General features: G+C 71.5%; 52 protein-coding genes and 1 pseudogene (1 of these 53 running past the window's edge). 20 read left to right on the forward strand and 33 right to left on the reverse strand.

The features are described 5' to 3' along the window. Positions 1-304: 304 nt before the first annotated feature. From BUE41_RS18900 to BUE41_RS18925, 6 genes are all read left to right on the forward strand, one after another. Positions 305-781 carry a single-stranded DNA-binding protein gene (locus BUE41_RS18900; protein WP_073458480.1) on the forward strand — a complete coding sequence of 159 codons (477 nt, stop codon included), beginning with the start codon at positions 305-307 and terminating at the stop codon, positions 779-781. 25 nt (positions 782-806) lie between these two features. Beyond that, positions 807-2483 carry an energy-dependent translational throttle protein EttA gene (ettA, locus tag BUE41_RS18905; protein WP_073458481.1) on the forward strand — a complete coding sequence of 559 codons (1677 nt, stop codon included), beginning with the start codon at positions 807-809 and terminating at the stop codon, positions 2481-2483. A gap of 105 nt (positions 2484-2588) precedes the next feature. Next, positions 2589-5465 (forward strand): hypothetical protein, encoded by a 2877-nt coding sequence (locus tag BUE41_RS18910; RefSeq protein WP_073458482.1) that lies wholly within the window; start codon positions 2589-2591, stop codon positions 5463-5465. A gap of 228 nt (positions 5466-5693) precedes the next feature. Next, positions 5694-10430, forward strand: a complete 4737-nt coding sequence (locus BUE41_RS18915) for an NAD-glutamate dehydrogenase (RefSeq protein ID WP_143172243.1) — start codon at positions 5694-5696, stop codon at positions 10428-10430. Next, positions 10427-10861 (forward strand): acyl-CoA thioesterase, encoded by a 435-nt coding sequence (locus BUE41_RS18920; protein WP_073458483.1) that lies wholly within the window; start codon positions 10427-10429, stop codon positions 10859-10861. Before BUE41_RS18915 ends, BUE41_RS18920 begins: the two co-directional genes overlap by 4 nt. Then, entirely contained in the window at positions 10858-11475 is a 618-nt protein-coding gene (locus BUE41_RS18925; RefSeq protein ID WP_073458484.1) for a DUF8185 domain-containing protein, read from the forward strand. The genes BUE41_RS18920 and BUE41_RS18925 overlap by 4 nt, the downstream gene beginning before the upstream one ends. 53 nt (positions 11476-11528) lie before the next feature. Here BUE41_RS18925 and BUE41_RS18930 read toward each other — a convergent pair whose 3' ends face one another. The 5 genes from BUE41_RS18930 to BUE41_RS18950 form a co-directional block, all read right to left on the reverse strand. Next, complete coding sequence (locus BUE41_RS18930; RefSeq protein ID WP_200804011.1) at positions 11529-13070, reverse strand: alpha-amylase family glycosyl hydrolase; 1542 nt, start codon at positions 13068-13070, stop codon at positions 11529-11531. A gap of 58 nt (positions 13071-13128) precedes the next feature. After that, positions 13129-13512 (reverse strand): globin, encoded by a 384-nt coding sequence (locus tag BUE41_RS18935; protein WP_073458486.1) that lies wholly within the window; start codon positions 13510-13512, stop codon positions 13129-13131. 51 nt (positions 13513-13563) lie between these two features. After that, positions 13564-14556 (reverse strand): mechanosensitive ion channel family protein, encoded by a 993-nt coding sequence (locus BUE41_RS18940; RefSeq protein WP_143172244.1) that lies wholly within the window; start codon positions 14554-14556, stop codon positions 13564-13566. Then, positions 14557-16674, reverse strand: coding sequence for a prolyl oligopeptidase family serine peptidase (locus tag BUE41_RS18945; RefSeq protein WP_073458487.1), 2118 nt, complete (start codon positions 16672-16674; stop codon positions 14557-14559). 230 nt (positions 16675-16904) lie between these two features. Beyond that, entirely contained in the window at positions 16905-17561 is a 657-nt protein-coding gene (locus BUE41_RS18950; protein WP_073458488.1) for a pyridoxamine 5'-phosphate oxidase family protein, read from the reverse strand. A gap of 69 nt (positions 17562-17630) precedes the next feature. Between BUE41_RS18950 and pdxR the strand changes: the two genes are divergently transcribed. Beyond that, positions 17631-19001 (forward strand): MocR-like pyridoxine biosynthesis transcription factor PdxR, encoded by a 1371-nt coding sequence (pdxR, locus tag BUE41_RS18955; RefSeq protein WP_073458489.1) that lies wholly within the window; start codon positions 17631-17633, stop codon positions 18999-19001. A gap of 532 nt (positions 19002-19533) precedes the next feature. Next, positions 19534-20424 carry a helix-turn-helix domain-containing protein gene (locus BUE41_RS18965; protein ID WP_073458491.1) on the forward strand — a complete coding sequence of 297 codons (891 nt, stop codon included), beginning with the start codon at positions 19534-19536 and terminating at the stop codon, positions 20422-20424. Here the strand turns inward: BUE41_RS18965 and BUE41_RS18970 are convergent. Continuing rightward, complete coding sequence (locus BUE41_RS18970) at positions 20387-20809, reverse strand: cupin domain-containing protein (RefSeq protein ID WP_073458492.1); 423 nt, start codon at positions 20807-20809, stop codon at positions 20387-20389. The genes BUE41_RS18965 and BUE41_RS18970 overlap by 38 nt on opposite strands. A gap of 256 nt (positions 20810-21065) precedes the next feature. Here BUE41_RS18970 and BUE41_RS18975 point away from each other — a divergent pair, with 256 nt between their 5' ends. Next, positions 21066-22004 carry a DMT family transporter gene (locus tag BUE41_RS18975; protein WP_200804012.1) on the forward strand — a complete coding sequence of 313 codons (939 nt, stop codon included), beginning with the start codon at positions 21066-21068 and terminating at the stop codon, positions 22002-22004. Here BUE41_RS18975 and pruA read toward each other — a convergent pair. Then, positions 21952-23577: an L-glutamate gamma-semialdehyde dehydrogenase gene (pruA, locus tag BUE41_RS18980; protein WP_073458493.1), complete on the reverse strand. Its 1626-nt coding sequence runs from the start codon at positions 23575-23577 to the stop codon at positions 21952-21954. The genes BUE41_RS18975 and pruA overlap by 53 nt on opposite strands. Positions 23578-23629: 52 nt before the next feature. Beyond that, positions 23630-25171, reverse strand: a complete 1542-nt coding sequence (locus tag BUE41_RS18985) for a PucR family transcriptional regulator (protein WP_073458494.1) — start codon at positions 25169-25171, stop codon at positions 23630-23632. Positions 25172-25252: 81 nt separating this feature from the next. Between BUE41_RS18985 and BUE41_RS18990 the strand changes: the two genes are divergently transcribed. Then, complete coding sequence (locus tag BUE41_RS18990; protein ID WP_073458495.1) at positions 25253-26182, forward strand: proline dehydrogenase family protein; 930 nt, start codon at positions 25253-25255, stop codon at positions 26180-26182. 32 nt (positions 26183-26214) lie between these two features. Further along, positions 26215-26832, forward strand: a complete 618-nt coding sequence (locus BUE41_RS18995) for a pyridoxamine 5'-phosphate oxidase family protein (RefSeq protein ID WP_073458496.1) — start codon at positions 26215-26217, stop codon at positions 26830-26832. A 19-nt stretch (positions 26833-26851) separates the two neighbouring features. On the opposite strand, the gene BUE41_RS19000 is transcribed toward BUE41_RS18995, so the two are convergent. Beyond that, the gene (locus tag BUE41_RS19000; RefSeq protein WP_200804013.1) at positions 26852-27292 is read right to left on the reverse strand and encodes a nitroreductase/quinone reductase family protein; all 441 of its coding nucleotides are present in this window, start codon (positions 27290-27292) and stop codon (positions 26852-26854) included. 56 nt (positions 27293-27348) lie between these two features. Between BUE41_RS19000 and BUE41_RS19005 the strand changes: the two genes are divergently transcribed. After that, a complete protein-coding gene (locus tag BUE41_RS19005; protein ID WP_073458498.1) occupies positions 27349-27828 on the forward strand; it encodes a MarR family winged helix-turn-helix transcriptional regulator in 480 nt (159 codons plus the stop codon). On the opposite strand, the gene BUE41_RS19010 is transcribed toward BUE41_RS19005, so the two are convergent. Continuing rightward, positions 27813-28256: a TIGR03618 family F420-dependent PPOX class oxidoreductase gene (locus BUE41_RS19010; RefSeq protein ID WP_073458499.1), complete on the reverse strand. Its 444-nt coding sequence runs from the start codon at positions 28254-28256 to the stop codon at positions 27813-27815. The genes BUE41_RS19005 and BUE41_RS19010 overlap by 16 nt on opposite strands. A 76-nt stretch (positions 28257-28332) precedes the next feature. On the opposite strand from BUE41_RS19010, the gene BUE41_RS19015 reads away from it, so the two are divergent. After that, complete coding sequence (locus BUE41_RS19015; protein ID WP_073458500.1) at positions 28333-29427, forward strand: D-alanine--D-alanine ligase family protein; 1095 nt, start codon at positions 28333-28335, stop codon at positions 29425-29427. A gap of 4 nt (positions 29428-29431) precedes the next feature. On the opposite strand, the gene BUE41_RS19020 is transcribed toward BUE41_RS19015, so the two are convergent. Genes BUE41_RS19020 through BUE41_RS19030 form a run of 3 tightly spaced genes read right to left on the reverse strand, consistent with a single transcriptional unit; the run spans position 29432 to position 30918 of the window. Next, on the reverse strand, positions 29432-30112 hold the full coding sequence (locus tag BUE41_RS19020; protein ID WP_073458501.1) for a metal-dependent transcriptional regulator: 681 nt from the start codon (positions 30110-30112) through the stop codon (positions 29432-29434). Between the two features lie 21 nt (positions 30113-30133). Continuing rightward, positions 30134-30685: a DUF3515 domain-containing protein gene (locus BUE41_RS19025; RefSeq protein WP_073458502.1), complete on the reverse strand. Its 552-nt coding sequence runs from the start codon at positions 30683-30685 to the stop codon at positions 30134-30136. Then, the gene (locus tag BUE41_RS19030) at positions 30682-30918 is read right to left on the reverse strand and encodes an Lrp/AsnC family transcriptional regulator (RefSeq protein WP_073458503.1); all 237 of its coding nucleotides are present in this window, start codon (positions 30916-30918) and stop codon (positions 30682-30684) included. Before BUE41_RS19030 ends, BUE41_RS19025 begins: the two co-directional genes overlap by 4 nt. Before the next feature lie 73 nt (positions 30919-30991). Here BUE41_RS19030 and BUE41_RS19035 point away from each other — a divergent pair, with 73 nt between their 5' ends. Next, positions 30992-31987, forward strand: coding sequence for a thiamine-phosphate kinase (locus BUE41_RS19035; protein ID WP_073458631.1), 996 nt, complete (start codon positions 30992-30994; stop codon positions 31985-31987). 91 nt (positions 31988-32078) lie between these two features. Here the strand turns inward: BUE41_RS19035 and BUE41_RS32455 are convergent, their stop codons facing one another. Then, a complete protein-coding gene (locus tag BUE41_RS32455; RefSeq protein ID WP_073458504.1) occupies positions 32079-32417 on the reverse strand; it encodes an aldolase/citrate lyase family protein in 339 nt (112 codons plus the stop codon). 73 nt (positions 32418-32490) lie between these two features. Further along, positions 32491-32811: pseudogene (locus BUE41_RS32965) on the reverse strand (aldolase/citrate lyase family protein); the annotation flags it as partial. A 307-nt stretch (positions 32812-33118) separates the two neighbouring features. On the opposite strand from BUE41_RS32965, the gene BUE41_RS19050 reads away from it, so the two are divergent. Then, on the forward strand, positions 33119-33811 hold the full coding sequence (locus BUE41_RS19050; RefSeq protein WP_200804014.1) for a DUF3105 domain-containing protein: 693 nt from the start codon (positions 33119-33121) through the stop codon (positions 33809-33811). A 181-nt stretch (positions 33812-33992) separates the two neighbouring features. Here BUE41_RS19050 and BUE41_RS19055 read toward each other — a convergent pair whose 3' ends face one another. From BUE41_RS19055 to BUE41_RS19110, 12 genes are all read right to left on the reverse strand, one after another. After that, positions 33993-34715 carry an SDR family NAD(P)-dependent oxidoreductase gene (locus BUE41_RS19055; RefSeq protein WP_234997418.1) on the reverse strand — a complete coding sequence of 241 codons (723 nt, stop codon included), beginning with the start codon at positions 34713-34715 and terminating at the stop codon, positions 33993-33995. 31 nt (positions 34716-34746) lie between these two features. Then, positions 34747-35865, reverse strand: coding sequence for an alanine racemase (locus BUE41_RS19060; RefSeq protein ID WP_073458506.1), 1119 nt, complete (start codon positions 35863-35865; stop codon positions 34747-34749). Then, positions 35859-36647, reverse strand: coding sequence for an IclR family transcriptional regulator (locus BUE41_RS19065; protein WP_073458507.1), 789 nt, complete (start codon positions 36645-36647; stop codon positions 35859-35861). The genes BUE41_RS19060 and BUE41_RS19065 overlap by 7 nt, the downstream gene beginning before the upstream one ends. Positions 36648-37033: 386 nt before the next feature. Beyond that, positions 37034-37981, reverse strand: a complete 948-nt coding sequence (locus BUE41_RS19070) for a zinc-dependent alcohol dehydrogenase (protein ID WP_073458508.1) — start codon at positions 37979-37981, stop codon at positions 37034-37036. 39 nt (positions 37982-38020) lie between these two features. Then, positions 38021-39604: an N-acyl-D-amino-acid deacylase family protein gene (locus BUE41_RS19075; protein WP_073458509.1), complete on the reverse strand. Its 1584-nt coding sequence runs from the start codon at positions 39602-39604 to the stop codon at positions 38021-38023. Further along, on the reverse strand, positions 39601-40386 hold the full coding sequence (locus tag BUE41_RS19080) for an MBL fold metallo-hydrolase (RefSeq protein WP_073458510.1): 786 nt from the start codon (positions 40384-40386) through the stop codon (positions 39601-39603). The genes BUE41_RS19075 and BUE41_RS19080 overlap by 4 nt, the downstream gene beginning before the upstream one ends. Beyond that, complete coding sequence (locus BUE41_RS19085; RefSeq protein WP_073458511.1) at positions 40383-40727, reverse strand: L-rhamnose mutarotase; 345 nt, start codon at positions 40725-40727, stop codon at positions 40383-40385. The genes BUE41_RS19080 and BUE41_RS19085 overlap by 4 nt, the downstream gene beginning before the upstream one ends. After that, positions 40724-41761, reverse strand: a complete 1038-nt coding sequence (locus tag BUE41_RS19090) for a Gfo/Idh/MocA family protein (RefSeq protein WP_073458512.1) — start codon at positions 41759-41761, stop codon at positions 40724-40726. Before BUE41_RS19090 ends, BUE41_RS19085 begins: the two co-directional genes overlap by 4 nt. Before the next feature lie 14 nt (positions 41762-41775). Then, on the reverse strand, positions 41776-42705 hold the full coding sequence (locus BUE41_RS19095; RefSeq protein ID WP_073458513.1) for a carbohydrate ABC transporter permease: 930 nt from the start codon (positions 42703-42705) through the stop codon (positions 41776-41778). 1 nt (position 42706) lies between these two features. Continuing rightward, positions 42707-43672 (reverse strand): carbohydrate ABC transporter permease, encoded by a 966-nt coding sequence (locus tag BUE41_RS19100; RefSeq protein WP_200804015.1) that lies wholly within the window; start codon positions 43670-43672, stop codon positions 42707-42709. After that, entirely contained in the window at positions 43635-45014 is a 1380-nt protein-coding gene (locus BUE41_RS19105) for an ABC transporter substrate-binding protein (protein ID WP_200804016.1), read from the reverse strand. Before BUE41_RS19105 ends, BUE41_RS19100 begins: the two co-directional genes overlap by 38 nt. A gap of 36 nt (positions 45015-45050) precedes the next feature. After that, the gene (locus BUE41_RS19110; RefSeq protein WP_073458515.1) at positions 45051-45935 is read right to left on the reverse strand and encodes a fumarylacetoacetate hydrolase family protein; all 885 of its coding nucleotides are present in this window, start codon (positions 45933-45935) and stop codon (positions 45051-45053) included. A 138-nt stretch (positions 45936-46073) separates the two neighbouring features. Here BUE41_RS19110 and BUE41_RS19115 point away from each other — a divergent pair, with 138 nt between their 5' ends. From BUE41_RS19115 to BUE41_RS32060, 5 genes are read left to right on the forward strand one after another with little or no spacing between them, the layout of a single operon-like run. Next, positions 46074-47120, forward strand: coding sequence for a zinc-dependent alcohol dehydrogenase (locus tag BUE41_RS19115; RefSeq protein WP_073458634.1), 1047 nt, complete (start codon positions 46074-46076; stop codon positions 47118-47120). Next, positions 47117-47935: an SDR family NAD(P)-dependent oxidoreductase gene (locus tag BUE41_RS19120; RefSeq protein WP_084755399.1), complete on the forward strand. Its 819-nt coding sequence runs from the start codon at positions 47117-47119 to the stop codon at positions 47933-47935. Before BUE41_RS19115 ends, BUE41_RS19120 begins: the two co-directional genes overlap by 4 nt. Before the next feature lie 28 nt (positions 47936-47963). Further along, positions 47964-48794, forward strand: coding sequence for a phytanoyl-CoA dioxygenase family protein (locus BUE41_RS19125; RefSeq protein WP_084755401.1), 831 nt, complete (start codon positions 47964-47966; stop codon positions 48792-48794). After that, positions 48791-49177, forward strand: a complete 387-nt coding sequence (locus BUE41_RS19130; RefSeq protein ID WP_234997420.1) for a RidA family protein — start codon at positions 48791-48793, stop codon at positions 49175-49177. The genes BUE41_RS19125 and BUE41_RS19130 overlap by 4 nt, the downstream gene beginning before the upstream one ends. A 52-nt stretch (positions 49178-49229) precedes the next feature. Continuing rightward, positions 49230-49682, forward strand: coding sequence for a DUF3105 domain-containing protein (locus BUE41_RS32060; RefSeq protein ID WP_407691679.1), 453 nt, complete (start codon positions 49230-49232; stop codon positions 49680-49682). Here BUE41_RS32060 and BUE41_RS19140 read toward each other — a convergent pair. From BUE41_RS19140 to BUE41_RS19165, 6 genes are all read right to left on the reverse strand, one after another. Then, positions 49648-52422, reverse strand: a complete 2775-nt coding sequence (locus BUE41_RS19140; RefSeq protein ID WP_073458517.1) for a PEP/pyruvate-binding domain-containing protein — start codon at positions 52420-52422, stop codon at positions 49648-49650. The genes BUE41_RS32060 and BUE41_RS19140 overlap by 35 nt on opposite strands. Before the next feature lie 284 nt (positions 52423-52706). Beyond that, positions 52707-53480, reverse strand: a complete 774-nt coding sequence (locus BUE41_RS19145; protein WP_073458518.1) for an SDR family NAD(P)-dependent oxidoreductase — start codon at positions 53478-53480, stop codon at positions 52707-52709. Positions 53481-53493: 13 nt separating this feature from the next. After that, positions 53494-54279, reverse strand: coding sequence for an SDR family NAD(P)-dependent oxidoreductase (locus BUE41_RS19150; RefSeq protein WP_073458519.1), 786 nt, complete (start codon positions 54277-54279; stop codon positions 53494-53496). After that, positions 54276-55928, reverse strand: coding sequence for an AMP-binding protein (locus tag BUE41_RS19155; protein ID WP_073458520.1), 1653 nt, complete (start codon positions 55926-55928; stop codon positions 54276-54278). Before BUE41_RS19155 ends, BUE41_RS19150 begins: the two co-directional genes overlap by 4 nt. After that, positions 55925-57076, reverse strand: a complete 1152-nt coding sequence (locus tag BUE41_RS19160; RefSeq protein WP_073458521.1) for an acetyl-CoA C-acyltransferase — start codon at positions 57074-57076, stop codon at positions 55925-55927. The genes BUE41_RS19155 and BUE41_RS19160 overlap by 4 nt, the downstream gene beginning before the upstream one ends. Positions 57077-57134: 58 nt before the next feature. Then, a protein-coding gene (locus BUE41_RS19165; RefSeq protein ID WP_073458522.1) for an aspartate/glutamate racemase family protein crosses the window boundary here: on the reverse strand, positions 57135-57671 show its 3' portion. The gene runs 255 nt beyond the window's last position; only the last 537 of its 792 coding nucleotides appear in the window; the start codon falls outside the window, past its right edge; it ends in the stop codon at positions 57135-57137.

Raw genomic sequence — 57671 nt, forward strand, 5'->3', positions numbered from 1 at the left:
TGGTACTGCACTCGCTAGGGTGTGGGAGAGTAGGTCGCCGCCGACATCAAACCCGCTGTTAAGAGGGGCCCTCGCTGATGCGAGGGCCCCTTTTTCGTGTGCTCGGGCAATCGGTTCCCCGCCCACCCTCGCACACGCCACCGACAGCTTCCGGTGGTGCGGCCGGATCCATCCCCACCTCCTCATGGTTGTCCACAGAATCGTTCGCCGGCTTGGACCGGCGGTCGGGCGCGGGCACGCTCGAAGGCGTCCGGGAACGCCGGACACCGAGCAGGACATCCTGCGCGAGCCTGGAGGAGAACCGATGTACGAGCCCGTGATCACCACTGTCGGTCGGGTCGCGACCGCGGTGTCGCTGCGCCGCTTCGAGGGCGGCGGTGTGAAGGCGTCGTTCCGGCTGGCCTGCACCGAGCGGCGGCGCGACTGGACGACCGGGGAATGGGCGGACGGGGACACGACGTTCATGACTGTGTACTGCTGGCGCGGGATGGCGGAGAACGTCCACGCCTCGCTGGGCGTGGGCGATCCGATCGTGGTGCGCGGCAAGCTGCGCACGCGCGCGTTCGAGTCCGAGGGCAAGCAGGGCATCGTCATCGAGGTCGAGGCGACGGAGATCGGGCCCGATCTCGGGCGGTGCAGCACCGTCGTCAGACGCCCGAGTCCGGTCGAGCGCGCGGACGGTGCAGGGGAGAAGGGCCAGGCGGGGTCGGCGGAGTCGGCACGTGCGCTGGTCGGAGCCGGTGCCGGCGGCCAGGTGGCCGAGGTGCCGATGAGCTCGTAGGTCTCGTCGCAACTAGGATCGTGGAGTGGCAGAGTTCATCTACAGCATGCGGCGTGTGCGTAAGGCGCACGGCGACAAGGTCATCCTCGACGACGTCTCGTTGAACTTCCTGCCTGGCGCGAAGATCGGCGTGGTCGGGCCCAACGGGGCCGGCAAGTCGACCGTCTTGAAGATCATGGCCGGGCTGGAGCAGCCGAACAACGGCGACGCCCAGCTCGCTCCTGGGGCGACCGTGGGCATCCTGTTGCAGGAGCCGCCCCTGAACGAGGAGAAGACCGTCCTCGGGAACGTCGAGGAGGGTCTCGGGGAGATCAAGCAGCAGCTCGACCGCTACAACCAGATCGCCGAGCAGCTGGCCACCGATTACTCCGACGAGCTCATGGAGGAGATGGGCCAGCTGCAGGAGATCCTCGACGCCAACGACGCGTGGGAGATCGATTCTCAGCTGGAGCAGGCGATGGACGCGCTGCGATGCCCGCCGCCGGACATGCCGGTCACCCAGCTGTCCGGGGGTGAGCGTCGCCGGGTCGCCCTGTGCAAGCTGCTGCTGAGCAAGCCGGACCTGCTGCTTCTGGACGAGCCCACCAACCACCTCGACGCCGAGAGCGTGCTGTGGTTGGAGAAGCACCTGGAGAACTACAAGGGCACCGTCCTGGCGGTCACCCACGACCGCTACTTCCTCGACAACGTGGCCGAGTGGATCCTCGAGCTGGACCGCGGTCGCGCTATCGGGTACGAGGGCAACTACTCGACCTACCTGGAGAAGAAGGCCGAGCGGCTCGAGGTGCAGGGCCGCAAGGACGCTAAGCTGCGCAAGCGCCTCGCCGAAGAGCTCGCGTGGGTCCGCTCCGGGGCGAAGGCCCGGCAGGCCAAGAGCCGCGCCCGCCTGCAGCGCTACGAGGAGATGGCCGCGGAAGCGGAGAAGTACCGCAAGCTGGACTTCGAGGAGATCCAGATCCCGCCGGGGCCGCGGCTGGGCGACGTGGTAGTCGAGGTCGAGCACCTCGACAAGGGCTACGACGGGCGGCTGCTGATCAAGGACCTGTCGTTCTCCCTCCCGCGCAACGGCATCGTGGGCGTGATCGGTCCGAACGGCGTCGGCAAGACCACGCTGTTCAAGACCATCGTCGGCCTGGAGAAGCCGGACTCGGGCAAGGTCCGCATCGGCGAGACCGTGCGGTTGTCGTACGTGGACCAGAACCGGGCCGGGATCGACCCGAACAAGACCGTGTGGGAGGTGGTGTCGGACGGGCTGGACCACATCAAGGTCGGCAACGTCGAGATGCCGTCTCGCGCCTACGTGGCCGCGTTCGGGTTCAAGGGACCGGACCAGCAGAAGCCGGCCGGCGTGCTCTCCGGTGGTGAGCGCAACCGCCTCAACCTCGCGCTCACGCTGAAGATCGGCGGAAACCTGATCCTCCTCGACGAGCCCACCAACGACCTCGACGTGGAGACCCTCGGGTCGCTGGAGAACGCGCTGGAGCAGTTCCCGGGCTGCGCCGTCGTGATCTCCCACGACCGGTGGTTCCTCGACCGCGTGGCGACGCACATCCTCGCCTGGGAGGGCACGGAGGAGAACCCGGCCGCGTGGTTCTGGTTCGAGGGCAACTTCGAGGCGTACGAGGAGAACAAGGTGAAGCGGCTGGGGGTGGAGGCCGCGCGTCCGCACCGAGTGACGCACCGTAGGCTTACTCGCGACTGACTGCAAGCCCCTGCTCGGTCGGTGCTGGCGGACCGCTCGGCTGCTGCACACCCCCGACGGCCGAGCGCCGTGCGGCACCTGCTGCCAGGAAGGTGGGTACGTCACGTGGGTGTCGACCTGCTGGTTGCCGCGGAGGCTCTGCTCCCCACACGCCCCGACCTGGCCGCAAGCATCGCCGAGCAGGCGCTGGAGGCCGCGGCGGCCGCCAGCGACCCGGAGAGTTGGTCGGCCGCGGCTGGGCTCGCCCTCGCCGCCCGCCGCCGGGTCGGTGATGCACGCCGCACGGCCGTCGAGGTCCTCACCGCCGCGCGGGAGCGGTGGGACCCCGCCGTGCTGGCCGCGCCCGCCGCGCACCGGCTGCGGGTCGAGCTGGCACTGCTCGCCGCCGGGGCCGGTGCGGTGGAGGCGGTGCGGGTACTGGTCGCGCCGGTGCTCGCGGACGACGCGGACCCGAAGCTGCGGCCGGCTGCGCAGATCGCGATCGCCCGGTCGGCCACCGATCCGGTCGAGAGCACCGAGGCGCTGCGGCTGGCGCAGAAGGCCTGCGCCGACGATCCGGCCGGGCGGGCGGCGCGGGCGGAGGTGCTGCTCGTCGGAGCGGCCATCGCGCGGCACGACGGGGCGCCGGGCACCGCGGTCGAGCTGGCCGAGGAAGGGCTGCGGCTGCTCGACGGCGACACCGCCCCGGACGAGGACCTGCGCCTGTCGCTGATGGCGGAGTCGATCGCGGCGCTGCTCGACGCCGACGACACCCCACGGGCCCGGGAACGCGCCACGGCCGCTCTCTCGGCCCTGGAAGCGACGAAGGGGCCGCGACGGCAGCGGGCCCTGCTGCAGCTCACCGTCGCGAGCGCGCTGGCCGGGGTGCGGGGGATGGACGGAACGCTCGAGGCGCTCGCCGCGGCGGCGCAGGAGGCGGCCGAGAGCGATGCGCCGGAGCTGGAGGCGGTGTGCCGGTCCGCGCTGGGCTCCATCCACGACAAATCCGGCCGCAGCGACACCGCGCGGGCCGAGTTCCGCTCCGGTGCGGACGCCCAGCACCGCGACCAGGAACAGGAACGCCGCTTCGTGGCCGCGCTCGACGAGTTGCTGGCCAGGGAGAAGGCGGCCGGGTGGGCGACCTCGGATCCGCCTCGGCGATCCGTCGAGGCACCCAGGCACTCGGTCGCTCCGGACGTCGCAGCGGAACGATCCACAGAGGACCGAGCGATCGAGACCCCCCAGGAATCCACTGAGGACAACGCCGAGCCGACCGCCGAGAAGATCCCCGACATGATTCCCGACGAGCAGGCAGCCGAGGTCGACGGCATCGCGTGGCTGGCGTCCTCGCCGTGGCACAGCGCCGGTGCATGGCCGGGCACGCACCGGCAGACCACTCCGCGGGCGGCTGACGGTCGGCACAGCGCCGGGAAGGCGGCGAACCGACCAGCGCAGAACGGCGTCGCGCGCAACGGGGTCTCGCGCACCAACGGGCACGATCACGTCGTCTCCCGCCGGGCGCGGCACGCGAAGCCCGATCCCTCGCAGGTGCGGGCTGGTGCGACCACGCCCGAACAGGCCGCGGCCCCGGCGGAACCACTGCGCGCCGAACCGATCGATCCGCTCGCTCCCGACTGGATCGTGCCGCCGAGCTCCTCGCCGGCGGGCGAGAGCACGAGCTCCGGCAGCGAGGACGTCGAGACGTGGATGCGGACGGCGCTGGACGAGCTCGACCGGGTGTGGGGCCCGCTCGTCCGCCGCAAGGATCCCGGCGACCTGGAGCCGCGCGACCTCGCCCCGGAGCCCGAGGCCGAGCCGCCGGTCCCGACCGACCAGCTGCGGCCCGACCAGCCGCGGCCCGACCAGCCGACCCGGCCCGACCAGTCGGCCGAGCCGGAGGTGCCTGCGGCCACGGACGAGCCCCGGCGCCGTCACCGCGCGGAGGACCCCCGGCCGCGGCGTCGCCGCGCTGCGGAGCTACTCGACGAGGAACCGGCGCCGCATCGGCGGGGTCGGCACGCGACGGCGGAGCCCGGGCAGGGCGAGACCGATGCGCTCGCGCTGCTGGCCCGTGCTGCGCAGACCCCGGTGACGAAGGACATGCTGGCCGATCTCGCCCGCCGGGTCACCGCCGCGCCGCAGCACCTGCCCGTGCCGGACGACAGGACCTCCGGCGCCGCCTCGACCTCGACGCAGAACTCGACGCAGAACCCGATCCACAGCCGCAGCGAGGCCGGTGTCAGGGCCGGCACCGGCGCCGCGTCCGACTTCCCCTCCCCGCGTGCCCGCCGTCACCGACGGGCCGACGCGTCCGCGGAGCTGCCGCCGGCGACCCCCGACGAGCTCGGTCGCCGGGCCGCGCAGCGCGCGGAGGACGTGTCGAGCTCGGCGCTGGGCTGCGCCGTCGTGATCGACCTCGCCCGGGACGGGCGGCGGTTCGCAGGGCTGCGGGCGGCGTCGGTGATCCGGGAGTTCGCGGAGGTCCTCTCCGAGCACGTCCCGGACGGCTCGCGGATGCGGTTCGACGAGCCTTACGTGCTGGCGCTGGTCCTGCCCGGGTGGGAGGCGACGAAGGCGACCCGCTGGATGTACCGCACCCTGCCTGCGCTGCTCGCCGACTTCGCTGCCAGCGAGGACATCCCCGGCGTTCAGCTGCGCGCCACCGTCCACGATGTCGACGGTCCGTTCGGGGCGCAGCTGCTGCACCGCATCGACGCCGGCAAGCTCCTGCCCGGGGCTCGGCACCGCGCTGCGCCGCGCCGCAAGGGCGACAAGCCCGGCAGCGACAGGGAGCCCGCCGCGCAGCTGGACGAGCAGGCCGACTCGGGGGATGGAGAGCAGACGGAGATTGACAGCGCAACTGTTGCGGCCGAGAACAACGGCGTGAATTCCACCACATCGGACGCGGGCGAGAAGGCCGCGCCCTTCATCCCGGCCGACGCCGAGGGCCTCGGCCTGGCCGATCTCCTCGCCGGCGCACTGGCCGCATACCGCTCCATCTGACTCGATCCCTGACTCGTTTCGACCGGCGGCGACCCTGCCCGTGCGGGGGTCGATCGCACACCACCGGGACCGTCGTTCGGGCGGGTCCCCGAGCGCCGCCGCGCGGTCCCGGGACCTGCCGCTGGACGGCTCGACCGCGCCCGGGGACGGTGCCGCTCCTCATTAGGGTGGAGCCTGCCGAGGTCACCCGGACGGTGGCCGTCGTTCAATCACTCGGAGCTGACTGACGTGGCAGGCGGGAAAGCGGAACTCGCGAACGATCCTGAGCTGGAGGCGGTGACCGCGCTCTACGCGCGGCACGCGCCGGACCTGCGGGGCGGTTCGGGTGAGCGCCTCCCGCGCCTGGACACCGCGGCGGAGGAGCACCTCCGATTGGCGGCGGAACGGCCACCGGGCGAGGTGCTGGTCCGCGTGCGGAGCGAGTCCGCGGGCGTCGGCGCCACCGCCGAGATCGTCACCGACGACATGCCGTTCCTGGTCGGCGCCGTACTGGTCGCCGTGTCGAAGGCGGGCTCGGAGGTGCGGCGGCTGATCCACCCGATCGTCGTCGTGCGCCGCACTCCGGACGGCAAGCTCGCCGAGGTGCTCGGCGACGCCGATCCGGCGACGCCCCCGCCGGAGACGGTCGTCGAGTCGTGGATCCACCTGGATCTCGACCAGCTGCCGACCGGTCCCGATGACCTGCAGCGGCGGCTGGCGGAGGCGATCGGGCACGTCCGGCGGGTCGTGGGCGACACCCCCGCGATGACCGACCGGGCCCGGGCCGTCGCGGACGAGCTGACCTCGGCGTCCGGCCGGCCGGGCGCCACCGCGCCGGGCGAGATCGCCCGGTTCCTCCAGTGGCTGGTCGACGGCCACTTCACGTTCCTCGGCCACCGCGGCTACACACCCGACGGTGCTCCGCACGACGCGGGCCTCGGGGTGCTGCGCGACGACCGGCTCGCGGCCGCGTTCGCCCCGCGCGAGGGCCTGATCGCGGGCGGTGACCAGGACGATCTCGTGGTCACCCGGGCGAGCGCGCCCAGCCCGCTGCGGGCGCAGCACCCGTACGTGGTCGCCGTGCTGGTGCGCGACGCGCAGGGCGCCGTGGTCGGCGAGGAGCGGTTCGCGGGCCTGCTGACCGTGCCCGCCCTGTACGAGAGCGTGCTCGACATCCCCGTCGTGGAGCACCGGGTCCGCGAGGCGATCCGCGGCGCCGGGTTCCCGCTGGACTCCTACTCCGGCCAGCAGATGCTGGACGTGCTCTCGGAGCTGCCGCGCGAAGAGTTGTTCAGCGCGTCCGAGGAGCGGCTGCGCGACACCGCGACGGGTGTGCTGACGGTGATCGGGCGGAGCGCGGTGCGGGTGTTCGGCCGCCGCGACCCGTTCCGCCGGTTCATCTCCTGCCTGGTCTACCTGCCCCGCGACCGCTACACGACGTCGTCCCGCCTGGCCATGGCCGAGGTGCTGCAGCGCAGGCTGGGCGGCACTTCGGTCGACCACACCGCGCGGGTGAGCGAGTCGCGGCTGGCGCAGGTGCACTTCACCGTGCACACCGACACCGGTGCCGGCACCGCCATCGCTGCCGACACCGACACCGGCGGGCCCGATGAGCTCGACCTGTCCGCGCTGCAGGACGAGCTGGGCGAGGCGGTGCGCACCTGGGAGGACCGCCTCCTCGCCGCGGTCGCGGACGAGGGTGGCGACACCGCGGCGATCACTGCGGCCCTGCCCGGCATCCCCGACTCGTACAAGGCCGTCGCGCCGCCCGAGCGGGCCGTGGAGGACCTCAAGCAGGTCGCCGGGCTCTCCGGTCCCGGCGACATCGGTGTGCGGCTCTACCGCGGCACGGCGGGTGCGGACTGGCGGTTCACCTTCTACCTCGCCGGCGAGCCGGCGACGCTGACCGCGGTGCTGCCGGTGCTGCAGCAGCTGGGCACCGAGGTGCTCGACGAGCGCCCGGCCGAGCTGACCCGCACCGACGGGCTGCGCGTGCACATCTACGACTTCGGCCTGCGACTGGACGACGCCACCCGCGAGGCGGTCGCCGACCGCAGCGACGCCGAGATCGCGAGCGGGTTCTGCGCGTCGTTCCGGGCGGCGTGGACCGGGGAGGCGGAGTCCGACGGGTTCTCCGCGCTGGTGCTGCGCGCCGGGCTGGACTGGCGCGAGGTGTCGATGCTGCGCGCGTACGCCCGCTACGCCCGCCAGCTCGGCAGCCCGTACGGCCACCAGTACATGGCGACCACGCTGCTCGCGCACCCGACCGTGGCGCGCTCCCTCGTGGAGCTGTTCCGGGCCCGGTTCGACCCCGGCCTCACCGGTGATCGCGACGCCGCGATCGAACAGGCCCTGGCCCGGGTGCGCGACCTGATCGACGCGGTGCACGGCCTGGACGCGGACCGGATCCTGCGCGGCTTCCTCGGCATGATCGCCGCGACGCTGCGCACCAACTACTACCGGCGCCGCCCGTTCCTGTCGTTCAAGCTCGATCCCGCTCAGGTCCCGGACATGCCGGCACCGCGGCCGAAGTACGAGATCTTCGTGTACTCGCCGCGCGTCGAGGGCGTGCACCTGCGGTTCGGCAAGGTCGCCCGCGGTGGGCTGCGCTGGTCGGACCGGCCGCAGGACTTCCGGACCGAGATCCTCGGCCTGGTGAAGGCGCAGGCCGTGAAGAACGCCGTGATCGTGCCGGTCGGTGCCAAGGGCGGATTCGTCGTGCGGCACACCGAGCGCGGCCGGGCCGAGGTGGAGGCTTGCTACCGGACGTTCATCTCCGGGCTGCTCGACGTCACCGACAACCTGGTCGACGGCGAGGCGGTGCCGCCGCCGGACGTGGTGCGCCACGACGGCGACGACACCTACCTGGTGGTGGCGGCCGACAAGGGCACGGCGACGTTCTCCGACATCGCCAACGAGGTGGCCGCCTCCTACGGGTTCTGGCTCGGCGACGCGTTCGCCTCCGGTGGCTCGGTCGGCTACGACCACAAGGCCATGGGCATCACCGCGCGCGGGGCGTGGGAGAGCGTCAAGCGGCACTTCCGCGAGCTGGGCGTGGACACCCAGTCGCAGGACTTCACCGTGGTCGGCATCGGCGACATGTCCGGTGACGTGTTCGGCAACGGGATGCTGCTCTCGCGGCACATCAAGCTGATCGCGGCGTTCGACCACCGGCACGTGTTCGTCGACCCGGACCCGGATCCGGCGACCTCCTACGAGGAGCGCGAGCGGCTGTTCGAGCTGCCGCACTCGTCGTGGGACGACTACGACCGCTCGTTGATCAGCCCCGGTGGCGGGGTGTGGCCGCGCACCGCGAAGGCGGTGCCGGTGAGCCCGCAGATGCGCCGGGCGCTCGGCATCGCCGACCGGGTCGAGCAGCTCAGCCCGCCCGAGCTGATCGCCGCGATCCTGCGCGCGCCCGCCGACCTGCTGTGGAACGGCGGCATCGGCACCTACGTGAAAGCCACCGACGAGCCGCACGAGGCCGCGGGTGACAAGGCCAACGACGGGGTGCGCGCCAACGGCAGCGAGCTGCGGGTGAAGGTCGTCGGCGAAGGTGGCAACCTGGGTCTCACCCAGCGCGGCCGCATCGAGTTCGCCCGCAACGGCGGCAAGATCAACACCGACGCGATCGACAACTCGGCCGGGGTGGACTGCTCCGACCACGAGGTCAACATCAAGATCCTGCTGGACGGCCTGGTCGCCGCCGGCCGGCTCACCCGCGACGAGCGCAACGCGGTGCTCGCGGAGATGACCGACGAGGTCGCGCAGCTGGTGCTCGCCGACAACGTCAGCCAGAACGACGTGCTCGGCATCGCCCGGGCGCACGCTCCCGCGATGCTCAACGTGCACCGGCGGCTCACCGCCGACCTGGAGGCCCGCCGCGGCCTGGTGCGCGAACTGGAGGTGCTGCCCGATGAGGCGGGCTTCGCCGAGCTGGAGGCGGCCGGACAGGGCCTGACCAGTCCGGAGCTGGCCACCCTGCTCGCGCACACCAAGCTCGACCTGACCGCGGCCGTGCTCGACTCCGACCTGCCGGACACCCCCGCGTTCGCCGCGCGCCTACCCGAGTACTTCCCGCGCCTGATCCGTGAACGGTTCCCGGACGCGATCGCCGCGCACCCGCTGCGCCGCGAGATCATCGCGACGCTGCTGGTCAACGAGATGGTCGACGGTGCAGGCATCACGTACGCGTTCCGGCTGGGGGAGGAGCTGGCGGCGTCTCCGACGGACGCGGTCCGCGCCTACGCGGTCACGACCGCGGTGTTCGAGCTGCCGCAGCTGTGGGAGCAGCTGCGGGCGCCGCGCATCCCGACCGCCGTGTCGGACCGGGCGATCCTCGAGTCGCGGCGGCTGCTCGACCGGGCCTCGCGCTGGTTCCTCACCAACCGGCCGCAGCCGCTGGCCGTGGGATCGGCGATAGCGCGGTTCCGCGAGCCCGTCCGCGAGCTGCGCGGGCTCATCCCGGACCTGCTGCGCGGCAAGGAGCGCGAGTCCGTCGAGGAGTCGGCCACGGAGCTGACCGGTGCCGGACTGGACGCCGAGCTGGCCACCCGCTGCGCGACGCTCATGCACTCGTACGGTTTGCTCGACATCGTGGAACTGGTGGAGCTGGCCGAGCAGGACCGGGAGCCGCGCGACCCGGAGGAGGTCACCGCGCTGTACTACGCGATGTCGAACCACCTGGGCATCGACCTCGCCCTCACCTCGGTGAGCGCGTTGGAGCGGGGCGACCGCTGGCACGCGCTCGCCCGGCTGGCGCTGCGCGACGACCTGTACGGCTCGCTGCGGTCGATCACGCTCGACGCGATGCGCGAGTCCGCCCCCGGTACCCCGATCGACGACACGATCGCGGCGTGGGAGCGGGCGAACGCCTCGCGGCTCGTGCGCGCCCGGGCCGCGCTGCACGAGATCGGGAAGGCGGGTCAGCTGGACCTGGCCACCCTGTCGGTGGTGTCGCGGCAGCTGCGGGGGCTCGCCCGATGAGCGGTAAGCGGTTCACCACGCTCGTCCCGATGCGGTGGAGCGATCTCGACGACTACGGCCACCTCAACAACGCCCGCGCGGTGACGATCCTGGAGGAGGCGCGCATCGCGTTCCTCTGGTCGGCGCGCGCGGAGAACGCGGGCGTGTCGTTCCGCGGCGGACTGCTGGTCGCCGGGTTGAACGTGGAGTACAAGCGGCAGGTGACCTACCGCGCCGGCCGGTCGCTGCGGGTCGGCATGGGCATCGACGAGGTGCGGGCGGCGTCGTTCCGCATCCTCTACGACCTGCACGACGGGCCGGAGGCCGAGGACCCGGTGGCGATCCGGGCGTGGACGCGGATGGCGCTCTACGACATGGATGCGCAGCGGCCGCGGCGGCTGTCGGAGGCGGAGCGGGAGTACCTCAGCGGGTTCGTGGAGGACGCCTCGTGACGGCGCTGGCCCTGGCCGAGACCGCCGACCGCACCGATCTCGGTGCGTTCGTGGCCCGGGTGGTCCGGCTGGACGCGACGGCGACGGTGCGGCTGCGCGCCGTCGACGGACACGTGACCGCGTGGGCGACCACGCCGTTCGACGTGCTCGCCACCCGCACGGTGGCGGGCACCCTGGAGCCGCCCGACGTCACCGCGCCGGCGTCGGCGCTGCTCACCGCGCTGACGGTGGTGCGCTCGGAGGTCGTCGATCCCGGGCCCGGCACCCTCTGGCCCGCTGAGCTGCCGCCGGAGAGCGGCTGGACGCTGGTCGACGAGGTGCCCGCCGCGGAGATCGAGCGGCTCACCGAGCGCGGGCTCGAAGTGGCGCGCGAGCACGCCGGCCCGCACGGCCTGCCGACGTCGCTGCTGGACCAGGTCGTGCTCACCGTGACCGGCGGGGACACGACGGTGAAGGTGCCGCTGCGCTGCCTGTTCGCGCTGTCCGGGATGGGGTTCACCGGGGGCGAGCCGGACCCGGTGCGGGTGTCGGCGACCGGTTCGTGGCTGCGGCTGGATGCCCGCTACGGAGCGGTGGCCCGCCGCCGCGTCACGTCGCTGCCGCTGCTGTTCTGATCACGCTGCTGTTCTGATCACGCTGCTGTTCTGATCACGGTGCTGGGCACGGCTCAGACCAGCCAGGCCGCGGTGTCCGGGGGCAGCTCGTCGGTCTCCAGCGGGGAGCTGGACAGCAGCACCTCTCCCGGGGGCAGCGGCACCGGCGCGGTGGAGGCGTTCAGCGCGCACACCAGCGTGGAACCGGAGCGGCGGAACGCGAGGCAGCCGGGCGGCGCGCCGAACCACTCCACGGCGTCGCCGACGAACCCGGGATGGGTGCGGCGCAGCTCGATCGCGGCTCGATAGGCCGACAGCATCGACGCGGTATCCTCCAGCTGGTCGGCGACCAGCAGCTCGCCGTACTCCGCCGGCATCGGCAACCACGGCGCACCCGAGGTGAACCCGTAGCCGGGCGGCCCACCCTCCCACGGCAGCGGCACCCGGTAGCCGTCGCGCCCGCGCTCGCGGCGCCCGGACCGCTCCCACAGCGGATCCTGCAGGACCTCGTCGGGCAGGTCGACGTCGATCAGGCCCAGCTCCTCGCCGTAGTAGACGAACACGGCACCGGGCAACGCCATCGTCACCATGGCCATCGCCAACGCCCGCGCGCGGCCGATCTCGCCGCCGCCGTAGCGGGAGACCGCCCGGCTCACGTCGTGGTGACCCAGCGCCCACGTCGCCGACGCGCCCACCGACGTCGCCGCGGCCAGCGCGCTCTCGATGGTCTCGCGGATGGCGTCGGCGTCGAACGGGGTGACCGCCAGCTCCCGGGAGAAGCCCAGGTGCAGCTCGTCCTCGCGCAGGTACGCGGCGAACCGCTGGTCGGCGGGCAGCCCGATGTCGCCGATGACGACCCGGCCGGGGTAGTGGTCGATGACCGAGCGGATCATGCGGTGGATCTCGTGCACTCCGTCCTGATCGAACGGGCGCACCCGGGCCGACGCGGCATCGGTGAGCGACGCCGGCTTGGCCAGGCAGTGGGCGGCTTCGACGCGGAACCCGTCGACCCCGCGGTCGAGCCAGAACCGCATGGTCTTCTCCAGGTCGGCCCACACCTCGGGGTTGGTCCAGTTGAGATCGGGCTGCTCGGGGGCGAACAGGTGCAGGTACCACTCGCCGGGCCGGCCGTCGGTCTCGGTGACGCGGGTCCAGGCGGGGCCGCCGAACGTGCTGGTCCAGCCGTTGGGCGGGGTGGCGCCGTCCAGGCCGCGGCCGGGGCGGAAGTGGTAGCGGGACCGCTCCGGGCTGCCCGGCGCCGCGGTCAGCGCCGCCCGGAACCACTCGTGCTGCACGGACGTGTGGTTGGGCACCAGGTCGAGCAGCAGCTTCATCCCGTGCTCGTGCACCCGGTCGACCAGCGCGTCGAATCCGTCCAGGTCGCCGAAGACCGGATCGACGTCCCGGGGATCGGCGACGTCGTAGCCGTGGTCGGCCATCGGGGAGGCGTAGATCGGGGTCAGCAGCACGGCGTCGGCGCCGAGCAGCTCGATGTAGCCGAGCCGGGACGCGATCCCGTCCAGGTCACCCACCCCGTCGCCGTCGGCGTCGGCGAAGCTGCGGGCGTAGACCTGGTAGATCACGGCGTCGCGCCACCACTGCGCCGGGAGCTGCACGAGTGCCGATCCTGCCAAACCACCGGCGCCGACGGCGTGCCAGTAGCGCGGAAGTAGCTCAGAAGTCGGAGTTCATCATGCTCATGGCGGCGTACTGGAGGTACTGCCACAGCTGGTCGCGGTGCGCATCGTCCAGTCCGGCCTCGTCGACGGCGATGCGCATGCAGCGCAGCCAGGCGTCGCGCTCCACCGGACCGATCTTGAACGGCATGTGCCGCATCCGCAGCCGGGGGTGCCCGCGCAGCTCGGAGTAGGTGCGGGGGCCGCCCCAGTACTGCTCGAGGAACATCCGCAGCCGGGCCTCAGCGGGGCCCAGATCCTCCTCCGGGTACATGGGTCGGAGCACGTCGTCCTTCGCGACTTCCTCGTAGAAGCGCGAGACGATCTTCTCGAAGGTCGGTGCGCCGCCCACCTCGTCGTAGAAGTTCTGCGGTTCGCTCACCGCTTCATTGTTCCGCACCCGGACGGGCCGGTGCCGGTTCCCGTGCAGGGCCTAACCCTGTGCGGAGGTCTGGCTGTTCGGGAACACGGCGGGGCGGGGCACCCCGGCGTCGTCGAACGCGTCGGTGATGGCGGCGTTGAGCGCCCGCTGCACCGCGAACTGCTGGCCGGGGGCCACTTTGACGGTGAGCCGCAGGTGCACCGCCTCGGTGGCGATGCGCTCCACGCCCAGCACCTGGACCTCGCCCAGCACCTTCTCGGCGAGGTCCTTCTCCGCGATCCGTTCGGTGGCCACGCGGCCGGCCAACTCGGTGGCCTCGGCGACATCGGCGCTGTGCGCCACCGGGATGTCGACGACGGCGACCGCGTAGCCCTGGCTCTTGTTGCCGACCCGCAGGATCTCGCCGTTGCGGACGTACCAGACGGTGCCGCTGACGTCGCGCACGGTCGTGACCCGCAGCCCGACGGACTCGACGACCCCGCTGGCCTCGCCGAGATCGACGATGTCGCCCACTCCGTACTGGTCCTCGAGCAGCATGAACACGCCGGACAGGAAGTCGCGCACGAGGTTCTGCGCGCCGAACCCGACCGCGACGCCGACGATGCCGGCGGAGGCGAGGATCGGGCCCAGGTTCACCCCGAACTCGGCGAGGACCATGATCGACGCGACGATCAGCACCACCGCCGAGGCGATGGACCGCAGCACCGATCCGATCGTGCGGGCCCGCTGCACGCTGCGCGGGCTGTCGGCCGGGGTCGACTGGTTGCGGGGCAGCCGCGAGGCGAGGCGGGTGACCTTCGAGCTGGTGGCACCGGCGACGATGCGGTTGATCATCCGGTGCAGCAGGTAGCGCATCAGCAGCGCGATGACGATCGTCAGCGCGATGTGCGCCGTCTTGGTGATGATCGTGTCGGCGGACCGCGCGAGCATGTCCGAGTTGGTCAACCGGTAGATCACCTCGCACCACGAGCCGGGGTCGCTGGCGCAGGGCGGCTGGAACGGCAGCAGCGAGTCGCCGTCGGCGAGGTCGTCGGCCGGGGCCATCTAGAGCTCCAGTCCCGTGTGGGCGGCGAGGAAGGCGAGCTGGTCGACCGACAGGGCGACGGTGCGGCTCACCGAGCGCGCGCCGTGGCCGACGTCGGTCTCGCGGCGCAGCAGCACCGGGCGGGTCGCGAAGTCCCCGGCGGTGGCGTGCTGCAGCACCGCGCACATCTTGCGGGCGTGGCACGGGTCCACGCGGGTGTCGGAGTCGAACACGGTGAACAGCACCGCCGGGTAGCGCGTGCCCTCCCGCACGTGGTGGTAGGGCGAGTAGCTCAGCAGCCACTCGAACTCGACGGGATCAGCGGCGGTGCCGTACTCGTCGTTCCACGTGGGGCCGAGGGAGAACTGCTCGTAGCGCACCATGTCCAGCAGCGGCGCCGAACAGACGACGGCGCGGTACAGCTCCGGTCGCTGGGTCAGCGCGGCGCCGACGAGCAGCCCGCCGTTGGAGCCGCCGAGGATCGCCAGCTGCTCGGCCGTGGTCGTACCGGAGGCGATGAGGGCCTCGGCGGCGGCGTGGAAGTCGTCGAAGACGTTCTGCTTGTTGGCGCGGTTGCCGGCGAGGTGCCAGGCCTCGCCCTCCTCGCTGCCACCGCGCAGCGACACCACGACGTACGCACCGCCTGCCTCGACCCAGGCCAGCGCGGATGGTGTGTACGCGGGCTCGCGGGAGATCGCGAAGCCGCCGTACCCGGTCATCAGCGCCGGCACCGGCCCGGGCCGGTCGGGGCTGAGCACGAACATGCGCACGGTGGTGCCGTCGCGGCTGGTGAACGTGCGCTGCTCACTGCGCACCGCGGGCACGGCGACCGCGCCGGGCGCGGTGGCCTCCAGCGTCACCTCGCCGGTCGCGGCGTCGAAGCGGTGCACCTGGGTGGGCGTGACGAAGTCGGTCCAGCCGAACCACAGCTGCCCGAACCGCTCCGGGGTGCGCACGTCGGCCACCGAGAGGGCGGTCAGCGAGCCGGGGCCGGGCAGCGCGACGGTGCCGCGCGGGCTGCCGTCCAGGCCGTGCAGGGCCAGCTCGCCGACGGCGTGGCGGCTGCGGGCGAGCACCAGCAGCGGCTCGGCGTCCGAGCCGGGCGGCGGCTCGAGGTAGCGGACCGCGTCGAGGTTCGAGGCGGGGTCCTCGGGGACCAGTTCTCGCCAGTGCTCCCGGCCGGGTGTGCGGGGATCGGCGACCGCGAGCCGCCAGCGCGGCGCGCCGTCGGTGGTGCGGACGTACAGGCGGCCGTCGCGCTCGACCCACATCGTGGCGCGCACATCGTCGGCCTGGGTGAGCACGGGGGTGAGCGGCGGCACCGGCTCGCCGGGGGTGAGCTCGGCGATCCACACGCTGTCGCGGCGGGCGGTGCCGACGCTGCCGGAGACCACCAGCCAGCGTCCGTCGTGGGAGAGGTGCAGGCCGTAGTAGGTGTGGTCGATGTAGAGGCCCGGCCCGTCGACGAGCACGTCCTGGCTGGTCGGGGCGCCGACCCGGTGGCGCCAGATGCGCCGGTGGAACGCCTGCTGGCCGGGCGGTGCCTCGTCCTCGCGGACCATCCGCACGAACAGGAACTCCGCGCTCTGCCCGACCTCGCCGGGCAGCCACACGACGTCGGAGTAGCGGCAGCGGTCGATCGGTTCCTCGATCTCCTCGCCGGTGTCGACGTCCATGACGTGCAGCACCGAGTTCTCGTCGCCGCCGAACGACAGCTGGTAGGCCAGGAGGCGCCCGGTCGGGTCGACCGTGGCGCCGTCGAGGGTGGTGCGCCCGCTCGGGTCGATCGCCATCGGATCGACCAGCGTCCGCCGCGTGCCGTCGGGTTCGACGACCTGCAGCACGGCGTGGTCCTGGTCGGGCTCGCGGTGGGTGACGAACCGGCGGCCGGCCTTCCAGACCGGCGCCGAGACCGCACCCGTGGCGGAGTAGCGCTCCAGCGCCGCGGTGAGCCGCGCGCGACCGGGCAGCGCGCCCAGCACCTGTGCGGTCAGCTCGTCCTGGGCCTGTGACCAGGCCTTCGTCCGCGGGTCGTCGGGGTCCTCCAGCCACCGGTACGGGTCGGGGACGCGGTGGCCGTGCAGGGTGTCGACGAGATCGAGCCGGAGCGCTTCGGGGTAGCGGTCGGTCGTCGTCACGCGGTCCGAGGGTAGTTCAGCCCATCGGGTGGCCCCGCGGCGGTCACGGTCGCCGGTGCAGTGCGGCAGCGACCGCGCCGGTCAGGACGAGGGCGGCGCGGCGGTTCGGGGTGGCGACCCGGGTGCAGCGCGACCCTGCGCGGCGCCGGCCAGCGCGCCTGCTGGCCGTGGCCGAGTCGCTGCCCGCGGGCCCGAGGCCGCCCGCGCGCGGGGGCGTCGCGGCGCGGGCATCAGGCGGGCGCGCGCTCCGCCACGTGCGCCGGTACCGGCATCGCCGCCGGGACGGTCGGGCAGGGCTGGGGCGGGCCGAAGACCGTGCGGACGGGAAGCACGCCCGCCCACACGTCGAGCGCGGCGAGGTCCTCCTCGTCGTCACTCGGACCGGCGGCGCGCACCTTCACGCTGGCCTCGTCGAGTGCGACGGCGAGCACGGCGGTGGCGGCCATCTCGCGCTTGGTCGGCCGACGGGAGTGGTCCCACGAGCCGGGCGCGAGGTGCTCGACGATCGCCCGGACGGCGGCCGTCCGTTCGTCGGGGTCGGTGACCAGGCGGGCGGTCGCGTGCACGACCGCGCAGCGGTAGTTCATCGAGTGGTGGAAGGCCGAGCGCGCGTAGACGATGCCGTCGAGGTGGGTGACGGTGACGCAGACCGGCGCGCCGGCGATGCCGCGCACGTACCCGGCGCCGGTGGAGGCGTGCAGGTAGAGGGTGTCGCCGATCCGCCCGTACCCGGTGGGCAGGACGACCGGCGCGCCGTCGCGGACGAAGCCGAGGTGGCACACGAGCCCGGCGTCGAGCACAGCGTGCAGATCGGCGCGGTCCGTGCGGGCCCGTTCCCGGAGCCGGGTGAGCGTGGTGCGCGGGGTCGAGGACAGCGGCGCGGACATGCCTCCAGCGTCGCGGGTCCAGTGGCATCCTGACAGGGCCATTTCGTCGTCGATCAGGAAGGCCACTCCGTGGATCTGCCGCCGCTGCCGCTGGACCGGGCCAGCGACGTCCCCCTCGCCGTCCAGCTCGCCGACGCGGTGCGGGCCGCCGCGGTGGCCGGGACGTTCCGCCGCGGCGACCGGCTCCCGTCGACGCGGGCATTGGCGGCCACGCTCGGGGTGAGCCGGACCGTGACCGCGGCCGCGTACGAGCAGCTGCTCGCCGAGGGCTGGATCGAGGGGCGCCGGGGCGCGGGCACGTTCGTCGTCGGAGTGCCGCACGGGACGCCCGCCCCGGCCCGGGCGGCTGCGCACCCACCCGCTCAGCGGGGGCCGGCGTCGGCGATCAGCCTGGAACCGGGATCACCGTGCCGCGAGGCGCTCGACCCGGCAGCGTGGCGGCGGGCCTGGCGCGCGGCCGGCGACGTCCCGCCCGCTCTGTCCCACGACGAGGCGGGCCTGCTCGCCTACCGCGCCGCCGTCGCCGACCAGCTGCTGCGCCACCGCGGCCTCGTCGTCGAACCGGACGAGGTGCTGGCCACCTCCGGGACCACCGCGGCCGTCGCCGAGCTGGCCGCCCTCCTCCCGCGGGGTGCCCGGGTCGCCGTCGAGGACCCGGGCTACAAGCGGGTGTCGGCCGCGCTGCGCGCAGCCGGGGCCAGCGTGCTGCCGGTGCCGGTCGACGACGAGGGCCTCGACGTCGCCGCGCTGCCCGCCCAGCTCGACGCCGTCTACTGCACCCCGGCCCACCAGTACCCGCTCGGCGCCCGGCTCTCGGCGTCGCGGCGGCTGGCACTCGTGGAGCGGGCCCGTGCGGAGGGGTTCCTCGTGATCGAGGACGACTACGACGGCGAGCTGCGCTACGACGTCGCCCCGCTCCCGCTGCTGGCCGCGCTCGCCCCCGACGTCGTCGCGCACCTGGGGACCACCAGCAAGGTCCTCACCCCCACCCTCGGCGTCGGCTGGATCGTCGCCCCGCCCGAGATCCGCGCCGCTCTGCTCGCCGCGCGGGGCGCCGGAGCACGGCCGGCGGAGGCGGGCCAGCGGGTGTTCGCGGCCTTCGCCGCCCACGGCGACCTGGCCCGGCACCTGCGGCGGCTGCGGCGGATCCTCGGCGAACGCCGGGCCGAGACCGTGGCCGCGATCCGCACCACCGGGAACCCCGTCCGCGGTGACGCCGCCGGCGGGCACGTCGTCGTCCCCCTCGCGGACGCCGCCCGCGAGGCCGTCGTCGTGTCCGCGCTCGCGGCCCGGGACGTGTCCGCCGCGGCGCTGTCCCCGTACCACGCACCGGGGCGGGCGGCGGGGCACGGCATCGTCGTCGGGTACGCGGGCCCGGACCGGGCGGATCTCCGGCGGGCGCTGGGGGCGCTGCGCGACGTGCTCGCGGAGGAGGGGTGAGGTGCCGGGTTCCGCGGAACCCCCAGGCCCGCCGGGAGGCAACGAACGGCCCTTTCGTCCACTCCGAGTGGACGAAAGGGCCGTTCGTTGCGTTCGGAGCACCTTCCGCTTCAACCAGGACACGACGGCCTGCGGCTGCGCCCGGTACCACGCGGCCGTGGTGCGCTCGGGCAGCTGCTTGCGGGACACCTTCTTGCGGGACACCGACTTCTCGACCGGGTACCCGGGCAGGCGCGCCCGGGCGTCGTTGCTCCCGATGAGCACCGCGATGACGTCCGCCGGCGTCGCCACGACCTCGTCGAGGCGCTGGGCGAGGCTGTAGGCCACGCCGCCGTTCGCCGCGAAGCGGCGCAGCGCGAGCGCGCCGGGTGGGCGGCGGACGGCCAGCAGGGCTAGGTGATCGGTGCTCAGCTGTCCCCGGGTGATGCTGTCACCCACGCAGGAAACGCGGATCGGCAGGGGGTTTCGTTCCGAAGGGGATCGGCACGGGGAAGACGCTGGACGGCGGCGGTGCGGCGCTTACCCTGGGCGCATGGGGACCGACCCGCACCGCGGTGGTTCGGGCCCGCGCGCGTCCCAGCTCGTGTTCGCGCCCAGCCCGGGGCTACGGCCCTACGCGAGCGGCTACGTCGGATTCGAGCTGTCGGGCTTTCCACCGGGCGTGCACCTCGGTCCACCCGGCCGGACCCTGACGCTCCTCGTCAACCTGTCCGAGCCGATCGAGGTGGTGCGCAGCGGCGAGGCGGCGACCCGGCACGATGCGCTCGTCGGCGGGCTGCGCTCGACCGCGGCGGCGATCCGCCACGACGGTTGCCAGCACGGTGTCCGGGTGGCGCTCACCCCGCTCGGAGCCCGGGCCGTGCTCGGTGTGCCGGCCGGCGAGCTGGCCGACCGCATGCTCGACCTCGACGCGGTGGTCGGGCCGGTGGCCGCCGAGCTCGTCGACCGGGTCCGCAGCGCGACCACCTGGCCCGCCCGAATCGCGGCACTGGAGGCCGGCCTCGCCGCACTCGTCCGTCGGCACGACCGGACCGCCGCCCGGGCGGTTCCCGCCGAGGTCGCCGAGGCGTGGCGCCGGCTGGTCGCCCGCCGGGGCCAGGTGCGCGTCGCAGACCTCGCCGCCGCGCTCGGCTGGAGCCGCCAGCACCTCGGCGACCGCTTCCGGCGGGAGCTCGGGCTAGGCCCGAAGACCCTGGCCCGGGTGCTGCGCTTCGCTCACGCCTACGAGCTGGTCACCGCGGACGATCCGCGGCCGTGGGCGGAGGTCGCCGCGCTGGCGGGGTACGCCGACCAAGCCCACCTGGTGCGGGAGTGGCGAGCCGTCACCGGCCTGCCCCCGACGGCCTGGCAGCGCGAGGAGGTCCTGCCCCCGGATGCCCGCCCGGTCACCGAGCACGGTGCTCCGTCCCCAGGCCGGGGGTGATCGACAGGAGCCGGGCGGGCCCCTCGGCGTCGACGGCGTGCCACACCCCGGGCGGGTTCACCACGGCCTGGCCCGCCTCCAGGACGACGGTGCGTGCCGGGGCGCCGGGCGACTCCGCCTGGTGCACGGCGACGCGCCCGGACACGCACACGAGCACCTCGTCGCCGGCGGGGTGGCACTCCCAGTGCGCGCCGGGGCCGTCCTCGTCGATCAGTACGACGAGCCGCCCCTCGGCCCCGTCCTCGGCCGTCGCCTCGGCGTAGGCCTGCAGCGTGGCGGGATCGAAGGAGAACCCGTCCACGGGCCGAGCCCGCGAGCCGAGGCCCAGGTGCAGCGGCTCGGTCAGCAGGTCGACGGCATCACGGTGATCGGTTCGCAACTCCATGCGGCCCACTGTCGGCGGGCCTGTGCCGTGGAGTCTTGAACGAACGGAAGCTGCCGCGCGAGGCCGGGCCGCCCCCGCGCGTGGGCGACTCGCGGGCCTGCACCGGAGAACTCGCTGGTCCGCTCGGGAGAACTCGCCGCACCGCACGGGGCGACTCGCGCATCCGCGCCGGACGACTGGCCGGAGCATTTGGACCAGTTGATCCTTCTGCATTCGGACCTGGCTACTCGGGCCACACTCATCCGAAGCTGGACCCGTGATCACCTCTGCCCGCTTCGCCGCACTCGGCGGCGCACTCGGGATGGTCTGCGTCGGGAGTAGCGTGGCCGCGTCCCAGGTCCTGGTCGGGGCGCCGCTGTTCACCGTGCAGGCCCTGCGCTACACCCTCGCCGCCGTGCTCCTGCTGGTCCTCGCCCGCATCGGCCGCCGGCCGCTGCCCCGGCCGCGCGGGACCGAGTGGTGCTGGCTCGCCGCCGTGGCCGCGGTCGGGCTGGTGGTGTTCAACGTCGCGGTCGTGCGGGGTGTGGAGCACGCCGAGCCCGCGGTGATCGGGGTGGCTGTGGCGACGGTGCCGGTCGCGCTGGCCGTGGCCGGGCCGCTGGCCGCGCGGCGCCGCCCGGCACCGACCGTCGTGCTGGCCGCGCTGGTCGTCACGGCCGGGGCGGTGCTCGTCGAGGGAGGTGGGCGGACCGATGCCGAGGGCATCCTCTGGGCCGCGGTGACGATGCTGTGCGAGATCGGGTTCACCCTGCTCGCGGTTCCGGTGCTCGACCGGCTGGGGCCGTGGGCGGTGTCGCTGCACAGCGTGTGGATCGCCACCGTCGTGCTGACCGTGCTCGGGCTCGCGGTCGAGGGACCGGCCGCGATCACGCAGCTCGACGGCGGCGATCTCCTCGCCGCGCTGCACCTCGCCGTCGTGGTCACGGCGCTGGCGTTCGTGCTCTGGTACACCGCGGTCGACCGGATCGGCGCCGGCCGGGCGGGCCTGTTCACCGGCATCGTGCCCGTCGCCGCGGCCGCCGGGGGAGTGCTGCTCGGTGCCCCGGTGCCCGGGGCCGCGGTGTGGCTGGGGACCGGAGTGGTCGCACTGGGGCTGGCGATCGGCTTCGCGCGACCGGCGCCGCAGCGGACTCCGGAGAGGATCAGCCCTGGTGCGGGTACGACGACACCGTCGGCGGCACGAACGTCTCCTTGATCACCCGCGGGCTGACCCAGCGCAGCAGGTTGTAGATCGAGCCCGCCTTGTCGTTCGTGCCCGACGCGCGCGATCCACCGAACGGCTGCTGGCCGACGACGGCGCCGGTCGGCTTGTCGTTGACGTAGAAATTGCCGGCCGCGAACCGCAGCGCGCTCGTCGCCTGCTCGATCGCCGCCCGGTCACGGGCGATGATCGAGCCGGTCAGCCCGTACGCCGCGCCGCGGTCGATCTGGGTCAGCACCGTGTCGACGTCGGAGTCGTCGTAGATGTACACCGCCAGGTACGGCCCGAAGTACTCGGTGCAGAACACTTGGTGCGTCGGGTCCGAGCCGACCACGATCGTCGGCCGCACGAAGTAGCCCACGGAGTCGTCGGCGGTGCCTCCCGCGATGACCTCCAGGCTCGGGTCGTCGTGCGCCATCTGCAGCGCGGCCGTCACCTTGTCGTAGGCCTTGCGGTCGATCAGCGCGCCGAGGAAGTTCGAGAAGTCGGTGACGTCGCCCATCTCCAGCGACTCGGTCTCGGCCACGAGATCGTCGCGCAGCCGCCTCCACACCGAGCGCGGGATGTACGCGCGGGAGGCCGCCGAGCACTTCTGGCCCTGGTACTCGAACGCGCCGCGGACCAGCGCGGTGCGCAGCACGTCCACGTCGGCGGACGGGTGGGCGAACACGAAGTCCTTGCCGCCGGTCTCGCCGACCAGGCGCGGGTAGGTGGCGTAGTTGGCGATGTTCGCCCCGACCCGGCTCCACAGGTGCTGGAACGTCGCGGTCGATCCGGTGAAGTGGATGCCGGCGAGCGCCCGGTCGGCGAGCAGCACGTCGGAGACGTCCTTGCCGTCGCCGGTGAGCAGGTTGATCACGCCGGGCGGCATCCCGGCCTCCTCCAGCAGCCGCATCGTCAGGTGCGCGGCCAGGCCCTGCGTCGGGGACGGCTTCCAGATCACCGTGTTACCCATCAGCGCGGGCGCGGTCGGCAGGTTGCCGGCGATCGCGGTGAAGTTGAACGGGGTGATCGCGTAGACGAAGCCCTCCAGCGGCCGGTAGTCCATCCGGTTCCACACTCCCGGCGCGCTGTTCGGCTGGTTCTCGTGGATCTGGCGGGCGTAGGCGACGTTGAACCGCCAGAAGTCGGCCAGTTCGCACGCGGCGTCGATCTCCGCCTGGTAGCAGGTCTTCGACTGGCCGAGCATCGTCGCGGCGTTCATCCGCGCCCGCCACGGTCCGGTGAGCAGGTCGGCGGCGCGCAACAGCACGGCCGCGCGCTCGTCGAACGGCAGGTCACGCCACGCCGGGGCGGCCCGCAGCGCGGCTTCGACCGCGGCCTTCGCGTCCTCGTGCGAGGCGTTCGCGGTCACGCCGAGGACGTGCTCGTGGTCGTGCGGGGCGACGACGTCGATGCGCCGGCCGGCGGCCATGTGCTGGCGGCCGTCGATCGTGACGGTGAGCTCGTACTGCTGGCCGCCGATCTCGGCGAGGGCCGCCTCCAGCTCGGCCCGTTCCGGCGAGCCGGGTGCGTAGCTGAGCACGGTCTCGTTGCGCGGCACGGGGGTACCGGTGATGGCGTCCATGGCTGGAGGGTAGGAACCGAGCACGATCCTTGTGCTGTTCGATCGGATAGCGTCAGTGCCGCTGTGTTGTCCGGAACGCCAACAATAGCTGCAGGTGCGCCATGAGCCGCGCCCGCGGATCACCCAGCGCCAGCCCGGACACCGCGGTCGCCCGCCGCAGCCGGTGCCGCAGCGTGTTCGGGTGCACCACCAGCCGCTCCGCCGCCATCCGCACGTCGCCGTGCGCGTCGAGCCAGGTGAGCACCGATCCGGCCAGATCGGAGCCGTGCTCGGCGTCGTGCGCGAGCAGCCGCTCGACGGCGGGGTCGCGCACTTCCGGCGCCGCCGCGAGCAGGTCCAGGGTCTCGTCGAGCAGGATCTCCGCGCGCAGGTCGGGCAGGGTGGCCACGTCGGCGTCGGCCGGCATCGTGGCGAGCACCCGGTCGGCCTCGGCCCGGGACACCGCTGCGCCGCCCAGCCGGGGTGCGGGCGCGCCGATCCCCGACCGGACCGGGCTGCCGGTGCGCCGGCCGGCCAGCGCCACCACCTCGGCGCACATCGCCCGCAGCCCCGGCTCGATGCCGTCGGCCGGCACCCCGGGCAGCACGGCGTAGACCCGGTCGCCGTCCACGGCGGTGGGTGCGGTGCGGCGGTAGGTGGCCGCGTGCACGGCGACGACGTCGGCCAGCTCGGCCACGCCCACGGCGTCCGCGCCGGGCGCGGTGAACGCGGCCACCACCACCGGGGCTTCCGGGTCGATCCCGTAGACGCCGGCGACCAGCTCCGGGGCGACCCGGCCGGCGAGCAGCCCGGCGACCAGGTCGGTGCCGGGGGAGCGGCGGGTGCGGCGGCGGACCAGGTGCTGCGCCGCCACGCGGGTGGCCCCGAGCAGCGCCTCCTCCGCGCGGGGGGTGAACCCGGTGGAGCCCTCCTGCACCCAGATCGTGCCCAGCCAGCGCGCGCCGGCGTGGATACCGGCAGCGAGCCGGCGCCGGATGCCCAGCTCCGGGTGCTCGTCGATGCGGACCACGCCCTCACCGGCCCGCACCCGATCGAACACGCCCCACTCGCGCAGCAGCCCCAGGTAGTCGGCCGGGCCCTGCCAGCCGAGCACGGAGAGCCGGCGCAGCTCGTCGGCCGACGCGCTGTCGTAGCGGGAGTAGGCGAGGACCCGGCTGCCGGTGTCCTCGATGCTGACCAACCCACCCGTCAGCAGTGCGGTGGTCTGGGCGAGGCTGAACAGCTCGTCGGGGCCCGCGTCGGTCTCCAGCACCTCGCGCAGCAGCTGCTCGACGTGGTCCCAGCGGGCGTCGTCGCGCACGGCGACCACAGCGGCCCGCCGGGTCGCGTCGCGCAGCAGATCGGGATCGGAGGCACCGATCTTCACCGCCACCGCGACCGCGCCGCGCCGGTCGACCCCGCGCACAGCGTGCACCGCCTCTCGCCCGCGCGCGCCGATGACCAGCACGAACCGGCCCGCGTAGTCGTCGGGCTCGTCGTCGGGATCGACGATCGCCAGCCCGGACACCGGCACGTCGAGGCCATCCGGCGTCGACAGCGCCTCCGCCAGCGGGGTGCCGAGCGCGCCGAGCAGTCTCCGCAGGCTCGTCTCCATTATTCGATCGTATGACGATCACCGCGGAGCGTTGTTCGATCGGACAGTCCGCGGGTGTGTCCGGCGCCCTACCGTTCGGGCATGCTCAGGACCGCGATGCTCGCTGCCGCACGCTCCGCCGTGTGTCGCGACCTCGCCGAGAACACCTCGCTGCTCCGGCCGCTCGTCGACCGCTTCGTGGCCGGCGAGACCCTCGATGCGGCGCTCGCGACCGCCACTGAGCTCACCGCCGACCGGTTCGTCACCATCGACCACCTCGGCGAGGACACCCGCGACCGCGCCCAGGCCGGCGCCGTCGTCGACGCGTACGTGACCCTCCTGCAGCGGCTCGCCGACATCGGGCTCGCCGACCGGGCCGAGGTGTCGGTCAAGCTCTCGGCGCTCGGCCAGGCGCTGCCCGATCCCGACGCCGACAAGATCGCGCTCGACAACGCGCGGCGCATCTGCGCGGCCGCCGCCGCTGCCGGCGCCACGGTCACCGTCGACATGGAGGACCACACCACCACCGACTCGACCCTGGGCATCGTCGAGGAGCTGCGCGCCGATCACCCGTGGGTCGGGGCGGTGCTGCAGGCCCAGCTGCGCCGCACGGAAGGTGACTGCCGCGCGCTCGCCGGGCCGGGCTCGCGCGTGCGGCTCTGCAAGGGCGCCTACGCCGAACCGGCCTCGGTCGCCTACCGGACCAAGCACGAGGTCGATCTCGCGTACGTGCGGTGCCTCAAGATCCTCATGGCCGGGCAGGGCAGGCCGATGGTCGCCACCCACGATCCGCGGCTCGTCGCCATCGCCCGCCGGCTCGCCGAGCGCCACGGCCGCGGGCCCGCCGACTACGAGCTGCAGATGCTCCTCGGGGTGCGGCCCGACGCGCAGCGCGCGCTCGCCGGAGAGGGCCTCACCGTGCGCGTCTACCTGCCCTACGGCACCGAGTGGTACGACTACTTCATGCGCCGGCTCGCTGAGCGTCCGGCCAACCTGGCCTTCTTCGCCCGCTCACTGCTCACCCGCTCCTGACCGAGCACCCGCTCGGGGGCTAGCCTCCGAGCATGACCCGGGTGATCGCGACCGAGGACGAGCTGCGGGAGTTCGTCGAGCCCCCGCACCCGGTGATCCGCGACAAGGCGGTCGACCGGATCGACGAGGTGACCCGCCGCTTCCTCGAGGCGAGCCCGTTCGTCCTGCTCGCGACCGCCGCGGCCGACGGCACCTGCGACGTCTCCCCGCGCGGCGACCCGCCCGGCAGCGTGCTGGTGCTCGACCAGCGCACCATCGCCCTGGCCGACCGCAAGGGCAACCGGCGGCTCGACAGCATGCGCAACATCCTGGCCAACCCGCACGTCGGGCTGCTGTTCCTCGTACCGGGGATCGGGGACACGCTGCGGATCAACGGCACCGCCCGGATCGTCGCCGACGCCGACTACCTGCCGCGGATGGCGGTCGCCGGGATCGCCCCGCAGCTGGCGATCGAGATCACCGTGCAGGAGCTGTTCCTGCACTGCAGCAAGGCGTTCGCGCGCTCCGGGCTGTGGGACCCCGCCACCTGGCCCGAGCGCAGCGCGATCCCCACGGCCGGGCAGATCGTCAAGGGCCAGCACCCCGGCCCGACTCCGGCGGAGAAGATCGACGAGGTGCTCGCCCACGACGTGCGGGTCAACCAGTACTGAGCTGCGCTCGTACCGAGCTTCACCTCGTACTGAGCTCGAAGACCGCCACCTGGTCGGCGATCGCCGCGAACTGGCCGGGATCGGCTCGCTCGACCAGCCCGAGGCGCTGGAAGAACGCGACCCCGTGCGGTACCTCGGTGGGGAACGCGCGCAGCACGGACCGCTTGAGCTCGGGATCGTCGACTTCGGTGATGCGGACCGGGGTGGTGGTGCGCCGGGCGGTGATGCTGCCGTGCCCGGCGGCGCGCGCGTTGCGCGCCCAGTCCGCGTGCGGCAGCGCGGCCACGACGTAGCGCCGGCCGTCGACCGTCAGCGGGGAGACGGGCGTGGGCCGCGGCTCGCCCGTCCGCCTGCCGGGCACGGTCAGCACGTGCACGGTGCCGAGCGGGACGCCCAGCCGAGCCAGGCCGCGCACGACGCGGTTGGCGGTGGGGAGCCACGCCGGGAGATGTCCCGTCACTTTCATGAGATTCCTTCGGTCGCCGAAATGATTGACCCGATGCTAGATTGCTTCGGATGCCGAAACAAGAGTGGATCGAACGGGCCGCGCGGGCGGCGGCCGCGTTCGGCACGGGCCGTGACATGTTCGACGAGGTCGCCGCCCGGGTGCTCGGCCTCAACCGGACCGACCTGCGCATCCTCTCGGCCGCCCACGCCGCCGGCACGCTGTCCGCGGGTGCGCTCGCCACGCAGGTCGGGCTCAGCCCGGCCGCCACGACGGAGGCCGTCCAGCGGCTCATCGCCCGCGGCTACCTCACCCGCGACACCGATCCCGCCGACCGCCGCCGCGCCGTCATCGCCACCAGCGGCCGCGGCGCGCAGCTGATCGAGCAGGTCTACGCGCCGCTGCACGCCGCCGGCCTGGCGATCCTCGAGGACTACACCGAGGACGAGCTGCGGCTGATCACCGGGTTCCTGGAGCGCGGCCGGCAGCTGCAGGTGGACCACGCCGCGCGGGTGCGGGCTCTGCAGGCCGAGACTCAGGCGTTGCCGTAGACGCGGATCGGCGGGATCAGCACCACCACCCGCCGCTCCTCGCGCATCACCCGGTCGTAGGTGTCCCAGTCGTCGTGCGTTCCGCCGCACGCGGTGAACACCTCGCGCAGCAGCAGCCGCAGCCGCTCGTCGTCGATCCCCTCGACCGGGTCGTCCGGTCCGATCACCTGCGCGGTGCCCTCGACGCCGGCCCAGCGCCACCCGACCCGCCACACGACCGCCGTCGCCGGCCGGGCGCGCAGGTTCGCGAGCTTCACCCTCCCGTACGTGACGTAGCCGACGACCGGCTCGCCGGTCAGCGGGTGGTCGAGCACCCCGGCGTTGACCACCGAGCTGTGCGGGGTGCCGTCGGCGCGGACGACGGTGACGGTGGCGAGGCCGTGGTCCTGCGCGACGAGGTCGCGCACGGCGGCGAGGTCGACGGTCATGAACGCATTCTGCGCGCGACGCGGGCGGCGAGCCCGGGTCGGCGGCACTCGGCCGTGCCACCTACGCTCGCTGGACATGAGCGGACGGCGGACTCGGGTGGCGGTGGTCTTCGGCGGACGCAGCAGCGAGCACGCCGTGTCCTGCGTGTCGGGCGGTGCCGTGCTCTCGCACATCGACCGCGAGCGCTTCGACGTGGTGCCCGTCGGCATCACCCCGAGCGGCGCCTGGGTCCTCGTCCCGGACGACCCGGAGGCGCTGAGGATCGCCGACCGGTCGCTGCCGTCGGTCGACGAGGCCGGCCGCGCGGTCACCCTCACACCGGTGCGTCCCGCGCTGGTCACGCTGGAGCCGGGGCAGGTCAGCGAGGTGCTGGCCGAGGTCGACGTCGTGTTCCCGGTGCTGCACGGCCCGTACGGCGAGGACGGCACCATCCAGGGGCTGCTGGAGATGGTCGGAGTGCCCTACGTCGGGGCGGGCGTGCTGGCCAGCGCAGTCTCCATGGACAAGGAGTTCACCAAGAAGGTCCTGGCTGCCGCCGGGCTCCCGATCGGCGACTACGTGGCGCTGCGCTCCGGCACCCTCGACGACGCCCAGCGCGAGCGGCTCGGCCTGCCGGTGTTCGTCAAACCCGCCCGCGGCGGATCATCGATCGGCGTGTCGAAGGTGCACGACTGGGCCGATCTCGCCGCCGCGCTGGAGACCGCCCGCACCTACGACCCGAAGGTGCTGGTCGAAGCCGCGATCGACGGCCGCGAGATCGAGTGCGCGGTGCTGGAGTTCCCCGACGGCGCGGTGCGCGCCAGTGTGCCCGCCGAGATCCGGGTGGTCGGCAAGGACGGCGTGGTCCCGGAGTTCTACGACTTCGAGACCAAGTACCTCGACGACGTCTGCGAGTTCGACGTCCCGGCGAAGCTCGACGACGCCGAGGCCGACCGCCTGCGCGAGCTCGCCGTTGCCGCGTTCCACGCCGTCGACGCGCAGGGCCTCGCCCGCGTCGACTTCTTCTACACCCGTGACGGGCGGATGCTCGTCAACGAGGTCAACACGATGCCGGGCTTCACCCCGATCTCGATGTACCCGCGGGCGTGGGCGGTGACCGGCATCGACTTCGCCACGCTGGTCACGACGCTGATCGAGACCGCGCTCGCGCGGGGCACAGGCCTGCGCTGAGGCGTCAGTTCGCCGTCGTGCACGGGCCGAGCACGTGCCCGTGCACGAGGGCGATCAGCGGCCCGCCGAGCGCGTGCCGGGTCCCGGCGACGACGACCCACGTGGGGCCGCCGAACGGCTCCTGCGCCGTGACCTCGATCTCCGCGCCGGGCACGATGCCCAGCTTGCCCAGGTGCCGTAGCGCGGCGCTGTCGCGGTCCGAGACGCGCTGCACCCGGAACCGGTGCCCGACCGGCACCGCGGCGAGCGGCGTGCCCCAGTCCTCGTCGTGCTCCCCGGCGCGCGGCGGGATCGGGTCGCCGTGCGGGTCGTGGGTGGGGTAGCCGAGCGCGGCGTCGATCCGCTCCTCCAGCCGCTCGGACAGCGCGTGCTCGAGCAGCTCAGCCTCGGCGTGCACCTCATCCCACGGGACACCGGCCGCGCGGTGCAGGAAGGTCTCCAGCAGCCGGTGACGGCGCACGACGCGCAGGGCGGCGCGCTCCCCTGCGGGCGTGAGGCGCAGGGACCGCGGATCGGGGCGATCGACGAGGTGGCCGTCCTCGAGGCGCTTCACCATCGCGGAGACGGACGGGGAGGAGACCCCCAGCTCCTTCGCCAGCTGGCCGGTCGTCACCACCTCACCACGGGTGGTGAGGTGGTAGATCGTCTTGAGATAGTCCTCGGTCGCCCGGGACATAGCCACCATGACTGACGATGATAGGCGCGTCTACCGAACGGGTACCGGCTGAGCAGGGAGGTTCTGCGCGATCACCTCCGAGATCTCCTGCAGCGGCCCCGCCCCGACGGCCACCGGCATCGTCACGGCGACGAAGACCGGCCGGTCGACCGCGATGTGCGTCTGCAGGTCGGGGTTCGGCAGTCCGTCGTCCAGCGTCAGCCAGGACACGCCGTCGACCACCAGCAGCGCCGACGTCGGTGTCAGCTCGGCGGGCCGGGGCAGCCCGCAGCGCAGCACGACCGGGCGGGGCGCAGCGGCCCACGCCCGCACCCCGGCCACCGGCGGGGAGATCTCGCGCTCGGCCAGGCCACCGGTGAGGGTGGCGGGCAGCGCGTCGAGCAGCGTCGTGCAGGCCGGATCGGCCGCCGCGGGGGCGTCGACCGGGACGACGGTCAGCGGCCCGGTCTCGACGACCGGCTCCGGGTCGAGCGCGCTGCTGCGGGTCACCACACCCAGCACGGCGACGGCGACGGCGAACAGCACCGGGAGCGCGATCGCGATGACGACCGGCGGCGACCACCCCCCGGAGCGGCGGGTCATCCCAGCTTGACCACCGGGCAGGTGAGCGTGCGGGTGATGCCGCTGACGCTCTGCACCTTGGCGACCACCAGCTGACCGAGGAGGTCGACGTCGGGTGCCTCCGCGCGGACGATCACGTCGTAGGGCCCGGTCACGTCCTCAGCGGACACCACACCCTCGATCTGGCCGATCTCCTTGGCGACGGCGGCAGCCTTGCCGACCTCGGTCTGGACCAGGATGTAGGCCTGCACCACGGCGTGCCCCTCTCGAGTGATGAGATCGTGTTCGTACGTCTGTCGGTTGCCGAACGTACCGGAGGTGGCGCCCGTGCCCGCAGCACCGTCGAGGGAACCCCGTCCTGCCGGGCAGGCCGGGAACGATCCCGAGACGGTGGCAGACCTCGGGGAGTTCGGCCTGATCAGCGCCCTGACCGGCGATCTGGTGCAGCCACCGACCACGCTCTTGGGCCCCGGGGACGACGCCGCGGTGGTGGCCGCGCCCGATGCCCGCGTGACGGTCACCACGGACGTCCTCGTCGAAGGAGTGCACTTCCGGCTCGACTGGTCGACGCCGGAGCAGATCGGCCGGAAGGCGGCAGCGGTCAACCTCGCCGACGTCGCGGCGATGGGGGCGACACCGACGGCGCTGCTGGTCGGGCTGGTCTGCCCGCCCACCACCCCGGCCGAGACGGTGCTGGGGATCGGTCGCGCGCTGCGGGAGGAGACCGAGGTGGCGGGGGCCGCGATCGTCGGCGGTGATGTGACGGCGGGCCCGGTGATCGTGCTGGCGATCACCGCGATGGGCAACCTCGGCGGGCGGCCGCCGGTCACCCGCGCCGGCGCGCGGCCCGGTGACGTGGTGGCGCTGTGCGGCACGGTCGGTCGGGCGGCGACGGGGCTGGCGGTGCTGTCCCGGGGGTTCCGCTCTCCGCGGGAGTTCGTCGACGCCCAGCGGGTGCCGTCCCCGCCCTACGCCGCGGGACCGCAGGCGGCGAAGGCCGGCGCCACATCGATGGTCGACGTCTCCGACGGCTTGCTGGCCGATCTCGGGCACGTCGCTGAGGCGTCCGGGGTGTTGATCGACCTGCAGGTGCCGCCGGTGCCGCCGCGGATGGCGGAGGTGGGTTCCGCGCTCGGCGTCGACCCGGTCGTGTGGCTCATGACCGGTGGGGAGGACCACGCCCTGGCCGCGACCTTCCCGCCCGACGTGGCCCTGCCCGAGGGGTGGGAGCGGATCGGCGTGGTGCGCGAGGGCGGGCCCGGTGTGCTGGTGGAGGGCCGTCCGTTCGAGGCGGAGTCGACGGGCTGGGACCACTTCCGCTGACCTGCGCGCGGGCGCGGCGCAGCCGCGGTCCGCGCGCTCGGCGGGTGGACCTCCCCCGTCACCTCGGCCCCTCCCACGGGGTCTGCCCGGGTCACGGCGATCTCCGGTCGGTCGCCTTCAGCCGTCCGATCGCGGCGCCGGCGGCGGATTCGAGGGACGGCATGTCCGAGAAGCAGGTGACCAACGTGCAGCCGAGCTCACGGAACCGGAGCGCGGTGTCGACGTCGGTCGCGTGCACGCCGACGGGGACCCCGTGGGGAGCGCATGCGGTGAGGACCGTGCTGATCGCCTCCGAGAAGTCGCGGTCGTCGAGGGAGTTGGTGCAGCCCAGGGAGGCCGAGAGGTCTGCTGGCCCGACGTAGATCCCGTCGGGCCGGATCTCCGCGACGATGTCGGCGACCGCGGCCAGAGCGCCTGCGGTTTCGATCATCAGGATGCACCGGTCCTCGGGGTGGTCCGAGCCTGCGACGCGACCGAGCGACCTGTTGCCTGCCGGGGGGGTAGCGGCACGCGGCCGCGGCTGCTCGCGCCTCCTCGAGGCTGTGCAGGCTCGGGACGATGACGCCTGACGCACCGAGGTCGAGCGCGCGGCCCAGGTCGGCGGCGTGGGGCGACCTGGCGCGGGCGAGCAGCCGGCTGCCAGCAGCCCGGGCTGCCGCGGACAGGGCGGGTAGATCGTGCTCCGCGGCAGTTCCGTGCTGCAGGTCGGCGACGAGGTAGTCGAAGCCGGCGTGTGCGAGGGCGGTCACCGCCGGGATCGACGGGGTGTGCAGCCAAGCGCCGTAGAGCACGTCCGGTGGGCTGCTCGGGTGCTGGTCTCTCATCGTCTCGCCCTTTCTCGTGGACCCGGTTCGGCACGATACGGCCGGACATCGGCCACGGGCGGGATCGGCGCATCGCCGCACTCGTGCTCGGTGTCCGCCGGATGACCGGGCCTCCTCGCTGGGCCACGACGAACAGCTCCGACCAGCCGACCCGCCCCGTGTGAAGACGGCCCGACCCCGTCGAAGAGCCGGTCGCAGCGACGGGCCCGGAGCCGGGGACGAGAACCCATGATCACCACTCCCGGTGACGACCCCGCTACGGGCGTGTCGTAGCGTCGGGTTCCCCGCGGTGCGAAGGAGAGACCCCGTGCGCAGATCCGTCCGGCCCGCCGCCGTGCTGCTCGCCGCCGCCCTGCTGCTCGGCGGATGCTCCTCGATCGGCGGCACGTCGGCCGCCGCGCCGATCCGGCAGAGCGTCGACACCTCGGAGTACGTGCCCTCGGCGACCAACCCCGACCCGTCGCGGAAGATCCCCGGCATCACGATCAAGAAGTTCGCCGGGGCGCAGCACGTCCCCAGCAACGTCCGCGTCGCCTACACGCACAACCCGCCGATCGGCGGCCGCCACGACCAGGTGTGGGCCGCCTGCAACGGCGTCGTCTACGAGACGCCCGTGCGGGTCGAGCACCTGGTGCACTCGCTGGAGCACGGCGCGGTGTGGATCGCCTACGACCCGGCGCGCCTCTCGGCGGCCGACGTGGCTGCGCTCGCCACGCTGGTGGAGGGCAAGCCGTACATGGTCATGTCGCCGTACCCGGAGATGGCCTCGCCGGTGTCGCTGCAGTCGTGGGGCCACCAGCTGGCCGTCGACTCGGTCACTGACCCGCGCATCGACCAGTTCATCACCGCGCTGCGGGTCAACCCCAACACGCACCCCGAGCCGAACGCGTCCTGCGACATCCCGAGCCGCTACTTCGACCAGGACGACCCGCCGCCGTACCAGCCGCTGCCCGCGCAGAGCGAGATCGACGGCGCGACGATCGTGGCGGAGGAAGGCTGACACCAGCGATGACCGAGCGTAGGCGACACGATCGGGTGATCGTCGCACGATGCGGTGCGGATCAGTCGCCGAAGATCCGGTCAGGAACGCCGAGGGCGCTGGACGGACGACAGGGAGCGCCCATGAGCGGCAAGCTCACACCGCATGGCGGCGCGGGCAGGCGACCTCTCGCCGGGAGGGTTCATGCATGGTTGAGCCCACTCATGGTCGTCATGCCTCCGTCCACCGGAAGACAAGTGCCGGTCAGCGCCCACCGGTTGGGGCCGATCGCGTAGAGCACCGCCTCGACGACCTCACTGGACGAGATGAGCCGGCCGATCGGCTGCCGGCGGCGCAGTGCGGCGAGTTCAGCCGCCGGATCCGCGGAGTCGTCGAGCAGGTTGTCCACCCACGGCGTGTCGACCGTCCCAGGACTGATGCTCACGACACTCACACCGTCCTGGAGCAGATCGGCGGCCATCGCGCGGGTCAACGCGACGACGGCGCCCTTGGATCCGCTGTAGACCGCCCGTTCACGAAGGCCGGTCGCGGCAGCGACCGAGGCGATGTTGACGATGGTCCCGGCTTTCGAAGCCCTGAGGTGAGGCAGGGCCAGGCGGCTCACGCGGGCGAGACCGAACACGTTGACGGCGAAGACCCGCTCCCAGTCCTGGGCCGTCGAGGTCTCGACCGTGCCCTGCGCGCCGACGCCCGCGCAGTTCACGAGGACGTCGATTCCTCTCAGGTGGTCCACCGCGGTCCTGATCGCAGTCCGCGTTTGCTCCTCGTCGGTGATGTCGCAGGAGAGGATCGGGATCGGGGCCTTCGCCGGGACCGCGATATCGAGGCCGATGACAGCGCGGCCGGTTTCCGCTAATCGGTTCACCAGGTGTGCACCGATGCCGGAGCCAGCACCGGTAACCACGACTCGATCGGACACAGTGAGATTCCCCGTTCTACCGTGAGGTGCCGGCCGACATGCACGGCAACCAAGTGGTCGTATCGGCTTCGACGAGATGACATTCGCCCAGTGCGGCGAAGACCATGCACACATGGTTGGGGATCACGTGGACCCGTTCGCCGATCTTGAGCTGTGGTGCCGGTTCCGCGCCGGTCCAGCGCAGCCAGCCGTGTTCCTCGGACAGGCGTGCGACGATCCAGCCCGGCAGCTCTGGGATGAGCCCGTAACCCGGGAAGGCGTCCCGATGCGCCACCGCCGGGACGAGGTCAGCGCCAAGTGCTTTCGAGCCTGCATCGATGCATCCATAGCCCGGACGTGGGCTGCTCACCACGGTCGTGGCGACTCGAGCCGCGCAGTCGGCCAGAGCCGCGTTTCCGAGGGCCACCTGGCCGAGGTCGTTGAAAGCGTAGATCCCTGGTCGGAGCTCGGTGATACCGCTCTGTTCTGCCATGATGCGCGCTGATGCGCTCGCCCCGACCGACACGTCGTGGACCGGTATCCCGGCAGCCCGGAGTTCCTCCGCCACACTGGTCATCAGACGTGCCACCTCTCTGCATCGTGCGCGGAGGTCAGCTTCGTCGGTCGCGGTGTACACGTTGCCCTCATGAGTCTGGATGCCCTGGAGGTGCAATCCGTCGAACCCGGCGATCTCCCGGGCGACACGGACGGCCTCCTCAGGTCGTAAGCCCTCGCGGCCGAGACCGGAGTCGATCATGAGGCGAACGGCGAGCTCGGTGCCCTGCGCGGTCGCGACCTCTGCGAGCGATCGGGCACCTTCGACGCTGTCGGCCGCCACGATCAATTCAACGCGGCGGGACAGCTCGACGGCGCGACGAGCTTTGTGCTCTCCGACGAGGGGGTAGGCCACCACTAAGCGGTTGACCCCAGCACGCGCGAACTCTTCAGCCTCGCCGAGCTTGGCGACGGTCAGGCCATCTGCTCCGGCTGCGATCTGGCGAAGTCCGAGAGCGACGTTGCGGTGGGTCTTGGCATGCGGGACGAGGCGCTTGCCGTTGCTGTGGGCGTGCGCGGCCATACGGCTCAAGTTGCGCTCGAGGACCGCGGCATCGACGAGCAGCGACGGGGTGTCGTACGGGTCGGGTGTGATCACCACGGCCGTTCACCCACGAAACCCAGCTCGGTCGAAATGGCGTTGGCTTCCCCCTGGAGGACCTCGAGAAGTGTTTCTTTCACGGTTTCGCCACTGTCGATCCGAGACTGCGGTACGGTGCAACTCATAGCGCCGACGACCTCGCGGGTGTGGTCGCGCAAAGGCACAGCAACACACATCACTCCCTCGGTGTACTCTCCATGGTCTTCGGCCCAGCCGCGGTTTCGTACCTCGTCGAGCACCGCGAGGAGCTCGCGTTTGGTCCCGATCGTTCGAGGAGTGAATCGTCGAAGCCGGTAGTTGCGCAGGCGTGACTTGAGTTCATCCTCAGGCAGGCCTGCGAGCAGGACCTTTCCGAGCCCGGTGGCGTAGGCGGGCAGCCTCGCCCCGATCTGGGAGACGAGTCGGAGCGGCTGTGATCCTTCGACCTTGTCGACGTAGACGACCGTGAGCTCGTCGAGCACTCCGAGCTGGACCGTCTCGTTCACCCGCTGCACGATCGCCTCGAGGTGAGGGTGCGCGATCCTCGGTAGGTCGAGGCTCTGGAGGTAGGCCCGACCGGCAAGCCCGGCGCGGACTCCGAGCTCGTAGTTCTTGCTCGTGGCGTCGAACCGGACCCAGTTGCGTTGGACGAGGGTTGCGAGCAGGCTGTGCGTGCTGCTGCGGGGGGCCCGCAGGCGCCGGGTGATCTCGGCGAACGACAGGGCACCTTCTTCGGCCAACAGCTCCAGAAGATCGATGGTTCGATCTGCCGACTTCACCGTCGCCGGTCGTGGAGCGTTCATCTGTCCCCTCGTCGTTCCGTCCCCGCCGGAGCGCTGCGCGCGAAGCTCTGTCCGGGCGCCTACGCGGCGAGGCGCTCAGGCTCAATCGGTGTGCCCGGTTCACCGTCGGCCGCACCGGCGTCGGTCGGCTGGGCCGGGTGCTCATCTGCACCGCACCGACGTGGGCGAGATCGCGATCGAACGCAACGACGGTCCCCCTTGGCCAGGTCGAGCACCGCGGCGTCCAGCCCACCGCGGTGCTCGGCCTCGGTACAGATTAGAACGCTGCCGGACCAGATTGCCGAGCAACTGCCCGGCCGGCCGGCCGACGCGCACGGCTCGGGACCAGGTCCAACTCGGTCCATCGTCGTGGGCGTGGCCCGGCTGTTCGAACAGTTTCTGGCTGCTCAGGGAAGTAGGACGTACTTGATGGCCTCCCCGGGGGCGTTCATGAGGGAAGTGAAGATCTCCACACCATCGGTGAGCGGCCGCGTGTCGACCCAACCCGTGGGGAGCCGAGGCATGAGATCGACCGCGACCTGGAAGTCCCGTCGGTCGTAACAGAACGTCGTGATTACCCGATGCTCCTGCCGGATCATCGCTTGACCGTCGACGTCGGCCCCTGACCCGTGGAGGCCTACCCAGACCGCGGTGCCGCCCGGTCGGAGCCGCTCGAGGGACAGCCCCCGGGTCGTGCTCGAGCCCACCGTATCGAAGATCACGTCGTAGTCGTGGTCGAGGTCCCTCACCGCACGCGCGCCGGCGACCTCTGCCCAGGCGAGCCGGGAGTCGACCCGGTCGCAGAGGTCGACGCGGGGAAGACCCCGCAACTGACCGACGAGCGCGAGGGTGAAGCCGACCGCTCCGGCACCGATGATCGCGACGCGCTGCGGCCACATGATGTGCTCCTCGACCAGGCGCATCGCGTGGACGGCGTTGGCAACGGGCTCGCTCGCGGCAAGGTGCTCAACGGGCGAGCTCAGGTCGCTCACGGCGTAGCAGCTGGTAGCGGGAACGGCGACGCGTTCGGCGAACCCTCCGGACCGATGGATACCGATGATCTGGCGCTGTCGGCAGATGTTCGGATAGCCCGCGTCGCAGAGGTCGCACCCGGCGCAGGAGATCATCGGGTTGACGACGACCGTCTCGCCGGTGTCCTCCCGGACACCCACGAACTCGTGCCCCATGATGAGTGGGGGCACCCGGAACGGGCTCTGGGTAGCGACCCCCTCGAGTTCCGAGCCGCAGATGCCGACCGCCCGGACATCGACGACGACTTCATCGTCCGCAGGCTTGGGGTCGTCGACCTCGAGAACCTCGAGGGTGAGCGGGCGGGTGTAGACGAGAGCTCGCATGTATGTCCAATCTCGCTGTGGTCGGGTCGAGGGACGTGATCAGGGGGTGAGGACGCGGCCGGCCCGGATCCCGGTGACATGGCCGTCCCGAACGGCGAACCGGCCGTTGACGAGCACGTGCCGGACGCCGACGGCCGGCGTGCGGGGCCGGTCGTACGTGGCGCGATCGGAGATCACGGCGGGATCGATGGCGACGATGTCGGCTCGCCGGCCAGGCAGCAACCGGCCTCTGCCGCGCTGACCGAGCCGGTCGGTCGCGCTGCTCGTCATGTGGCGCACCGCCTCGGGCAGCTCAAGGACTCCGAGCTCGCGCACGTAAGGGCCGAGGATCCGCGCGAAGCTCCCCCATCCGCGGGGGTGTGGGCGGGCACCTTCGAGGATGCCGTCGCTCCCGACGGTGTGCGCGGGGTGCTGCATGAGGGCACGCACGTGCTCCTCGATCCCGAAGTGCATGATGCACGTCGCCGCGAGATCGGAGTCGGCGATCAGGTCCAGCGTCGCTTCGGCCGGATCGCTCTGCAGGCGTTCGGCGACCTCGGTCAGCGAGCGCCCGACCGCCCATCTCCACGGTGCGGCCGTTCCGACGTCCGCGACGACGATCGTGTCCCAGTCGAGCGGCAGGCCCTGATGCCCGTCCGAACCCTCCTCGGCGAGGGCGCGGACGATGCGGCGGCGGTCGTCGGCGTTCCGCAGCCGGGCCCGCTGGATGCGCAGCGAGCCCTCCCGGGCCCAGGACGGCAGCTGGGAGGCCAGGGTCGACATGCCCGCGAGGTAGGGATAGGCGTCGAAGGAGAGGTCGATCCCGCGGCGCGGCGCCGAGTCCAGGAGGTCGAGCAGCTCGGGCAGCCGGTTGCGGTTCGCCGGGAAACTGAGGTGGGTGTGGGCGAGGTGGAGCGCGACCCCCGACTCCTGTGCGATGTCGAGGCACTCACCGTATCCACCGATGACGTCCGCTCCGTAGTTGCGGTGGTGCGGGCAGTAGTAGCCGCCGTGGCGCGCCACTACCGAACACAGCGCGATGAGCTCGCTCGTCTCGGCGTAGCAGCCGGGCGCGTACGTCAACCCGGCGGACAGGCCGACCGCGCCCTGGGACAGGGCCTCGTCGAGCAGCGTGCACATCTGCTCGATCTCCTCAGGGGTGGCCGGTCGCGCGGCGCTCCCCACGACGAGCAGCCGCAGTGTGGAGTGCGGGACGAGGAACGCGACGTTGACGGACGATCCGTCGAGGCGATCGAGGAAGTCCGCGACCGATCGCCACTGCCAGTCCAGATCCGGCCGTCGTCCGTTCCAACCGGCGAGCTGGTCCGCGAGGTGTGCGAGGCTCTCGGCAGAGACCGGGGCGTAGCTGAGCCCGTCTTGCCCGATGACCTCCGTCGTCACGCCCTGCAGGAGCTTCGCCTCGTTGAGGTCGGAACTCAGCAGGTGCAGATCCGAGTGGGAATGCATGTCGACGAAGCCGGGTGTGAGCGTGAGCCCGGCGACGTCGACGACCTCGGCGTCCACCTCGGCGTCCGGCGGCAGCACATCGAGCAGGACGTCCCCCTCGACCAGCAGCGAGCCCGGGCGTGGTGGCGTTCCCGTTCCGTCGACGATGCTGCCCTGGCGCAGGAGTATGCGATTCATCGCGCGGGCCGTTCCCTCACAGGGAAGCGGGTCGCGTTGCCCGGTTCGTGGCCGGCGACGGTGAGGTCCGTCGTCGCGAGATAGCGCTTGATCGTCGCTCGGACGCGGGCCGTGTCCTCGGCGATGCCGATCGGCCGGATCTCGGTGATGTTCCGTTCGAGGAAGGCCGCCTCGAGGATGCCGAGCATCCCTTCAGCGGTCCGCACCCGAACGCCGCCCGAGCCCGGGTGGTGCCCGCCGGTGGCATCGAAGATCAGCCCCGGCCACACCTCGACCTCGCTCTCGACGAGGTGGAGTCGCCGCTCGATCCCGAGCTTGCGCAAGAACATCCACGTCGGTGCGCTGAAGTAGAGGTGGGGGGCGGGATGCCCAGGCGGGTCGAGGAGGAACTCGAGCACTCCGGGCAGCGCCATGTAGACCTCGGCCCGTGGCAGGAACTCCTCGAGGAGGCCGCCGCTGTGGTAGGTCAGGGTCTGGGTGAGCAGAACCGCGTCGATGTCCTCGGGGCGGAGCGCGAAGGCCTCCAGCGCGCGGTCGATCCCGACGACGTCGGTGAACGTCGAACGTTCGTCGACTCCCCGGCAAGCCGCGTCGAGGTCTTCGAGGTCCTGCGGATCCATGGGCAGGCCCGTGTCGACCAGCGCGTGGCGGATCCCGTCGGTCACGTGCCAGATGTAGAAGGCGAGGTCGTGGAACTCGGTGTCGTTGATGCCGAAGAACGCCTCCCACCCCGGGACGGGCAGGGTGGCGATGCGGAAGGCCTCGACGTCGTACGTGGTCATGCGCTCTCCGATGGGTCGGGTCGATCCGGGAAGCAGAAGACCTTCGGCAGCCCCCGGATGAGGGGCAGGTCGTCGTCGAGCGGACGGTCGAGGGTGAGGGCGATGACCTGGGCCGTCCACTCCGGGTCCGCGTCGTAGGACAGGGCGCTGCGCAGAGCTTCAGGATCCTCGTAGCGGAAGTGCGCGAAGACGTGATCACCGTCGAGGAAGATCGCGTAGTCGGTGATCGACGCCGCGGCGAGCTGATCTGAGATCGCCTTCGGCACCGGTGAGTGGAGCCGGACGTACTCCGGCCCCGCACCAGGGCGCAGGACCATGTGGAAGGCGTGCTCGTGGCTCATAGGGACACCTCCGGCACCGTCCTCGCGTAGTACTCGTCGGTCAGTGCGACGACGCGGCGGGCGAGGTGACCGGACATGCCCGGATGCACCGGCGCGCCGAGCGCGGCGTCGAGCAGGGCGTGCGTCGGGGCGAACGGGTCGTATGCGCCGGCGCCGGCCGCGTCGGCGAGCAAGCAGACCCGGCCGGCGTCGTCGACGAGACGTACCTGGTCGGCCATGGAGTCGAGGTGGAGATCGCCTCGGTCACCGTAGAGACTGAGGACCCACTGCGGTCGGGTGCTGTAGGGCCGGGTGCTGGCGCAGCTGAGGACCGCCGCACCGCCGCCGCTCAGGGGCAGCAGGACTCCGTTGTGCAGGTCGATCCGGGCACCGGCGGGGTAGGACGTCGCGGACATCGGTCCGATCTCCACGTCGTCTCCGAGGATCCAGAGGAGCAGCCCCAGCTGGTGGCTCATCGAGACCGCGGCCGACCCGCCCGCGGACACCGCCGGGTCGGTGTAGGTGGCCGGGCATGAGGCGACCCCGCCCCAGCCACCGTCGGTGCTTCCGCCGAGGAGCGCCCGGGTGCTGACCGCGAGGGTCATGCTCGCGTGCTCGATGCGTCCGACCCGACCCTCGGCGACCGCGCGGCGGGCGGCGGCGAAGACCGGGGTGGCGGCCCAGCCGAACCCGACGAGCAGGTGGCAGCCACTCTCCTCCGCCGCGCGGACCATCGTGTCCGCGTCGGCGGTCGACATGGCGAAGGGCTTCTCGACGAGGACGTGAGCACCGGAGCGCAGCGCTGCGCAGACCTGCTCGACGTGGGCGACGGGTGGGCTGCTCACGACGACGCAGTCGAGGCCGAGCTCGAGCGCGTCCTGCCAGCGGGTCAGGTGGTTCGACGCACCGAACTGCTCGGCGAGGCGGCGGGCGGTTTCCGCGGACTGCGAGGTGACGACGACGAGCTCGGCGTCGTCCCGGGCCCGGACAGCAGGCAGATGACTGCTCTGCGACCAGGCACCTGCGCTGAGGACGCCGACGCGCAGACGGGGCATTGCACCTCTCTCGATCACTTGTCGTAGCCGGCAGCGAGAGCGCCGACGACCTGGCGCTGGAAGATCAGGACGATGACGACCGGCGGGATGAGGGCGAGGATCGTCGCCGCGGCGAGGGAGTTCCAGTTGAACTGCTGAGCGCTCTGGAAGCCTGCGAGCAGCGGAGGCACGGTCAACTGGTTCGTCAGCACGAGTGAGTAGAAGAACTCGCTCCACGCTTCGAGGAAGATCAGGACGCCGGCGGCGACCAGGCCCGGTCGGGCGAGCGGTGCTACGACGACCCAGATGATCTGCAGACGCGAGGCACCGTCGAGGCGAGCCGCCTCTTCGATCTCCACGGGCAGCTTGTCGAAGTAGTCCTTCAGGACCATGATCGCGATCGGCAACGTGAACACGTTGTAACTGATGACGAGCGCCCACGGGGTGTCGAGCAGGTCGGCGTACCGGAAGACGACGAAGAACGGACCGACGATCGCGATCGGCGGCACGACGCGCGCTGCGATGACGCCGAGGTGGAGCGGGCGCGATCCTCGGAAGGGATACCGCGACATGCCGTAGGCGCACAGCCCCGCGATGAGCAGATTGAGGACGACGAGGATCGAGCTGACGAGGAAGCTCTGCGCGATGGCGTCGATGAGGCGTGTACCGATGTCGATCGTGCCGAACTGCTCGCGTCCGGTGTTGCCGGTGAGCAGGCCGACGTAGTTGTCGAGGGTGATGTCGGTCGGGATGATCGGCATCGGGCGGACGCCGATCTGCTCGGCGGTCGTTACGCTGCTGATCGCGACGTACCACATCGGGAGCAGGATCCACAGCAGATAGGCGAGCCCGACGACGCCGAGGACGAGGCCCCGCTTGACCCGCCGGCGGGGACGGCGCCGGATGGCCGGGGTGTTCGACGACGCCGGAATCGTCGTCCTCGGCCGGTCGTGGGTGGCAGTCATGTCATGCCTCGTTCCGGTAGAGCAGCCGGACGGTGATGAGACCGCCGACGAGGGAGAGCAGGGCGAGGATGACCGCCAGTGCCGACCCGGTCCCGATATCGGTCGCGACGAACAGTTGGCGGTAGATCAGGATGCTCAGCACCTGAGTCGCGTCACCGGGGCCGCCCTGGGTCATTGCGAAGATCACGTCGAACTGCAGGAACGCGTAGATGATGTTGAGGACGATGACTGTCGCGAGGACCGGGCGCAGCCACGGAATCGTCACGTGACGGAAGCGGCCGAGCGGCCCGGCGCCGTCGATCGCGGCAGCCTCGTTGAGCTCCTTGGGAAGGGTCTGCAAGCCGGCGAGGAGCAAGATCGCCGCGAAGCACGCTTGCCGCCACGATGCGCCGATCACCGCGATGATCAGCGCGGATCTCGGGTTGGAGAGGAAGTCGATGTAGCCGTCGGTGAGGCCGAGGTGCATGAGCAGCCCGTTCAGGCCGCCGACGCTGCCGTCGACGAACCAGCGCCAGATGATGCCGATGACCAACCACGGGCAGGCCCACGGGATGACCAGGAGGCCACGGAGGATCCCGCGGCCGGGGAAGGCCTCGTTGAGGAGCAGTGCGAAGCCGAGGCCGAGGCAGGTCGAGACGACGACGAACCCGAGCGAGAAGACGATCGTGACCCAGAGGGAGGACCAGAAGACCGGGCTGCCGAACACCGTCTCGTAGTTGGTGAGGCCGATGAACTCGCCGGGTGCGATGCCCGTCGGGGGTACGTCGTGGAAGCTGTAGACCAGGGTCAGAACCGCTGGGACGACGAGGAGCATCGCGAGCAGGGCCAGGGCAGGTGCCGACAGCCGCAGGCCGAACTGTCGATCGGCCCGCGACATCGGGGACACCTTGGCTCGCGACGCTGAGCGGATCAGCGTCAGGGCCATCGAATCACAACCCTCCGCCCTTCTTGGCGGCCTTGGCGGCATCAGTCAGCGCCTTGACCGTCTCGGTGGGCGTCGCGTTGCCGAGGAGCAGGTTGTGCACGTGGTCGCCGACCTTCATCTGGAACGCCGAGTACCAGGACTGGTTGCGCACCGGCATCACGTTGGAACCAGTACCGAAGGTCGCCGAGAGGAACTTCAGGTCGTAATAGTCGGGGAAGGCTGCGATAACGGCGGGGTCGTCGAAGAAGTCGCTGTACGGGCCGACGAGGCCGGACGACTTCGCCCATTCGGTGAGCACGGTGAACTTGCCGTCGACGTCTTTCCAGCCGTAGTACTTCATCAGATCCCAGGCTCTCGCCTTCCGATCCTCATTGGTGATCGTCCCCATCTGGAGGACGTCGCCGATCTGAAGGGTCTCGCCCGTCGCGCTGACCGGTGCGTGGAACAGGTTCGGTGACTCGGGCCCGTTGAGCTCACGCACTGCGGTGAGGAAGTAGTGGTGGAGAACGAAGAACGCGGCGCGGCCCTGGGCGAGCTCAGTCGAGAGCTTCCCGGGATCGTCGGTCAGGACCGACGAGGCAGCGAGACCGTCCCTGTACATCGACTGCCACCACTCGAGGACCCGAACCGTCTTGGGGTCGTCGGCGAAGACCGGGTCGCCCTGGTCGTCGAAGGGGATCACCCCCTCGGAGAGGAGGTAGACGTTGAAGTACTCCTCGCAGAACTCCTTGATCCAGTATGCCACGTACGGGGTCTCGAGGCCGCCCGCCTTGAGCTTCTGGGCCTGGGCGTACGTTTCGTCGAGGTTCTTCGGAGGGCCGGAGAACCCGGCGTCCTCGACCATCCGCTTGTTGTAGTGCATGAGGTGCACCGCGGAGTAGTAGGGAACGCTGATGATCTTGCCATCCGCCTGGACGTAGCGCGGTCGCGCGCTCGGGTAGAGGTTGGCGACCATGTCGTCGACCCCGGGGAGATCGTTCAGCGGGGTGGCCCAGTCCTGCTTGATGAAGCGTTCGCTGTTGTACGAGTGGTTGTAGAACACATCGATCGGGTCACCGCCGCGGAGACGGGTCTGGATCGCTGCGGCGTAACCGACGTTGGGGCTGATCGAGACGTCGACCGGGACGTTGTTCGCGGTCGACCAGCTGCTCACGAGCCGCTTGATCACCTCGGGCTGGTGGTCCCAGCCCATGAAGTTCAGCTTGCCGTCCCATGTGGACGAGCTGCTTCCGCCGCATGCGGCGAGGGCGGGGGATATCGCTGCCAGGATGCCGGCGCTGCCGACCCCGCGAAGGAACGTCCGTCGCCCGAACGGTGCCGATTCTCCGACCATGGTGCCATCCTGTTCATGTATGTGAACTGTGTTCTGCCAGCTGAACTGCACGGGAGACTGGCAGGCGATGCGAGCGGCTGTCTAGGGCTACGCGCCGGTAAGTTCGGGTGCGCTGTTGCTGGTGGCCGGCGTGACCCGCTGTCGGATCGCGCCGAGTCCGTCGATCTCCATGGCGATCTCGTCGCCGGCGGACAGGTAGGGGAAGCGGCCGGAGAGCGCGACACCTTCTGGTGTGCCGGTGTTCACCAGGTCGCCGGGCTCTAAGACCATGAACTGGCTCAGTCGGAAGATGATCTCGGCGACGCTGAAGATCATGTCCGCCGTCGTCGAATCCTGGCGGAGTTCGCCGTTGACGTAGCTACGGAGCCGGAGGCGCTGCGGGTCGGCCACGAGGTCCGGGGTGGTGATCCATGGTCCGCAGGGGTTGAAGGTCTCGAACGATTTCCCCTTCGACCATTGACCTCCTGAGCGCTCCAGTTGGTAGTGGCGTTCGCTCACGTCGTTGCTCAGGACGTACCCGGCGACGTGGTCGAGCGCTTGGTGGGCTGAGCGCAGGTAGCGGGTCCGGCGACCGATGACCACGCCGAGTTCGACCTCCCAGTCGAGGTGCTCCGCACCTGGCGGGATCAGGACCGCGTCGTTCGGGCCCACCAAGGTGTTCGGGGGCTTGTAGAAGATCACCGGCTCGGATGGCGGCTCGGCGCCCGACTCTGCAGCGTGGGCTGCGTAGTTCATGCCGATGCAGATGATGACCCCGGGGTTTCGCAGTGGGGAGCCGATGCGGGCACCGGTGATGTCGATTCGGGAGAGTGCTCCGGCGCGCAGAGCCGTCCGGGTCCGCTCGATGCCGGCGGAGGCGAAGAACGACGGGTCGATGTCCGTGCAGATCGGGGTGAGGTCGTAAGCGAGGTCCTGGTCGTCCATTACGACGGGACGCTCGCGGCCGAATGGACCGACGCGGAGCAGGCGCATGACGGAGGCCTTTCGTCGGAAGTGTGGGAGTGGCACGGGGCGTAGGTCGGGCCCTTGCGTCGCCGGGAAATTCGCCTCTACGCTAGCAGCAGAAGTTCGGATCTGTGAAATCAGTTCATATACGTGAACGGAGAGACCGTGCAGGCAGTCGTGTTCGACGGGATCGAGCAGATCCGCGTCGCAGAGGTGCCCGAGCCGGAGTGCGGTCCGGAGGACGTGATCGTCGACGTCGTCCTCTGCGGCATCTGTGGGTCCGACCTCGCGTCCTACCGGCGCGGCGCCCTCATCGGTCCGGGGCAGGTCATGGGGCACGAGTTCGCCGGGACCGTCTCCACCGTGGGTGCGCGTGTCGAGGGGATCGAGATCGGTGATCGGGTGACGGTCAACCCGTTGTCGCACTGCGGCCGCTGCCGACAGTGCCGCACCGGGCACGCACAGCTGTGCCTGGCTGGTCTGCCGCACGTCGGATACGGCCTGCCCGGAGCCTTCGCGCCACGCGTCCGGGTGCCACGTGCTCGGCTCGGTGCCAACGTCCACGTGCTGCCCGACGGAGTCGACTTCGAGGCCGGAGCGCTCGTCGAGCCGTACGCCGTCGCGTTGCACGCCGTCAAGCTCTCGGCGCCTGACCCGCACTGCAGCGTTGCCGTCCTCGGGATGGGGCCGATCGGTCTGGCGGTGACGCAGGTCCTACGGGCGCACGGCGTGACGAACATCGTCGGGGTCGAACGGTCGGCGCTACGCGGAGACCTCGCCTGCAAGCTCGGCGCCACGGTCGTCCTCGACGGGGCCGGCGCACGGCCGCTCGCGGAGGAGATCGTCGATGCGGCCGGACCGGTCGCGGCCGCGCTCGGCGGCGTCGACCACGTCTTCGAGACTTCCGGCGTCGGTGCGCTGCTCGAGGCCGGGATCGCGGCGGCCCGGCCCGGCGGAACCGTACGAGTCGTGGCCCTCCACGCCCAACCCGTACCCCTCGATGCGGGGGCGCTCGTCGGCAAGGAGATCACGCTCGGGGGGAGCAACTGCTACCACGACGAGTTCGCCGAGGTTCTCGAGCTCATGCGGCAGGGCGTGCTCGCGACGAGCCCGCTCGTCTCCGGCGTCGTGGCGCTCGAGGACGCCCTGACCGGGTTCCTCGCCCAGCTCGACCCGGAGCGGGGCGTCAAGTACATGGTCCGGCCGGCATGAGCCGGATCGGTGAAGGGAAGAACATGGGTCGTCTCCAGGACAAGGTCGCCATCGTCACCGGCGCGAGCTCCGGCATCGGCAGGGCGACGTACGAGCTGTTCGCACGGGAGGGCGCCACAGTCGTCGGTATCGCGCGTCGCCCCGGTCCTCTGCAGGAGGTGACTGACGCGATCGTCGCTGACGGCGGAACTGCGATCGCGGAGCCGATCGACCTGACCGACGACGCAGGAGTGGGCGCCATCATCGCACGGACGCTCTCGGACCTCGGCCGCATCGACGTCCTCGTCAACTGCGCAGGGGTCGGATACTCCTACGGGGAGAAGCACCCCGAGGCCATGGCGGCCGTCCACGAGACCGAACCCGAGCAGTGGCGGCACGTGCTGGCCCTGAACCTCGACACCTACTTCCACGCGATCCGGCACGTCGTCCCGGCGATGTTGAAAGCGGGTCGAGGGTCGATCGTCAACGTCGCGAGCATGAGCGGCATGACGGGCCTCACGAGCGCGCACACGTACACCGCGGCCAAAGGGGCGGTCATCAACCTGACCCGCTCCATGGCCATCACCTACATCGAGCAGGGGATCCGCACCAACACCGTTTCGCCGGGGCTGGTGGCGACCCCGATGGTGGCTTCGTTCATCGACACGCTCGAGGACCGGGACGTCGCGGTGAAGTTCTCTCCGGCCGCACGGCCCGGACAGCCCATCGAGATCGCCTACGCCAACCTCTTCTTCGCTTCCGACGAGTCGTCGTACTGCAACGGCTCGATGTTGATCGTGGACGGCGGCACCACCGCCCGCGCCGTCGCCGAGTAGCCGCCCATCCTCACGTCAAGGAGCACTCATGGTTTCCACCCAGTGGCCGATGGACACGCCCAACGTGTTGTCGGGCCTCGGCATCAAGCGCACCGCCCTCACTCCCGAGCAGCGCGAGCAGCTCGACGTGGAGGGGTACTTCATCGTGCACGACGTGTACACCCCCGAAGAGTGCCAGGAGATGGCCGCGGAGTTCGAGCGGATCGCGGAGGAGGAGGGCCGGTTCGGCGGCAGTGAGACGCGGAGCGAGCCCGGGGCTCGGCGAGTCGCCGCGGTGTTCAGCAAGTCCACGGCGTTCGACCGAGTCCTCACCTGTGCCCCGCTGCTCGTCGCTGCGTCCGAGCTGCTCGGCGAGATCCGTATCCACGCCGACAACATGCGTGAGCCCCTCGTCGGGCACGGGCACCAGCCGCTCCATTCCGACGTGCCGTCCGAGGGCCCGGGGAAGTGGCGGCTGGTCAACTCCCTCCACCTCTTCGACGACATGACGAAGGAGAACGGTGGAACGCGCATCGTTCCGGGATCACATCGGTGGGCGTCGCTGAACATCCCGCCGGCGAACATCGAGAAGGGCTTCGTCGAGCCCGAGGACCTCGACCGGAGCCACATCCCCGAGGACCCCTTCGCCCCGCATCCCGAGGAGATCGTGCTCGAGGCTCCGGCCGGCAGCGTCGTGGTGCTCAACGCGCACTTGTGGCACGGCGGGACGAAGCGGGTGAGTGATGCCCCGCGTCGCATGCTGCACCTGAGCATCTGCCGACGTGAGCTGGACCAGCAGCTCAACCAGCGGGAGTACGTCACCGACGCGATGCGTGAGCGGATGAGCGACGAACTCCTCTGGCTGCTGGACGTCCTGTGACGAAGCCGCCGATCGAGCGTCGGCACGGCTTCACGACGCTGGCGCCCCCGCCAGCCGGGCCGTACTCCCAGGCCGTCCGCGCGGGCGGGATCGTCGTCTGCGCGGGGCAGGCCGGCATCACCCCGGACGGAACACCGCTCGGGGGGTTGGAGGCCCAGCTCCGCCAGACGTTCGCGAACATCGCCGCAGCCCTGGCGACGTGCGATGCGACGCTCGCCGACGTCATCTCCACGCGGGTCTTCCTGACCGATCCCGCCCAGTTCGAGGAGATGAACGCGATCTACCGCGAGTTCTTCTCGGAGCCGTACCCGGCCCGGACCACCGTGTACGTCGGCCTACCTGCACCGCTCCTGGTCGAGGTCGACTGCCTCGCCGTGGTCTGACCGCAGGCGCCCGACAGACGAGGGCCCACTCGTGACTCGAGTGGGCCCTCGTGTGCGTCTGCGCATCCTCCTTCGTCAATTCGGCTTGTGGCACTCGCTGGAGCACGGCGCGGTGTGGATCGCCTACGACCCGGCGCGCCTCTCGGCGGCCGACGTGGCTGCGCTCGCCACGCTGGTGGAGGGCAAGCCGTACATGATCATCTCGCCGTACCCGCAACCCCAACACGCACCCCGAGCCGAACGCCTCCTGCGACATCCCGAGCCGTTACTTCGACCAGGACGACCCGCCGCCGTTCCAGCCGCTGCCCGCGCAGAGCGAGATCGACGGCGCGACGATCGTGGCGGAGTCGGACTGAGTTGCGACGTACGCGGTATCCGGTGGACCGCGTCCGGCATCGGTCGACGGCGGAATCCAGCGGGGCGGCCGGGCCCAGGACGCCTGGTCCTGGGCCCGGCCGGTCCGGGCTGCGTTACGAAGCCACCGCCGTGGGCTCGAGGATCTTGACGACTCCCGTGGTGCCGTCGACCGAGATCGTGGCGCCGTCCGGGATCCGCTGCAGCGCGCCGTGCACGGTGACCGCCGGCAGGTTGTACTCCCGCGACAGGCAGGCGCCGTGCGCGAGCATGCCGCCGGTGGCGAGGACCAGCCCCTTGATCACCATGAACACCGGTGTCCACGCCGGGTCGGTGCTGTTGGTGACCAGGATGTCACCCTCCTGCACCCGGTCGATCTCCTTCAGGTCGCGGATCACGCGCGCGGTCCCGGTCGCGACGCCGCGGCTCGAGCCGAAGCCCTGCAGCACGCCGTCGGAGTCGTCCGGGGCGACCGCCTCCGGGGCGTCGGGGTCGACCCACGGCTCGCCGTCCTTGAGGAAGTACGGCGGGTTGATCTCGCGGCGGTCGAAGCGATCGAACGCGGCGCGCCGCCCGGCGATCTTCGCCTCGATCAGCCGCGGCGAGTAGTCGCCGTCGAGCAGATCGAACAGCTCCTGCTCGGACAGGAAGAAGTGGTCGAGCTCGCCCTTCAGCCTGCCGCGGGTCCGCAGGCGGGCACCGAGCTCCTGGAAGCCGAGCCGGACCGAGTACGTGACCCGGTCGATGAAGTGCCGCTGGTTGTCCCGGTAGACGAGGAACTTGTGCACGTACGCCAGGACCTTCTTGAACGCGGCCACCTTCAGCGTGCCGAACTTCTGCTGGCTGAGCCGGTCGATGACGTCCTTCGTGGCCTTCTCACGGGCCTCGGCCAGGCGGCGCTCGGACTCCTCGGGGTCGCGTGACCCGTCGCTGGTCAGCAGCGACTTGACCGAGCGGTAGTCGATCGACGGGTCGTCGGCGCGCCGCGGGAACCAGATGTCCCGGTCGGCGTGCCCGCGGTGACCGTGCTCGGCGACCAGCTCGTCGTACAGTTCGGTGACCGCGGCGCCCTCCGGGATCTCGGCGGCCCGGGCGAAGAACTCGTCCTCCCGCGAGCTGTGGAACAGGTCCGTCAGCACTGGGCTCTTGCGGATCTCCTCGGCGATCCGCCAGAGCGTGTGGTTCTCCTCCATCGTCACCGTGCGCTCGGGCAGGCCGGAGACGAGGTCGACGAAGATCGTCGGGTTGTCGCCGTCGTACCACTTGTCGAGCATCAGGCTCAGCCCTGTGATCGCGTTGGGCGCGTGGATGAAGAACCCGGACCAGTGCTGTTGGTGCAGGTCGGAGGCGAACTCGCGGTACTTGGCGATCGCGCGCTTGAGCTCGTGGCCGCTCAGCGCCGCCCAGTCCTCCTTGGTCAGCGCCTTGCCGAACGGCATGTCCTTGACCGTCACGGCGTCACCGTTGTCGATCCACTTGAACATGCCCTCGTCGGTGATCAGCTCGATCCTGGCGAGCATCTTGAGGTACTTGACCAGGTTGAGCGGCGCTTCGACGGCCTCCTTCTGGTCCTGCTGAGGCAGGTAGGTGACCATCGGCGCCCGGAACTGCGGCGGCGTCGTGTAGAGGACCTGCTTCTTCTGGTACTCGGAGTTGATGTACACCTCGCCGCGGTGGTAGCGGTGCCGCGGCACGTTCGCGAACTCCCGGTAGCCCCACTCCTTCACCACGCGCACGTGCGCGTCGGTCATGCTCGCGGCGTACCACGAGTAGAACAGGGGGGTGACCGCGCCGGTCCAGTACTCGTCGGCGAACCCGCGAGACCAGACGACGTCGGGGTCGTCGGGAAGGTCCTGCCACTGCTCCAGGTCCTCGTCCCACGTCAGCTCGACGCCGGTGATGTCGCGGGCTTGGAGCACGTAGAAGCGCCCGTCCTGCAGGGCCCATTCGATGTCCTGCGGCATGCGCTCCGAGCGCTTCTCGATCCGGATGCCCAGCCGGGTCAGTTCGCGGATCTGCTCCTCGCTGAGCGCCCACGCGTTGCGCTTGCCCGGTTCGGTCTCCACGTGGACGGTGCCGACCCCCGTCTTCGGGTCGCGCACCACCTGGTGCTCCTTCGAGCCGAGCTCGCGGTGCTTGATCCGCAGGCTCTTCTTCTTCACCGTCGCCTGGTCCGGTGTCACGAGCCCGGAGACCACGGCCTCACCCAGGCCCCACGACGCGTTGATGACGACTTCGTCGGTGGCCCCGGTGACCGGGTTGGCGGTGAACATCACGCCCGCCACCTCGGCGTCGACCATGCGCTGCACGACGACCGCCAGGCCCAGGTCGGCCACCGGGATGTCGGACTCGCGCCGGTAGGCGACCGCCCGGGTGGTCCACATCGAGGCCCAGCATCGCTGGACCGCCTCGAGCAGCGCGTCGTCACCGGTGATGTCGAGGTAGGTGTCGTGCTGGCCGGCGAACGAGGCGTCGGCCATGTCCTCGGCGGTACCGGAGGACCGCACGGCGACCAACCCGCGGCCGAGGCCGGGGTAGGCGTCGAGGATCTCGGCGCGCAGGTCCTCCGGGAACGCAGGGGCCAGGATCATCTCGCGGATCTCGGCGGCCTGCTGCTCGAGCCGCTCCGGGGCGTCGTAGGCGAAGTCGGAAGCGATCTTCTCGATGCGCCGCTGCAGGTCGTGGGCCGCGACGAACCGGTGGTAGGCCGCCACCGTGATCGTGAAGCCCGGGGGCACGTCGAAGCCTTCGCGCACCAGGCGCATGAGGTGCAGGGCTTTGCCGCCGAACTGCTCACGGTCGGGGACGAGTCCATCGCGTGCCGCCGCCAGCGGCACGACGAGCGCCTGCGTGGACTCCGATGTCTGGCCAGGCGAGGACATGGTGGTCATCGATGTGTGCTCCTTCAGATCCAGCACGCGAGGCTCCCGCAGGTGGCAAGTGGCTCTCGCTGCGGAATCAGGCACCTGCGAGCGACGCCACGCCGTGGATGGTCTGCGCAACCTGCATCACACTTTGACGCAAACCATTGGGCGTGTCAATACATTCATATCTATAAATGCTGCCCACAGGTCGAGGCGTCCGCAGAACGGTGCAGGCCTGCTCCGCCGCTCGTCGGGGAGCGCGAGCGGAACCCTCTCCGGTGGCGCCCGGCCGAGCGACCCGCACCGGACCATCACTGGATCACCGTCCCCCCGTCGACCGGGATGACCGTGCCCGTCACGAACGACGCGTCGGAGCTGGCCACGAAGGCCACCACACCCGCGATCTCGTGCGGCTGGGCGGCTCGGCCCATCGGGACGTTCGCCTTGACGTAGGCCTGCTGCTGTTCGCGCACCTCCGCCAGCGACGCCCCCTGGTACAGCACCGCCTGCCACGGCGTCTCGACCGAGCCGGGGGCGATGCAGTTGACGCGGATCCCGTCCCCGGCCCCCACCAGCGCCAAGGCACGCGTCAGACCGGTCACGGCGGCTTTCGTCGTTGAGTACAGCGGGCTGTACGGGGACCCCAGCAGTGCCGACGTGGATGCGGTGAGGCTGATCGACCGGTCTCCGTCGGTACGGCGCATGAGATCGAACGCGATCGTGGCGACGTAGTACGCCGACTTGATGTTGACGTCGACGATCCAGTCGAACTTCTCCTCGGCCACGTCCAGTCCCGGCGGGCCGGGCAAGCCGACCTGCGAGTGGACCACGTGCAGGCGTCCCTGCTCGTCGTCGATGCGCGCGTACAGCTCCCGCAGCGCGGTCACGTCGGTGGCGTCCACCTGGACCGGCACGGCCTTCCCGCTGTCGGCGGCCACTTCCTGCGCCACCGCCTCCGCGGCCTTGCCGTTGAGGTCGGCCACGTAGACCACGGCGCCCTCACGCGCCAGGCGCAACGAGATCTCCCGGCCCATGCCGGAGGCGCCGCCCACGACGAGGGCGACCCTGTCCTCGAACCTTCGCATTGCCTGCTGCTCCTTACGCGGACGTCAGCCCGCCGTCGATGGTCAACGTCTGTCCCGTCATCCACGCCGATTCGTCGGAGACCAGGTAGGTCGCCGCGGCGGCGATCTCCTCGGGGCGGCCGAGCCGACCGAGCGGGTAGCGAGTCGCAGCCGCGCGCAGTCCGACCTCCACGTCACCGCCGCCGCCGAGCCCGGAACCCTGGCGGTAGGCCTCGCGCACCAGGTCGGTCGGCACCGTGCCCGGAGCGATCGCGTTGATCCGCACCCCGTACGGCGCCGCGTCCTGCGCTGCTTGGCGGACCATCGCGGTACACCCGCCCTGCGACGCCGCGTAGGCGAACGTGTTCGGCACGCCGATCAGGGCACCGACAGACGCCATCACCACGACCGAGCCGGAACCTCGCTGCTGCATCCCGGGCAGGAAGTACTTGAACGACAGCCACTTGGACGTCAGGTTGATCGCGAGCACTCGCTGGAAGTCCGCCAGTGACGTGGTGACCGCCGTTCCCGGCCCGGTCACACCCGCCCCGGCAACGACCGCGTCCACCTTCCCCCGCCAGGCCAGCGCCTCCGTGGCCATGCGCTCGGCCTCCGCTTCCACCGCCATGTCCGCGCTCAGCGCCAGCGCGCGGCCGCCGGCGTTCTCGATCGCCGCCGCGGTGTCGGACACCTTGGCCGCCCGGCGTCCCACGCACACCACCGCGGCGCCTTCGGCGGCGAACATCTCGGCGGTGGCGCGCCCGATACCGCTGCCGGCGCCGACCACCACGGCGACCTTGCCGCGTAGCCGACCGCTCATCGGGGCTGCCCGCCAGCAGCTGGTGCCGAGGCCTGCAGGTCCAGCGTGTGCTCGTCGACGCCCTGATCGCGCAGTGCGTTCTTGAGGACCTTGTGCGAGGAGTTCTTCGGCAGCTCGGCAGCCTTGCGCCAGTAGCGCGGCGCCATGTAGCCGGGCAGTTTCCGCCGGGCCCACTCCGCCAGTTCCCGCAGGTCCAGTTCCGTGCCGATCCTCGGCACGACGACCGCGAGCACTTCCTCCTCGCCGAGATCGGACGGGACACCGACGGCCGCCACCTCGCCGACCGCCGGATGCTCCATCAGCTCGCGCTCGACCTCGAACGCGGAGATGTTCTCACCGCGGCGGCGGATGACGTCCTTGGCGCGGCCGCGGAACCAGAGGTTGCCGTCGGCGTCTCGGCTGACCAGGTCGCCGGTGTGGAACCAGCCGTCGCGCCAGGCCTGCGCGGTCGCCTCGGGGCGCCCGAGGTACTCCCGGAACATCAGGTTCGCCAGGCGCGGCCGCACCACCAGCTCACCCACGCCGTCCACCGGAGCGTCCGATCCGTCATCGGCCACCACCCGGACGTCGTGGTACGGGTGGTTCTTGCCGATCAGGCCGGGCCGGCGGCTGCCGTCGCGGCTCTGCAGCACGACCTGTCCCTCGGTGAGCCCGTAAGTGCTGTAGTACACCGGCACCCGGAACCGTTCCTCGAACTCGGCGAGCTGTTCCGGGGCCGGTACGAGGTGACAGTGCCGCAGGCGGTGATCGGGCCGGAACTCGCTCGGCGGGCGCTTCATGAGGATGTTGCCGACGGTTCCCATGCCCGCGAAGTGCGTGGCGCCGGAGTCGGCGATCTGGTGCCAGAACTGCCCCGCGCTGAACCGGGACCGCACGGTCACCCGCGCGCCGACGAAGATCGCCGGGAAGATCGTCACGCACATCGCGTTGGCGTGGAACATCGGCAGCGGGGTGAACAGCACGTCCTCGTGGTGGTGGCGCATGGCGTGCGCGTAGCTCCACCCGTAGAAGAAGAGGTGCTCGTGCGGGATCACCACGCCTTTCGAGACACCGGTGGTACCGGATGTGTAGAGCACGGCCGCGACGTCGCCCGGCTTCGCGGCGTCCGGCCTTGCAGGCACCGGCGGCGCGGTGGCGTCGAACGTCGACACGGTCAGCCTGTCGTGCAGCCCGGTACCCGTCGCGAGGACGATCTCCCGCAGCGCGGGCAGCTCCCAGTCCGCCTCGACGTTCGCCAGGCCGTCCGGTGCGGCGACGAGCAGCACCGCCCCGGAGTCGGTCAGCAGGTGCTGCAGGATCGCGCCGCGGAAGTCCGGGTTGATCGGCACGATCACCGCGCCCTCGGACAGCACCGCAACCCACAGAGCCATGGTGTCCAGGCTGTTGGGCAGCATGACCGCGATCAGCTCACCGGGCCGGATCCCGGCCCGGCGCAAGCAGGCCCGCCACCGCCCGGCCCGCTCCTCCACCTGGCGGTAGGTCAGCACGGAGCCGCCGTCGAACGAGATGAACGGCCGGTCCGGATGCGCCGCCAGCGCCCGCTGCCACAGTGCGTTGATCGTGCGCCGGGCGGCCGGAATCGTCACGTAGTCGTAGGAGGCGTCCTGGATCGGGCGGCTGTCCCACGAGCTCGATCCCGGGGCGGTCACCGCACGAGCTCCACGACGGTCGCGTTCGCCATGCCGCCGCCCTCGCACATCGTCTGCAGCCCGTAGCGCAGACCTTCCCGCCGCATGCGGTGCAGCATCGTCGTCATCAGCCGCGCCCCGGTGGCGCCGAGCGGGTGGCCGAGCGCGATCGCACCGCCGTCGGGGTTGAGCACCGCATGATCCACCCCGAGCTCGCGCGCCCATGCCATCGGCACCGAGGCGAACGCCTCGTTGACCTCGAACGTGTCGATGTCGCTCAGCTTCAGCCCGGCACGCTCGAGCACTGCGCGAGTGGCCGGGATCGGGGCGGTCAGCATCTCCTCCACGCCGTCGCCGACCGTGGTGGCGGCGACGATCCGGGCCAGCGGGGTCAGGCCGTACCGTTCGACCGCGGCGTCGGACGCCACCACGAGCATCGCCGCGCCGTCGGACATCTGGCTGGACGTCGCCGCAGTGAGCCGTCCGCCCGGGCGCAGCGGCCGCAGCGCTGCCATCGCCTCGAGCGTCGTGTCCGCGCGCGGGCCCTCGTCGACCGCGAAGCCGTCGACCGGCACGATCTCGTCGGCGAAACGACCGGCCCGGATGGCGGCCAGCGCGCGCTCGTGACTGGTCAGCGAGTACCGCTCCATCTCCTCGCGGCCGATGTTCCAGCGCTCGGCGATCAGTTCGGCGGAGATGAACTGGCTGACCTCCAGTCCCGGGTAGCGCTTGGTGAACCGGTCGCCGTCGAACGGGCCGCGCAGTCCGTTCTCGACGCCGAGCCGGATGGCGGCGTCCATCGGGACCACGCTCATGACCTCGACGCCACCGGCGACCACGACGTCCTGCCACCCCGACAGCACGCCCTGGGCGGCGAACTGCAGCGCCTGCTGGGACGAGCCGCATTGGCGGTCGACGGTGGTGCCCGGCACCTTCTCGGGCAGGCCGGCCGACAACGCCACGGTGCGGGCGATGTTGGTCGACTGGGCACCGACCTGCACGACGCATCCGAGCACCACGTCGTCGACCGCGTGGTCCGGCACCCCGGCGCGGGACAAGGTCTCCCGCAGCACATGGGCGGCGAGATCGGCGGGATGGTGAGCGGCCAGCGACTTGCCGCGGCGGCCGACGGCGCTGCGCGCGGCGGCGACGATGTACGCGGAGGTCATGATCGGCTCTCCGTTCTGGGGAAGTCGGGTAACGGTGGATCGGTGGCCCGGGCCGTGGTCAGGGCCGGCGGGAGAACACGTGCCGGACCCGGGCGATGTCCTCGTCGGGGAAGCGCTCGTTCCAGCCGGCCCGACCGACGGGCGGCAGCCCGAGGGAAGCGGACAGCGACGCGCGCATCTCGGCGTACTTGACTCCGACGGCGAGCATGTCGAACACCGGAACGTCGAGCTCCTCGTGGCGAGAGAACCCGTGGTAGGTGGCGAACGCGCACAGGCCGCCGCTGCCGATCACGATCGCGTCCGCGCCGTCGGCGACGAGCTCGGCGGCGCGGGCCCGCATGTCGTCCACCACGAGCTGGGGGGTGGCGAAGCCGGTGGTGAAGATCTCCGCCGTGGGTGTGTGCAGCGTGCGCTTGCCGACGTAGCGGTGCTGGAGCTGGTAGGCGTGGATGAGCCGGTCGAGGTGGGTCGACCAGGTCGGGTCGTTCACCGTGAGCAGGCCGAACTTCCAGCCGTAGCCGAGCGCCAGCCCGACGGTCGCCTCCATAGGACCGACGACTGGGACGTCGACGAGACACCGGGACTCCTGTACCGC

The organism is Pseudonocardia thermophila, assembly GCF_900142365.1.
In the GTDB taxonomy this organism is placed as follows: domain Bacteria; phylum Actinomycetota; class Actinomycetes; order Mycobacteriales; family Pseudonocardiaceae; genus Pseudonocardia; species Pseudonocardia thermophila.

Coding starts and splice junctions, on each gene's coding strand:
- BUE41_RS19010 (WP_073458499.1), bottom strand. CDS start 28,256: ATGACCGTCGACCTCGCCGCCGTGCGCGACCTCGTCGCGCAGGACCAC.
- BUE41_RS19140 (WP_073458517.1), bottom strand. CDS start 52,422: ATGACCACCATGTCCTCGCCTGGCCAGACATCGGAGTCCACGCAGGCG.
- BUE41_RS19095 (WP_073458513.1), bottom strand. CDS start 42,705: ATGACTGCCACCCACGACCGGCCGAGGACGACGATTCCGGCGTCGTCG.
- BUE41_RS18920 (WP_073458483.1), top strand. CDS start 10,427: ATGAGCGGTAAGCGGTTCACCACGCTCGTCCCGATGCGGTGGAGCGAT.
- BUE41_RS19125 (WP_084755401.1), top strand. CDS start 47,964: ATGGTTTCCACCCAGTGGCCGATGGACACGCCCAACGTGTTGTCGGGC.
- BUE41_RS19070 (WP_073458508.1), bottom strand. CDS start 37,981: ATGCGAGCTCTCGTCTACACCCGCCCGCTCACCCTCGAGGTTCTCGAG.
- BUE41_RS18940 (WP_143172244.1), bottom strand. CDS start 14,556: ATGGCCCCGGCCGACGACCTCGCCGACGGCGACTCGCTGCTGCCGTTC.
- BUE41_RS19065 (WP_073458507.1), bottom strand. CDS start 36,647: ATGAACGCTCCACGACCGGCGACGGTGAAGTCGGCAGATCGAACCATC.
- BUE41_RS18970 (WP_073458492.1), bottom strand. CDS start 20,809: ATGGAGTTGCGAACCGATCACCGTGATGCCGTCGACCTGCTGACCGAG.
- BUE41_RS18985 (WP_073458494.1), bottom strand. CDS start 25,171: ATGGAGACGAGCCTGCGGAGACTGCTCGGCGCGCTCGGCACCCCGCTG.
- BUE41_RS19090 (WP_073458512.1), bottom strand. CDS start 41,761: ATGCCCCGTCTGCGCGTCGGCGTCCTCAGCGCAGGTGCCTGGTCGCAG.
- BUE41_RS18950 (WP_073458488.1), bottom strand. CDS start 17,561: ATGTCCGCGCCGCTGTCCTCGACCCCGCGCACCACGCTCACCCGGCTC.
- BUE41_RS18965 (WP_073458491.1), top strand. CDS start 19,534: ATGGGGACCGACCCGCACCGCGGTGGTTCGGGCCCGCGCGCGTCCCAG.
- BUE41_RS18900 (WP_073458480.1), top strand. CDS start 305: ATGTACGAGCCCGTGATCACCACTGTCGGTCGGGTCGCGACCGCGGTG.
- pruA (WP_073458493.1), bottom strand. CDS start 23,577: ATGGACGCCATCACCGGTACCCCCGTGCCGCGCAACGAGACCGTGCTC.
- BUE41_RS19145 (WP_073458518.1), bottom strand. CDS start 53,480: ATGCGAAGGTTCGAGGACAGGGTCGCCCTCGTCGTGGGCGGCGCCTCC.
- BUE41_RS19020 (WP_073458501.1), bottom strand. CDS start 30,112: ATGGTGGCTATGTCCCGGGCGACCGAGGACTATCTCAAGACGATCTAC.
- BUE41_RS19005 (WP_073458498.1), top strand. CDS start 27,349: ATGCCGAAACAAGAGTGGATCGAACGGGCCGCGCGGGCGGCGGCCGCG.
- BUE41_RS19015 (WP_073458500.1), top strand. CDS start 28,333: ATGAGCGGACGGCGGACTCGGGTGGCGGTGGTCTTCGGCGGACGCAGC.
- BUE41_RS19150 (WP_073458519.1), bottom strand. CDS start 54,279: ATGAGCGGTCGGCTACGCGGCAAGGTCGCCGTGGTGGTCGGCGCCGGC.
- BUE41_RS19080 (WP_073458510.1), bottom strand. CDS start 40,386: ATGACCACGTACGACGTCGAGGCCTTCCGCATCGCCACCCTGCCCGTC.
- BUE41_RS19025 (WP_073458502.1), bottom strand. CDS start 30,685: ATGACCCGCCGCTCCGGGGGGTGGTCGCCGCCGGTCGTCATCGCGATC.
- BUE41_RS18990 (WP_073458495.1), top strand. CDS start 25,253: ATGCTCAGGACCGCGATGCTCGCTGCCGCACGCTCCGCCGTGTGTCGC.
- BUE41_RS19085 (WP_073458511.1), bottom strand. CDS start 40,727: ATGAGCCACGAGCACGCCTTCCACATGGTCCTGCGCCCTGGTGCGGGG.
- BUE41_RS19075 (WP_073458509.1), bottom strand. CDS start 39,604: ATGAATCGCATACTCCTGCGCCAGGGCAGCATCGTCGACGGAACGGGA.
- BUE41_RS19100 (WP_200804015.1), bottom strand. CDS start 43,672: ATGCCGCCAAGGCCGCCAAGAAGGGCGGAGGGTTGTGATTCGATGGCC.
- BUE41_RS19120 (WP_084755399.1), top strand. CDS start 47,117: ATGAGCCGGATCGGTGAAGGGAAGAACATGGGTCGTCTCCAGGACAAG.
- BUE41_RS18995 (WP_073458496.1), top strand. CDS start 26,215: ATGACCCGGGTGATCGCGACCGAGGACGAGCTGCGGGAGTTCGTCGAG.
- BUE41_RS19110 (WP_073458515.1), bottom strand. CDS start 45,935: ATGCGCCTGCTCCGCGTCGGTCCATTCGGCCGCGAGCGTCCCGTCGTA.
- BUE41_RS19160 (WP_073458521.1), bottom strand. CDS start 57,076: ATGACCTCCGCGTACATCGTCGCCGCCGCGCGCAGCGCCGTCGGCCGC.
- BUE41_RS32455 (WP_073458504.1), bottom strand. CDS start 32,417: ATGATCGAAACCGCAGGCGCTCTGGCCGCGGTCGCCGACATCGTCGCG.